General features: G+C 40.0%; 50 protein-coding genes and 2 pseudogenes (2 of these 52 cut by a window edge). 36 read left to right on the top strand and 16 right to left on the bottom strand.

What is annotated here, in order from left to right:
• On the top strand, positions 1 to 1570 hold the 3' portion of the coding sequence (locus tag NXV01_RS20925; protein ID WP_148364962.1) for a sensor histidine kinase. It extends 695 nt beyond the left edge of the window; 1570 of the gene's 2265 nt are visible here — the last part of the coding sequence; its start codon lies beyond the left edge, outside the window; the stop codon is at positions 1568 to 1570.
• 31 nt (positions 1571 to 1601) lie between these two features.
• Here the strand turns inward: NXV01_RS20925 and NXV01_RS20920 are convergent, their stop codons facing one another.
• Both NXV01_RS20920 and kbl read right to left on the bottom strand, forming a co-directional pair.
• A complete protein-coding gene (locus NXV01_RS20920; RefSeq protein ID WP_149939683.1) occupies positions 1602 to 2009 on the bottom strand; it encodes a DUF2721 domain-containing protein in 408 nt (135 codons plus the stop codon).
• Positions 2010 to 2179: 170 nt separating this feature from the next.
• Positions 2180 to 3373, bottom strand: a complete 1194-nt coding sequence (kbl, locus tag NXV01_RS20915) for a glycine C-acetyltransferase (protein ID WP_148364964.1) — start codon at positions 3371 to 3373, stop codon at positions 2180 to 2182.
• Positions 3374 to 3509: 136 nt separating this feature from the next.
• Between kbl and NXV01_RS20910 the strand changes: the two genes are divergently transcribed.
• The 5 genes from NXV01_RS20910 (at position 3510) to NXV01_RS20890 (ending at position 8933) form a co-directional block, all read left to right on the top strand.
• Positions 3510 to 4463, top strand: coding sequence for an NAD-dependent epimerase/dehydratase family protein (locus NXV01_RS20910; RefSeq protein ID WP_148364965.1), 954 nt, complete (start codon positions 3510 to 3512; stop codon positions 4461 to 4463).
• Positions 4463 to 5311: a DUF4348 domain-containing protein gene (locus NXV01_RS20905; protein WP_258981165.1), complete on the top strand. Its 849-nt coding sequence runs from the start codon at positions 4463 to 4465 to the stop codon at positions 5309 to 5311. The genes NXV01_RS20910 and NXV01_RS20905 overlap by 1 nt, the downstream gene beginning before the upstream one ends.
• 47 nt (positions 5312 to 5358) lie before the next feature.
• A complete protein-coding gene (gene murB, locus NXV01_RS20900) occupies positions 5359 to 6351 on the top strand; it encodes a UDP-N-acetylmuramate dehydrogenase (protein WP_195650142.1) in 993 nt (330 codons plus the stop codon).
• Positions 6352 to 6510: 159 nt separating this feature from the next.
• Positions 6511 to 7269, top strand: a complete 759-nt coding sequence (locus NXV01_RS20895) for an MBL fold metallo-hydrolase (RefSeq protein WP_148364968.1) — start codon at positions 6511 to 6513, stop codon at positions 7267 to 7269.
• 83 nt (positions 7270 to 7352) lie between these two features.
• On the top strand, positions 7353 to 8933 hold the full coding sequence (locus NXV01_RS20890) for a DUF3352 domain-containing protein (protein WP_259023161.1): 1581 nt from the start codon (positions 7353 to 7355) through the stop codon (positions 8931 to 8933).
• A gap of 150 nt (positions 8934 to 9083) precedes the next feature.
• Here the strand turns inward: NXV01_RS20890 and NXV01_RS20885 are convergent.
• Positions 9084 to 9457: pseudogene (locus tag NXV01_RS20885) on the bottom strand (DUF3127 domain-containing protein).
• Between the two features lie 153 nt (positions 9458 to 9610).
• Here NXV01_RS20885 and dnaN point away from each other — a divergent pair.
• From dnaN to NXV01_RS20760, 25 genes are all read left to right on the top strand, one after another.
• Positions 9611 to 10735, top strand: a complete 1125-nt coding sequence (gene dnaN, locus NXV01_RS20880; RefSeq protein WP_004297029.1) for a DNA polymerase III subunit beta — start codon at positions 9611 to 9613, stop codon at positions 10733 to 10735.
• 111 nt (positions 10736 to 10846) lie between these two features.
• Positions 10847 to 11626, top strand: coding sequence for a 3'-5' exonuclease (locus NXV01_RS20875; RefSeq protein ID WP_004297028.1), 780 nt, complete (start codon positions 10847 to 10849; stop codon positions 11624 to 11626).
• An 18-nt stretch (positions 11627 to 11644) separates the two neighbouring features.
• Positions 11645 to 12835, top strand: a complete 1191-nt coding sequence (gene coaBC, locus NXV01_RS20870; RefSeq protein WP_259023466.1) for a bifunctional phosphopantothenoylcysteine decarboxylase/phosphopantothenate--cysteine ligase CoaBC — start codon at positions 11645 to 11647, stop codon at positions 12833 to 12835.
• 32 nt (positions 12836 to 12867) lie between these two features.
• Entirely contained in the window at positions 12868 to 14529 is a 1662-nt protein-coding gene (recN, locus tag NXV01_RS20865) for a DNA repair protein RecN (protein ID WP_148364971.1), read from the top strand.
• A 41-nt stretch (positions 14530 to 14570) separates the two neighbouring features.
• A complete protein-coding gene (gene rlmB, locus NXV01_RS20860) occupies positions 14571 to 15314 on the top strand; it encodes a 23S rRNA (guanosine(2251)-2'-O)-methyltransferase RlmB (RefSeq protein WP_148364972.1) in 744 nt (247 codons plus the stop codon).
• A 1-nt stretch (position 15315) separates the two neighbouring features.
• Positions 15316 to 17022: a serine protease gene (locus NXV01_RS20855; protein WP_148364973.1), complete on the top strand. Its 1707-nt coding sequence runs from the start codon at positions 15316 to 15318 to the stop codon at positions 17020 to 17022.
• Positions 17023 to 17232: 210 nt separating this feature from the next.
• The gene (locus NXV01_RS20850) at positions 17233 to 17544 is read left to right on the top strand and encodes a nucleotidyltransferase domain-containing protein (protein WP_148364974.1); all 312 of its coding nucleotides are present in this window, start codon (positions 17233 to 17235) and stop codon (positions 17542 to 17544) included.
• Entirely contained in the window at positions 17541 to 17933 is a 393-nt protein-coding gene (locus NXV01_RS20845; RefSeq protein ID WP_148364975.1) for a HEPN domain-containing protein, read from the top strand. The genes NXV01_RS20850 and NXV01_RS20845 overlap by 4 nt, the downstream gene beginning before the upstream one ends.
• A gap of 399 nt (positions 17934 to 18332) precedes the next feature.
• Positions 18333 to 19277 (top strand): site-specific integrase, encoded by a 945-nt coding sequence (locus NXV01_RS20840; RefSeq protein WP_148364976.1) that lies wholly within the window; start codon positions 18333 to 18335, stop codon positions 19275 to 19277.
• A 357-nt stretch (positions 19278 to 19634) separates the two neighbouring features.
• Positions 19635 to 20231, top strand: coding sequence for a UpxY family transcription antiterminator (locus NXV01_RS20835; RefSeq protein WP_195650139.1), 597 nt, complete (start codon positions 19635 to 19637; stop codon positions 20229 to 20231).
• Positions 20209 to 22623 (top strand): SLBB domain-containing protein, encoded by a 2415-nt coding sequence (locus tag NXV01_RS20830; RefSeq protein WP_259023160.1) that lies wholly within the window; start codon positions 20209 to 20211, stop codon positions 22621 to 22623. Before NXV01_RS20835 ends, NXV01_RS20830 begins: the two co-directional genes overlap by 23 nt.
• 12 nt (positions 22624 to 22635) lie before the next feature.
• A complete protein-coding gene (locus NXV01_RS20825) occupies positions 22636 to 23763 on the top strand; it encodes a chain-length determining protein (protein WP_122138785.1) in 1128 nt (375 codons plus the stop codon).
• A 20-nt stretch (positions 23764 to 23783) separates the two neighbouring features.
• Entirely contained in the window at positions 23784 to 25193 is a 1410-nt protein-coding gene (locus tag NXV01_RS20820) for an undecaprenyl-phosphate glucose phosphotransferase (protein WP_008025439.1), read from the top strand.
• A gap of 104 nt (positions 25194 to 25297) precedes the next feature.
• Positions 25298 to 26023, top strand: coding sequence for a GNAT family N-acetyltransferase (locus tag NXV01_RS20815; RefSeq protein ID WP_122138786.1), 726 nt, complete (start codon positions 25298 to 25300; stop codon positions 26021 to 26023).
• 184 nt (positions 26024 to 26207) lie between these two features.
• Positions 26208 to 27326, top strand: a complete 1119-nt coding sequence (gene rffA / locus NXV01_RS20810) for a dTDP-4-amino-4,6-dideoxygalactose transaminase (RefSeq protein ID WP_008025434.1) — start codon at positions 26208 to 26210, stop codon at positions 27324 to 27326.
• 2 nt (positions 27327 to 27328) lie between these two features.
• A complete protein-coding gene (locus NXV01_RS20805; protein ID WP_008025432.1) occupies positions 27329 to 28564 on the top strand; it encodes a glycosyltransferase in 1236 nt (411 codons plus the stop codon).
• Positions 28565 to 28577: 13 nt separating this feature from the next.
• On the top strand, positions 28578 to 29927 hold the full coding sequence (locus tag NXV01_RS20800) for a lipopolysaccharide biosynthesis protein (RefSeq protein WP_008025427.1): 1350 nt from the start codon (positions 28578 to 28580) through the stop codon (positions 29925 to 29927).
• 273 nt (positions 29928 to 30200) lie between these two features.
• Entirely contained in the window at positions 30201 to 31055 is an 855-nt protein-coding gene (locus tag NXV01_RS20795) for a capsular polysaccharide synthesis protein (protein WP_259023159.1), read from the top strand.
• A 2-nt stretch (positions 31056 to 31057) separates the two neighbouring features.
• On the top strand, positions 31058 to 32020 hold the full coding sequence (locus NXV01_RS20790; RefSeq protein ID WP_122138789.1) for a glycosyltransferase family 2 protein: 963 nt from the start codon (positions 31058 to 31060) through the stop codon (positions 32018 to 32020).
• A complete protein-coding gene (locus NXV01_RS20785) occupies positions 31995 to 32474 on the top strand; it encodes a hypothetical protein (RefSeq protein WP_259023158.1) in 480 nt (159 codons plus the stop codon). The genes NXV01_RS20790 and NXV01_RS20785 overlap by 26 nt, the downstream gene beginning before the upstream one ends.
• Before the next feature lie 373 nt (positions 32475 to 32847).
• Positions 32848 to 34092, top strand: a complete 1245-nt coding sequence (locus NXV01_RS20780) for a hypothetical protein (RefSeq protein ID WP_122138791.1) — start codon at positions 32848 to 32850, stop codon at positions 34090 to 34092.
• Positions 34089 to 34829 carry a glycosyltransferase family 2 protein gene (locus tag NXV01_RS20775; protein WP_122138792.1) on the top strand — a complete coding sequence of 247 codons (741 nt, stop codon included), beginning with the start codon at positions 34089 to 34091 and terminating at the stop codon, positions 34827 to 34829. Before NXV01_RS20780 ends, NXV01_RS20775 begins: the two co-directional genes overlap by 4 nt.
• Entirely contained in the window at positions 34826 to 36031 is a 1206-nt protein-coding gene (locus NXV01_RS20770) for a glycosyltransferase family 4 protein (protein WP_122138793.1), read from the top strand. The genes NXV01_RS20775 and NXV01_RS20770 overlap by 4 nt, the downstream gene beginning before the upstream one ends.
• Positions 36032 to 36310: 279 nt before the next feature.
• The gene (locus NXV01_RS20765; protein ID WP_259023157.1) at positions 36311 to 37285 is read left to right on the top strand and encodes a glycosyltransferase; all 975 of its coding nucleotides are present in this window, start codon (positions 36311 to 36313) and stop codon (positions 37283 to 37285) included.
• A 565-nt stretch (positions 37286 to 37850) separates the two neighbouring features.
• Positions 37851 to 38084, top strand: coding sequence for a DUF4248 domain-containing protein (locus tag NXV01_RS20760; protein ID WP_004296628.1), 234 nt, complete (start codon positions 37851 to 37853; stop codon positions 38082 to 38084).
• Between the two features lie 169 nt (positions 38085 to 38253).
• Here the strand turns inward: NXV01_RS20760 and tnpC are convergent, their stop codons facing one another.
• From tnpC to NXV01_RS20725, 7 genes are all read right to left on the bottom strand, one after another.
• Positions 38254 to 39843 (bottom strand): IS66 family transposase, encoded by a 1590-nt coding sequence (gene tnpC / locus NXV01_RS20755; RefSeq protein ID WP_259022514.1) that lies wholly within the window; start codon positions 39841 to 39843, stop codon positions 38254 to 38256.
• 73 nt (positions 39844 to 39916) lie between these two features.
• Positions 39917 to 40285 carry an IS66 family insertion sequence element accessory protein TnpB gene (tnpB, locus tag NXV01_RS20750; RefSeq protein WP_195650752.1) on the bottom strand — a complete coding sequence of 123 codons (369 nt, stop codon included), beginning with the start codon at positions 40283 to 40285 and terminating at the stop codon, positions 39917 to 39919.
• Positions 40269 to 40601, bottom strand: a complete 333-nt coding sequence (tnpA, locus tag NXV01_RS20745; RefSeq protein ID WP_217723764.1) for an IS66 family insertion sequence element accessory protein TnpA — start codon at positions 40599 to 40601, stop codon at positions 40269 to 40271. Before tnpA ends, tnpB begins: the two co-directional genes overlap by 17 nt.
• A gap of 89 nt (positions 40602 to 40690) precedes the next feature.
• Positions 40691 to 41119: an N-acetylmuramoyl-L-alanine amidase gene (locus NXV01_RS20740; RefSeq protein WP_259023156.1), complete on the bottom strand. Its 429-nt coding sequence runs from the start codon at positions 41117 to 41119 to the stop codon at positions 40691 to 40693.
• Positions 41120 to 41135: 16 nt separating this feature from the next.
• Complete coding sequence (locus NXV01_RS20735; RefSeq protein WP_004303901.1) at positions 41136 to 41234, bottom strand: smalltalk protein; 99 nt, start codon at positions 41232 to 41234, stop codon at positions 41136 to 41138.
• A gap of 70 nt (positions 41235 to 41304) precedes the next feature.
• On the bottom strand, positions 41305 to 41793 hold the full coding sequence (locus NXV01_RS20730; RefSeq protein WP_148367888.1) for an HU family DNA-binding protein: 489 nt from the start codon (positions 41791 to 41793) through the stop codon (positions 41305 to 41307).
• Between the two features lie 248 nt (positions 41794 to 42041).
• Entirely contained in the window at positions 42042 to 44312 is a 2271-nt protein-coding gene (locus tag NXV01_RS20725; protein WP_259023155.1) for a DUF3987 domain-containing protein, read from the bottom strand.
• Positions 44313 to 44464: 152 nt separating this feature from the next.
• Here NXV01_RS20725 and NXV01_RS20720 point away from each other — a divergent pair, with 152 nt between their 5' ends.
• From NXV01_RS20720 to NXV01_RS20710, 3 genes are all read left to right on the top strand, one after another.
• Positions 44465 to 44824, top strand: a complete 360-nt coding sequence (locus NXV01_RS20720; RefSeq protein WP_259023154.1) for a hypothetical protein — start codon at positions 44465 to 44467, stop codon at positions 44822 to 44824.
• 95 nt (positions 44825 to 44919) lie between these two features.
• Entirely contained in the window at positions 44920 to 47178 is a 2259-nt protein-coding gene (locus tag NXV01_RS20715; RefSeq protein ID WP_309569309.1) for a hypothetical protein, read from the top strand.
• Between the two features lie 37 nt (positions 47179 to 47215).
• Positions 47216 to 47509 (top strand): RyR domain-containing protein, encoded by a 294-nt coding sequence (locus tag NXV01_RS20710; RefSeq protein WP_259023152.1) that lies wholly within the window; start codon positions 47216 to 47218, stop codon positions 47507 to 47509.
• On the opposite strand, the gene NXV01_RS20705 is transcribed toward NXV01_RS20710, so the two are convergent.
• The 3 genes from NXV01_RS20705 to NXV01_RS20695 are packed head-to-tail and all read right to left on the bottom strand — an operon-like array spanning position 47484 to position 53092.
• Positions 47484 to 50765: a CHAT domain-containing protein gene (locus NXV01_RS20705; RefSeq protein ID WP_259023151.1), complete on the bottom strand. Its 3282-nt coding sequence runs from the start codon at positions 50763 to 50765 to the stop codon at positions 47484 to 47486. The genes NXV01_RS20710 and NXV01_RS20705 overlap by 26 nt on opposite strands.
• Positions 50766 to 50785: 20 nt before the next feature.
• A complete protein-coding gene (locus tag NXV01_RS20700; protein ID WP_074558988.1) occupies positions 50786 to 51454 on the bottom strand; it encodes a hypothetical protein in 669 nt (222 codons plus the stop codon).
• Positions 51455 to 51475: 21 nt separating this feature from the next.
• Positions 51476 to 53092, bottom strand: a complete 1617-nt coding sequence (locus NXV01_RS20695) for a formylglycine-generating enzyme family protein (protein WP_259023150.1) — start codon at positions 53090 to 53092, stop codon at positions 51476 to 51478.
• A 95-nt stretch (positions 53093 to 53187) separates the two neighbouring features.
• Between NXV01_RS20695 and NXV01_RS20690 the strand changes: the two genes are divergently transcribed.
• Positions 53188 to 53562 carry a RidA family protein gene (locus NXV01_RS20690; RefSeq protein WP_148367895.1) on the top strand — a complete coding sequence of 125 codons (375 nt, stop codon included), beginning with the start codon at positions 53188 to 53190 and terminating at the stop codon, positions 53560 to 53562.
• 38 nt (positions 53563 to 53600) lie between these two features.
• Here the strand turns inward: NXV01_RS20690 and NXV01_RS20685 are convergent, their stop codons facing one another.
• On the bottom strand, positions 53601 to 55019 hold the full coding sequence (locus NXV01_RS20685) for a folylpolyglutamate synthase/dihydrofolate synthase family protein (RefSeq protein ID WP_309569308.1): 1419 nt from the start codon (positions 55017 to 55019) through the stop codon (positions 53601 to 53603).
• Positions 55020 to 55150: 131 nt separating this feature from the next.
• Between NXV01_RS20685 and NXV01_RS20680 the strand changes: the two genes are divergently transcribed.
• A complete protein-coding gene (locus NXV01_RS20680) occupies positions 55151 to 56476 on the top strand; it encodes a PhoH family protein (protein ID WP_148367896.1) in 1326 nt (441 codons plus the stop codon).
• A 113-nt stretch (positions 56477 to 56589) separates the two neighbouring features.
• Here NXV01_RS20680 and NXV01_RS20675 read toward each other — a convergent pair whose 3' ends face one another.
• Positions 56590 to 57567: a dihydroorotate dehydrogenase-like protein gene (locus NXV01_RS20675; protein WP_148367897.1), complete on the bottom strand. Its 978-nt coding sequence runs from the start codon at positions 57565 to 57567 to the stop codon at positions 56590 to 56592.
• Between the two features lie 26 nt (positions 57568 to 57593).
• Positions 57594 to 57671 (bottom strand): annotated as a pseudogene (locus NXV01_RS20670) (YggS family pyridoxal phosphate-dependent enzyme) (it continues 592 nt past the right edge of the window).

Here is a 57671-nt window from a genome sequence, read left to right as displayed (position 1 = left end):
TCATTCGGATGCCACTTTTATGTGGGTTTTAAACAGGAGCTACCGCGACCAATGTTATATTCAGTTGAAACGTGATTACACCACTATTAATATTGGAAGCATCTGCGGTAGTCCCAGTCTGACAGCCATTAATGAAGCCTTTGGGTTTGGTGAGAAGTTGTTGGGTGGATACATCACTTCGCTACCTATTCAGGTAGAAGAAGAAGTGAAAACTGCCGTTCGCATATTACATGGTACAAGCCCCTCGGATATACCCATTGTTGAAAGTCGGAAAGAGTATGTCGTAGACTGGAATACAATGAAACAAATTGGCTTGGGCAAGGAAAGTATTCCTGCAAAATATAGCATTATTAATATTCCGTTCAGAGACAAGTATCCATTTCTTTGGGGAACTTTAGTCGCTTCACTAATTCTTTTCCTGACATTTCTTTTTGCTTCGCTTTGGTGGTTATACCTTCGGGAACAGACGAGAAAAAAACAGGCGCTTATAGCATTGGCTGATGAAAAAGAAACATTGTCATTAGCTATTGAGGGTGGAATGACGTATGCTTGGAGATTGGATAACGGTTGTTTTGTTTTTGAAGATGCATTCTGGTCGTCGCAAGGGCTGAATCCTAGACAACTTTCGTTTAAGGAATTCATGAGCTTTATTCATCCCGATCATTGGGAAGGAGTGAAGTTCAACTGGCAAAATCTGAAAACAGCCCAAAAGAAAGTAGTACGGGAGCTTTGTAACTTCGACGGTAAAGGATATCAGTGGTGGGAGTTCCGTTATACTACTAAACAGCTACCGGGTGGCGAATATAAAACAGCAGGTTTGCTGCTCAACATACAAGATATAAAGGATCGTGAAGAGGAACTGGAAGCTGCGCGCTTGCTCGCTGAAAAGGCAGAATTGAAACAATCCTTCTTGGCAAATATGAGCCATGAGATACGTACTCCGCTTAATTCGATTGTTGGTTTTGCCAATATTCTGGCATTGGAAGATGGGTTGAGTTCCGTAGAACGCGAAGAATACATCGGTACCATTAACAAGAACAGCGAGTTGCTGCTCAAACTGATTAACGATATTCTGGAGCTTTCCCGTATCGAATCAGGCTATATGTCTTTCTCATTCAAGAAATGTAGGGTGAGAGAGCTGATTGATGACATTTATATGACTCACCAGGTATTGATTGCTCCACGTCTGGAATTCCTGAAAGAAGTGGATAATATACCTTTGGAGATTAATGTGGATAGAGAGCGTTTGATACAAGTTCTAACAAACTTCTTGAATAACGCCAGTAAGTTTACGGAAACCGGGTATATCAAATTAGGGTATATTTATCTGCCGGATGAAGGTAACGTGCGGATTTATGTAGAAGATACCGGAAAGGGTATTCCACGTGAAGAACAACGGATGATTTTTAGCCGTTTTTACAAACAGAACGAATTCTCACAGGGAGCAGGATTGGGACTTTCTATTTGTCAGGTGATTATAGAAAAGTTGGGTGGAAGGATTGAACTCAAATCCGAAGTAGGCAAGGGAAGTCGCTTTACGGTCATCCTTCCTTGCCGGGTAGTGTCTTGATAAAAACTAATGGAAGGGAATGCCAACCGTATTATTTCTTGTTTTTCCCTTTCTCCATTGTTCCCAGGTAAATCTCCAGTGAACGGGTGGAAATCTGTATTTCGCGGAAAGATACGCCTAGAGAAGCTATCAACAGAATCAGTGCCAGTCCGAATACGTAAGCGGAAAATAATTGCAGTCCGATATAAATAAGAAACATACTGACTACGCAGAGAAAAAGGCTTGCAATACCCAGTCCTTGCATTGTACGGGTCAGATTCAACCGTTTCCGTAAATTCTCGATTTGAGCTTCAGTGATATCCGAAGGGTTTTCCACGTAGCGGTCACGTAGTTGGCGCACAAGTTGGGCATACGATAAGAAACGGTTGGTATAAGCTAGTAAAATCAATGAAACTGCCGAGAAAAGCAGGGTAGGAGTAGTGAGGGTTAATTCTTCCATAATCTTTTTATAGTTAAGCAGCGGTTCAAAATTCATTTAATAAAAGAGATTTTTTAGGCACGGATTACACGGATTTCACGGTTTTTAGAAATATGCTTGCATAAAGCAACAGCGTAATCCGTGTAATCCGTGCCTAAAAATGGATTCTGCAAGGAAACCTTGCTTCGGAGTTATTCCGTTTTCAATACGTTAAGCTCTTTACCTACCTTGATAAAGGCAGCGATACACTTGTCAAGATGTGCTTTTTCGTGTCCTGCAGAAATCTGTACACGGATGCGGGCCTGATCTTTCGGCACTACCGGATAGTAGAAACCTGTTACATAGATCCCTTCTTCCTGCATGCGTGCAGCATAAATTTGAGACAGTTTCGCATCATACAGCATTACCGCACAAATAGCACTTTGTGTCGGTTTAATATCAAATCCGGCAGCCGTCATCTTATCACGGAAATAGTTTACATTTTCAACCAACTTGTCATGCAGTGCATTGCTCTCTTTCAGCATCTTGAAAACTTCAAGACTTGCACCGATGATACCCGGAGCCAATGAATTGGAGAACAAATACGGGCGGCTGCGTTGACGGAGTAAATCAATGATTTCTTTGCGTCCGGTGGTAAATCCTCCCAGTGCACCGCCGAAAGCCTTACCCAACGTTCCTGTGTAAATATCTACACGTCCGTGAGTCTTATACAACTCGCTTACGCCATGACCAGTGGCACCTACCACACCGGCAGAGTGAGATTCGTCCACCATTACCAACGCATCGTATTTCTCGGCAAGATCACAAATCTGATCCATCGGAGCTACATTGCCGTCCATTGAGAACACACCGTCCGTAACAATAATACGGAAGCGTTGTGCCTGCGCTTCTTGCAGACATCTTTCCAAGTCTTTCATGTCAGCATTGGCATAACGGTAACGTTTCGCTTTGCAAAGACGTACCCCGTCAATGATAGAAGCGTGGTTTAGCGAATCCGAGATAATGGCATCCTCTTCGGAGAAAAGCGGTTCGAATACACCGCCGTTAGCATCGAAGCAGGCAGCATACAGAATCGTGTCTTCAGTCTGGAAATAGTCCGAGATAGCAGCTTCCAGTTCTTTGTGTATATCTTGTGTTCCACAAATGAAACGGACAGACGACATTCCGTATCCACGGTTATTCATCATTTCCTGTGAAGCCTTGATTAATCGGGGATGATTGGACAATCCTAGATAGTTGTTTGCGCAGAAGTTTAATACTTCCTTACCTTTTACAGTGATGGCAGCTTGCTGCGCACTTTCAATCAGTCGTTCTTCTTTATAAAGTCCGGCTTCCTTGATTTCAGCCAATGTTTGGCGGAGATATTCTTGCATTTTACCGTACATAGTGTTTGGGTGATTAAGTTATATTGCAAAGGACACAATTTTTCTTGGAATAACAATGTCTTTTTGATTAAAATCTGAAAAAAAAGTGCTTACTTTGCGCACTATTTAAGCTTGATATTCTAAGTCAGAAGAAAAAATGGAACACATTTTGATTATTGGAGCTACCGGACAGATAGGGTCGGAGCTAACGATGGAGCTACGGAAACGTTACGGAAATGCAAATGTAGTAGCAGGTTATATTCCGGGTGCAGAACCTAAAGGGGAATTAAAGGAGTCGGGACCGTCGGCAATTGCTGATGTAACAGATGGCGATGCAATTGCATCTGTAGTAAAAGAGTATCACATTGATACGATTTATAATTTGGCTGCTCTGTTGTCCGTAGTTGCCGAGTCGAAACCCAAGTTGGCTTGGAAAATAGGCATCGACGGATTGTGGAATGTGCTGGAAGTGGCACGTGAACAAGGGTGCGCAGTGTTTACTCCGAGTTCTATCGGTTCGTTTGGAGCTAGTACGCCTCACACGAAAACACCGCAGGACACCATTCAGCGTCCGCGTACCATGTATGGAGTCACCAAAGTAACGACAGAGTTATTGAGTGATTACTATTTTAATAAATACGGTGTCGATACCCGTGCTGTCCGTTTCCCGGGCATTATTTCGAATGTGACCCCTCCGGGAGGAGGTACGACTGATTATGCTGTCGATATTTACTACTCGGCAGTGAAAGGAGAAAAGTTTGTGTGCCCCATTAAGCAAGGCACTTTAATGGATATGATGTACATGCCGGATGCGCTGAACGCAGCAATTACGCTGATGGAAGCCGATCCGGCAAGATTGATACACCGCAATGCTTTCAATATCGCTTCCATGAGTTTCGACCCGGAAACGATATATCAGGCTATCAAGAAGCATGTGCCGCAGTTTGAGATGATCTATGATATAGATCCTCTGAAACAGCGTATAGCCGATAGCTGGCCCGATAGCCTGGACGATACCTGCGCTCGTGAAGAGTGGGGATGGAAGCCGGCCTACAATTTGGAAAGCATGACGGTAGATATGCTTGAAAAGTTAAGAGAGAAACTGAAATAATGAAAAAACTAATTGCAGGGGTCATACTGCTCGGTATATTGAGCTCTTGTGGAAACAAGAAAACAAATATTGACCCTTTCGCATCTATTACTAAAGAGGTGGATTCAATCCGGCAGATAGCCGATTCTAGCCACCATGATAAATCGCCGGAAGATCCGCAGCCTATACAGGCAGATGAATCTTTCGATGATTTTATTTACAATTTTGCTTCCGATGAAGTGTTACAGCGTCAGCGTGTGAAATTTCCATTGCCCTACTACAATGGAGATAAGAAATCAAACATCGAGGAACGCAACTGGAAGCATGATGACTTGTTTACCAAGCAGCATTATTATACTCTGCTGTTTGATAGAGAAGAAGACATGGATTTAGTAGGAGATACCTCCCTCACTTCTGTGCAGGTAGAGTGGATGTTTGTGAAAACGCGAATGGTGAAAAGATACTATTTTGAACGTATCAAAGGTGCATGGGTGCTGGAGGCAATCAACCTGCGGCCCATTGAGCAAAGTGATAATGAGAACTTTGTTGAGTTTTTCGGACATTTTGCAACGGATAGTCTTTTTCAGAGTCAGCGTGTGAGGGAGCCGTTAGCTTTTGTAACCAGCGATCCGGACGATGATTTCTCCATTTTGGAGACAACCCTCGATCTTAATCAGTGGTTTGCCTTCAAACCGGTACTTCCTGTCGACCGCCTTTCTAATATTAATTACGGACAGCGGAATGGCGATGATTCGCCCACGAAAATTCTGGCGTTGAAAGGTATCGGCAATGGTTTTTCCAATATCCTTTATTTCCGCCGGAAAGCTGGAGAATGGGAATTGTATAAGTTTGAAGATACAAGTATCTGATACGGGTTACGACGCACTATAACAGTATAACTTATAACTAGAAATATATGTATTCTCTTTTGCCCTACAATACATTCGGCATCGATGTCAGTGCCGCTCGTTTTTTAGAATATTCTTCGGTTGAAGAATTGAAGAAGCTGATTGTGCAAGGTGCCGTTGTGACACCTTTTTTGCATATTGGTGGCGGCAGTAACCTGCTGTTTACCAAAGATTACGACGGATTGATACTCCATTCCCGCATTGAAGGAATCGAAGTGACGGAAGAAGATGAACACTCTGTATCGGTACGAGTGGGAGCGGGGGTAGTATGGGACGACTTCGTTGCATATTGCGTAGAACATGGATGGTATGGAACGGAGAATCTGTCGCTCATTCCCGGTGAAGTGGGAGCGAGTGCGGTACAAAACATTGGAGCTTATGGCGTTGAAGTGAAAGATCTGATAACAGCAGTGGAAACAGTGAACATTCAAGCTGAAGAACGCGTTTATTCGGTGGAAGAGTGTGGGTATACCTACCGTAACAGTATTTTTAAACGTCCGGAAAACAAGTCGGCTTTTGTCACCTATGTCCGTTTCCGGCTTAGTAAAAAAGAATATTATACGTTAGATTATGGAACCATTCGTCAGGAGCTTGAAAAATATCCGGCATTGACGCTTTCTGTTGTACGGAAAGTGATAATTGAGATTCGTGAGAGCAAGTTGCCCGACCCGAAAGTAATGGGTAATGCCGGCAGCTTCTTTATGAATCCCATTGTGCCGAAAGAAAAACTGGAAGCCTTGCAGCAGGAATATCCCCGGATACCATACTATGAGCTGTCAGACGGTCGGGTGAAAATCCCGGCAGGATGGATGATCGATCAATGCGGCTGGAAAGGTAAGGCTTTAGGTCCGGCTGCCGTGCATGATAAACAAGCACTGGTATTAGTGAATCTTGGTGGAGCAAAAGGTAGCGATATCCTTGCGCTTTCAGATGCAGTTCGAACCTCTGTTCGTGAGAAGTTCGGTATTGATATCCACCCGGAAGTTAACTTAATAAATTGAGAAGTAGAAATTGAGAATGAAGAATAGCTATATGAATAATGAAAAGTGTTCAGGTGTAGAAATACTCTATAACCTTTCTTTTTTTTCGTTCTCAATTCCAAATTTCTCATTCTCAACTATTATTTTTTAATTCTCAATTTTCAATTCTCAATTAAACAAGTGAAAGTAAGAATCATTGGAAGTGGAACATCGACGGGAGTACCCCAAATCGGCTGTACATGTCCGGTTTGTACTTCTGCCGATCCGAAAGATAACCGATTGCGTGCATCTGCTATTGTCGAGACAGATGATGCGCGGATTTTGATAGATTGCGGTCCGGATTTCCGGACACAGGTATTGCATCTTCCTTTTGAGAAGATAGATGGTGTGCTCATTACGCATGAACATTATGACCATGTGGGCGGGTTGGACGATTTACGTCCGTTTTGCCGGTTTGGTTCAGTGCCTATTTATGCGGAAAATTATGTGGCGCAAGGCTTGCGTTTGCGTATGCCCTATTGCTTTGTCGACCATCGTTATCCGGGCGTTCCCGACATTCCTTTGCAGGAAATTTCTGTGGGGCAGGCCTTTTCTGTTAACCACACGGAGGTGCTTCCTTTACGTGTGATGCATGGGCGATTGCCTATTTTGGGATATCGTATCGGGCAATTAGGTTATATCACTGATATGTTGACCATGCCCGAAGAATCTTATGAACAATTGGCGGGAATAGATGTTTTGGTAGTGAATGCACTTCGGATTGCCTCGCATCCTACCCATCAGAATCTGGAAGAAGCATTGGCAGTGGCGCGGCGCATTCAAGCAAAGAAGACGTACTTTATACACATGAGTCATGATATGGGCTTACATGCGGAGGTTGAAAAGAGCCTTCCGGAAAATATTCACCTGGCATTCGACGGATTGGATATCTATCTTTGATTATTGGTGAAATTTTTAGCAAAAGTTTTGTTTTCTTTGTAGAAATTATTATTTTTGCACTTAGCCGATAAACAGCGAATATTATGAAACTTCGTACGATAGTGAAAATAGCGATCACGTCTTCTGTTGTACTTTTGTGCTCAGGTTTCGCATTGTACTCTTTTTTTAGACTGTCGGCGGCCGAAGGGCAGAAGGATTTTAATCTTTATGAACTGGTTCCGTCCACCACTTCAGCCGTGTTTGTTACTGATGATGTGCTCGAATTTGTAGCGGAGGTCGATGATCTGACTTGTAGTAAAAATCAGCAATATCTTTATGTGTCCAAACTTTTTTCTTATCTGAAACAAAGCCTTTATGCCCTCTCGGAAGATACTCCTCATGGTTTGAGCCGGCAAATGAATCAGATGCTGATTAGTTTCCATGAACCGGATAACGAACGGAACCAGATACTTTATTGCAGATTGGGAAATGGGGATAAGGAGTTGGTAAACAAGTTTGTGCGTAAATATATATCTTCGCTTTATCCGCCGAAAACATTTGCTTACAAAGGAGAGGAAATAATCATTTACCCGATGGCGGATGGTGATTTTCTTGCCTGCTATCTGACGTCTGACTTTATGGCATTAAGTTTTCAAAAAAAACTGATTGAAAACGTTATTGATGCATATAAGAGTGGCAAATCGCTGGCGGATGATCCTACCTTTACAGGGGTGCGTGCTCCGAAAAAAAGTGCAGCGGCCGCCACAATCTATACCCGTATGAAAGGGATGATGGGATGGACGGAATTTGATATGAAGATGAAAGATGATTTTATCTATTTCTCCGGCATTACTCACGATGCGGATACTTGCTTTGCATTTATAAACCAGCTTCGCCAACAGCAATCAGTCAAAGGCTTCCCGGGTGAGGCACTGCCTTCTACTGCTTTCTATTTTAGCAGACAGGGGATTGCGGACTGGACATCTTTGCTTTCTTATGGAAATGCGCAGGAGCAGAATGAAACGGTTCGCACGAGCGAAGTGCAGAATAGAAATAAAGAATTTTCCCGCTATCTGATGGAAAATGCCGGACAGGACTTGGTTGCCTGTCTCTTTCTGCGTGAAGATACGTTACAGGATCAGGATGCGGCGGCAGTCTTGAGCCTGTCTGTGGCAGATGTGACGGAGGCTGAAAGAATGCTTCGTACCCTTGTCAATACTGCTCCGGCAGATGAAGGAAGAAAAACTCCCCGAATTACTTTTTGTTATACTGTAAATAAGGCATACTTGGTCTATCGGTTGCCTCAAACAACCTTGTTTAAACAATTGACCAGTTTCGTAGAGCCGACTTTGGATATGTATGCGGCATTTTATGGTGGACGCTTGTTGCTTGCTCCGGATGAGAACAGTCTGTCGCATTATATTCGTCAATTGGATAAAGGTGAAGTGCTCAATGGGGCAATAGCTTATCAGACGGGTATGGATCACTTGTCTGATTCGTACCATTTTATGTTGATGGCAGATTTCGACCACGTATTCCGGCAATCGGAAAATTATGTCCGTTTCATACCGGATTTCTTTCTGCATAATGCCGGCTTCTTCCGTAATTTTACACTCTTTGTCCAGTTTGCCTGTACGGACGGAGTAGTATATCCCAATATTATTTTGAAATATAAATCAGAATAAAAATTACGGTTTATATACAATTGTTTATCTCTATGGTTTTGGAGCGGATTATCTGTATGAATAAAAATATCTTCAATTATAAAAAAACTCCCGATAGGATTATCCCGTCGAGAGTTTTTATGCTTATGCGTCGGATGAATGACTTTCAGTTTAGAATGGCAGATCGTCTTTTGCATCACCCGGAGTAAATTCGGGCATAGCCGATGGAGCCGGGGGAGGAACGGGAGAACCAGAAGCCATTGGAGCACCTGCACTGACGCGCTCTACTTTCCATGCGCGGATACTGTTGAACCAACGGTCATTCCATTGGCGGGCGTCAACGTCGAATGATACGGTCAGTTCTTCACCCATTTGAATGTTGAATTGCTCGATTTTGTCTGCACCAAATACGTCGAAACACATTTTGCGCGGATATTGATCATGGTTTTCAATAACGTACTCTTGTGATTTCCACTCGTTGCCGCTAGTTTTTGAAACTCCGCCTCTCGGGGGAGGATAGCGATGATTTTTCCTGTAAATTCCATTGCGATAATTTTAAATTCTGCGGCGAAGTTACAATTTTTTAGTAATATCCCTCACACAATGCCTGTTTTTTTCTTTTGTTTTATTGGGCAGCCCAAATCTTTTTTCGTAACTTTGTGCGATAGAACATTTAAAACTTAAATACACGAAAATATATGAAATTTATCGTTTCAAGTACTGCTCTTTCCAGCCATTTACAGGCCATCAGCCGTGTGATTAATTCAAAAAATGCGCTGCCAATTCTCGATTGTTTCCTCTTCGAATTGGAAGACGGAACATTGTCTGTGACTGTATCCGACAGTGAAACAACGATGGTGACTACCGTAGAAGTGAATGAAAGCGATACGAACGGGCGTTTTGCCGTAGTAGCGAAAACATTGCTTGATGCACTGAAAGAAATCCCGGAACAACCACTCACATTCGAAATCAATCCGGATAATTATGAAATAACAGTGCAGTACCAGAACGGAAAATACAGCCTGATGGGGCAGAATGCGGATGAATTTCCGCAATCGGCTACATTGGGTGATAATGCAGTCCGTGTAGAGATGGAAGCAAGTGTACTTCTGGGAGGTATCAACCGTTCGGTGTTTGCTACTGCCGATGACGAACTTCGTCCGGTGATGAACGGTATTTATTTCGATATTACTACAGAAGATATTACAATGGTTGCTTCAGACGGTCATAAACTGGTGCGCTGCAAGACATTGGCAGCCAAAGGTAACGAGCGTGCAGCTTTCATCCTTCCGAAGAAACCGGCTACGTTGCTTAAAAATCTTTTGCCGAAAGAACAAGGCACAGTGACGATCGAATTCGATGAACGCAACGCTGTATTCATGCTCGAAAGCTACCGGATGGTTTGTCGTCTGATTGAAGGACGTTACCCGAACTACAACTCGGTAATTCCGCAGAACAATCCGCACAAAGTCACCGTAGACCGCCAGCAGTTGGTAGGAGCTTTGCGTCGTGTGTCTATCTTCTCGTCGCAGGCAAGTAGCTTGATAAAACTTCGTATGCAGGAAAACCAGATTGTGATTTCCGCACAAGATATTGACTTCTCTACTTCTGCTGAAGAAACACAAGTTTGCCAGTATGCAGGTGCAGCAATGAGCATCGGTTTCAAATCGACATTCCTCATTGACATCCTGAACAACATTTCAGCAGACGAAGTAGTCATCGAACTGGCGGATCCTTCACGTGCCGGAGTAATCATCCCGGTAGAGCAGGAAGAAAACGAAGACCTGCTGATGCTGCTGATGCCGATGATGCTAAATGATTAATGTTAATTCACCACAGAGGACGCAGAGGACACAGAGGATAAATTTGAATATTTGTTAAATAACCCTCTGTGTCCTCTGCGTCCTCTGTGGTGACCCAATAAAAAAATAGAAATGAAATTAAACCTGAAAAATCCCATTGTTTTTTTTGATTTAGAAACAACCGGAACCAATATCAACACAGACCGAATTGTTGAAATCTGCTATCTGAAAGTATATCCGAATGGAAATGAAGAAGCAAAAACATTACGTATCAACCCTGAAATGCATATCCCGGAAGCATCTTCTGCTATACATGGCATTTATGATGCCGACGTAGTCGATTGCCCAACTTTCAAAGAAGTGGCGAAAAACATAGCCAGGGACATTGAAGGTTGCGATTTGGCAGGATTTAATTCCAATCGTTTTGATATTCCTGTCCTTGCCGAAGAGTTCCTTCGCGCCGGAGTGGACATTGATATGACGAAACGCAAATTTGTAGACGTACAGGTGATCTTCCACAAAATGGAACAACGCACCCTGTCTGCTGCCTATAAATTCTATTGCGACAAGAATCTGGAAGATGCACACACTGCCGAAGCAGATACACGGGCCACTTACGAAGTGCTGAAAGCACAGCTCGACCGTTACTCCGATCTTCAGAATGATATTGCGTTCCTGGCAGATTATTCAAGTTTCAGCAAGAATGTAGACTTTGCCGGACGCATGGTGTACGATGATAATGGAGTGGAAGTATTCAACTTCGGAAAATATAAAGGAATGTCTGTAGCCGAGGTTTTGAAGAAAGATCCCGGATATTACAGTTGGATTTTGAATAGTGATTTCACGCTGAACACTAAGGCGGCATTGACAAAAATCCGTTTGCGTGAAATGAGTAATTTGATTACAAAATAATGCTAAAAGGAAAAAAAAATAATTCTTGGAATTACCGGCAGTATTGCCGCGTATAAGGCGTGCTATATCATTCGCGGACTGATAAAACAAGGAGCGGAAGTGCAAGTTGTCATTACTCCGGCGGGAAAAGAATTTATTACTCCCATCACTCTTTCGGCTTTGACCAGCAAACCGGTCATTAGTGAGTTTTTTGCTCAGCGTGACGGAACGTGGAATAGCCACGTCGATCTCGGACTGTGGGCGGATGCTGTACTGATTGCACCTGCCACCGCCTCTACTATCGGCAAAATGGCTAATGGAATAGCCGACAATATGCTCATAACAACTTATCTTTCGGCAAAAGCTCCCGTGTTTGTTGCTCCGGCAATGGACCTCGATATGTTTGCCCATCCCGCCACCCAGAAAAATCTGGATATATTGCGTTCCTACGGTAATCACATTATCGAGCCGGGAACAGGAGAGTTAGCTAGCCACTTGGTGGGAAAGGGACGTATGGAAGAGCCGGAAAACATTATCCGGGTATTGGATGAATTCTTCGCTTCGAGTGACGAACTATCCGGAAAGAAAGTGATGATTACAGCCGGACCGACTTACGAAAAGATTGACCCGGTGCGTTTCATAGGCAATTATTCTTCCGGAAAGATGGGATTCGCATTAGCAGAAGAATGTGCCCGTCGCGGGGCGCAGGTGACATTGATAACAGGTCCTGTGCAGCTCAAAACGCAACATTCCCGTATCCGGCGTGTAGATGTGGAATCAGCAGAAGAAATGTATGCGGCTTCACAGATCTATTTTCCAGATGCTGATGCAGGTATTCTTTGCGCGGCAGTAGCCGACTATCGTCCGGAAACAGTGGCCGACAAGAAGATTAAGCGGGAGAAAGAAGAGGAACTAACCCTCCATCTTCAGGCAACACAAGACATCGCTGCCAATTTAGGAGCACTAAAAAGGAAAAATCAGTTATTGGTTGGCTTTGCCCTCGAAACCAATAATGAGCAGCAGAATGCCGAAGGAAAGCTCGAACGCAAAAATTTCGACTTTATCGTGCTCAACTCGTTGAATGACGCTGGCGCCGGTTTCCGCCATGATACCAATAAAATAAGTATCATCGACAGGAAAGGTCGTACAGACTATCCCCTGAAACCGAAAATAGAAGTAGCCCAGGACATCATCGACCGTCTGGTAGCCACCCTATCTTCGAATTTTTAATTTTCAATTCTCAATTTTTAATTAAATATAAGGTGTTACGTTCACTATACATTCAGAATTATGCATTGATAGAAAAACTGGATATCAGTTTTGAAACAGGCTTTTCCGTTATAACAGGTGAAACGGGAGCCGGAAAATCAATTATTCTGGGAGCTATCGGACTCCTGTTAGGACAGCGTGCCGATGTGAAAGCGATTCGCCACGGAGCTTCCAAATGTATCATAGAGGCACGTTTCGATCTATCTGCCTATGGTATGCGCCCGTTTTTCGAAGAAAACGAGTTGGAATATGATGAAGAGTGCATTTTGCGTCGTGAGGTACAAGCTTCCGGTAAGAGCAGGGCATTCATCAACGATACTCCTGCTTCGCTGTCACAAGTGAAAGAGCTGGGCGAACAGTTGATAGATGTACATTCGCAACATCAGAATTTATTGCTCAATAAAGAAGGATTCCAGTTGAATGTGCTTGATATTCTGGCACATAATGATGCAGCATTGGAGAAATACCATCTGTATTATGATGAATGGAAACGGACAGACCGCGAACTGGCTGAATTAGTGTCGCTGGCAGAGAAAAGCCGCTCCGATGAAGATTATATCCGCTTCCAACTCGAACAGCTCGAAGAAGCCTGTTTGGTGGAAGGTGAGCAGGAAGAACTGGAGCAGGAAGCTGAAACATTAAGTCATGCAGAAGAGATAAAAGCCGGACTTTACCGGGTGGAACAGTCGTTTGCTTCGGATGAAGGCGGATTGCTTTCTTACCTGAAAGATAGCCTGAATACGCTGAATAATCTGCAAAGAGTATATCAGCCGGCCAAGGAACTTACCGAACGTATGGAGAGTGCTTATATCGAACTGAAAGATATTTCGCACGAAGTCTCTTTACAAAGTGACTCCGTTGAATTCAATCCGGTCCGTCTGGACGAAGTGAATGAACGGTTGAATCTGATTTATTCCTTACAGCAGAAACATCGGGCACAAACCCTTGGCGAATTGATAGCGTTAACGGATGAATACCGCAGCAAATTGTCGGACATCACTTCCTATGATGAGCGTATTGCCGAACTGACTGCTCGTAAAGAGGAACAATATAAACAAGTGAAACAACAGGCGGAAGTGTTGACCAAGGCCCGTGCGAAAGCTGCGCGTGAAGTAGAAAAACAACTGGCCGCCCGGTTGATTCCATTAGGAATGCCGAATGTTCGTTTCCTGATCGAAATGGGACTGAAAAAAGAGCCGGGATTGCAAGGAGAAGATACAGTCAACTTCCTGTTTTCCGCCAATAAGAACGGCACTTTGCAGAATATCTCTTCCGTAGCTTCAGGAGGTGAAATTGCCCGTGTCATGCTTTCCATCAAGGCAATGATTGCCGGAGCCGTCAAGCTGCCGACCATCGTATTTGATGAAATAGATACCGGAGTCTCCGGTGAAATAGCCGACCGTATGGCGGACATGATGCAGGAAATGGGCGACCGCAACCGTCAGGTAATCAGTATTACCCACCTGCCACAGATTGCTGCCCGTGGGCGTGCTCATTATAAGGTATACAAAAAAGACAGCGATACGGAAACCAACAGCCATATCCGCCGTCTCACTGACGAAGAACGGGTAGAGGAAATAGCTCACATGCTTAGCGGCGCCACTCTCACCGAAGCTGCCCTTAGCAATGCCAAATCCCTGCTTGCCCGCAACTGATAAATAGTGAATAGTAAATAGTAAAATAGTAAATCAACCAGATGTTAGATAAAAGTGAAATGATTTTCGGCGTTCGTGCCGTGATAGAAGCCATTCAGGCTGGAAAAGAGATAGATAAGATCCTCGTGAAGAAAGATATTCAAAGTGATCTTTCCAAGGAGCTTTTTGCAGCTTTGAAAGGTACGCTGATACCTGTTCAGCGTGTTCCGGTAGAACGTATCAACCGTATTACCCGTAAAAATCATCAGGGAGTGATCGCTTTCATTTCTTCTGTGACTTATCAGAAAGCGGAGGATCTTGTTCCTTTCTTGTTTGAGCAAGGAAAAAATCCGTTTTTTGTTATGCTCGACGGAGTGACCGATGTACGCAATTTCGGGGCAATTGCACGTACCTGCGAATGTGCAGCTGTCGATGCTGTGATTATTCCTGTTCGAGGCAGTGCGTCAGTCAATGCTGATGCCGTGAAAACGTCGGCAGGAGCGCTACATACTCTTCCTGTATGCCGTGAACAGAACCTCCGTTCGACTCTGCAATATCTGAAAGACAGTGGTTTCCGCATTGTGGCTGCTACCGAAAAAGGGGATTATGACTATACCAAAGCTGATTATACAGGTCCTCTCTGCATCATAATGGGAGCGGAAGATACAGGAGTTTCTTATGAAAACCTTGCCCTCTGTGATGAATGGGTGAAAATTCCGATGCTGGGCACCATCGAATCCCTGAATGTCTCTGTAGCTGCCGGTATCCTGATTTACGAAGCTGTGAAACAAAGAAACAATGACTGATATGAAGAAGATTTTAATTCTACCTTTGCTGCTTTTCTTCCTGGTACAAGGAAGCATGGCACAAACCCCAAAATGGGTAGAGAAGGCAAAACGTGCAGTCTTCTCAATAGTGACTTATGACAAGAATGATAAAATGCTGAATACGGGAAACGGATTCTTTGTGTCCGAAGACGGATTGGCTTTATCAGATTATACTCTTTTTAAAGGAGCCGAACGTGCGGTGGTGATTACTTCCGAAGGCAAACAGATGCCGGTCAGCCTGATACTTGGAGCGAATGACATGTATGATGTTATTAAGTTCCGTGTGGCTATCACCGAGAAGAAAGTGCCTGCGCTGATCATTGCCAAAACAGCCCCGGTGGCAGGAGCCGAAGCGTGGATGCTTCCTTATTCTACGCAGAAAAGCATTGCTTGTGTCAATGGTAAGGTGAAAGATGTTTCCAAAGTAGCCGGCGAATACCATTATTATACATTGAGTATGCAGATGAAAGATAAGATGGTGAGCTGCCCGGTGATGAATGCGGAAGGTCAGGTATTTGGTATTGCGCAGAAATCATCCGGTATCGATACGGTGACTACTTGCTATGCGGCGGGAGCTGCTTTTGCCATGTCGCAGAAAATCAGTGCCCTTTCTTTGGGAGACGCTGCCTTGAAAAGCATTGGTATTCGGAAAGGTTTACCCGAAACGGAAGATCAGGCATTAGTATATCTGTTTATGGCCTCTTCGAGCCTCTCGGGCGAGGACTATGAAAAGCTGTTGGACGATTTCATCCGCCAGTTCCCTGCCAATGCAGATGGTTATCTCCGTCGTGCCAATTATTATGCATCTAAAGGTAAAGACGACCAGACCTGGTATGATAAAGCCGTTGCCGACTTTAATCAGGCACTGAAAGTAGCCCAGAAGAAAGATGATGTATATTATAATATAGGTAAGCTGATGTATGCTTATCAATTATCGAAGCCGGAGAAAACTTACAAAGACTGGACGTATGACACCGCTTTGAAGAATGTCCGTCAGGCAATCGCTATTGATCCGCTGCCAATTTACACTCAAATGGAAGGCGATATACTGTTTGCCCAACAAGACTATGCCGGTGCTTTGGCTGCTTATGAAAAGGTAAATGCCAGCAATATTGCTTCTCCGGCCACTTTCTTTAGTGCTGCCAAAACGAAGGAACTGTTGAAAGGGGATCCGAAAGAAGTGGTAGCCTTAATGGATAGCTGTATTGCCCGTTGCCCGCAACCGATTACGGCCGACTTTGCTCCATACTTGTTGGAGCGTGCGCAGATGAATATGAATGCCGGTCAGGCGCGAAATGCAATGCTCGATTATGATGCTTACCATACGGCAGTCAAAGGAGAAGTGAACGACGTGTTCTATTATTATCGGGAACAGGCTGCTTTGAAAGCCCGTCAGTTTCAACGCGCTTTAGACGATATTGCCAAGGCAATCGAGATGAATCCGACAGACCTCACCTATCAGGCAGAGCATGCGGTTGTAAACCTCCGTGTAGGACGGTATGAAGAAGCCATTCAGATTTTGAATAATATATTGAAGACTGATCCCAAATATGGTGAGGCTTACCGTTTATTGGGACTTTGCCAGATACAGCTGAAGAAGACAGATGAAGCTTGCGGCAACTTTAAGAAAGCGAAAGAATTGGGTGATCCGAATGTCGATGAGCTGATTACAAAATACTGCAAGTAAATTATGAAATCCCCCATGCTACAACGATCTGTGGTATGGGGGATTTTTAACTCCTTATTCTTGCTTTGTTTTATCGGGCTATCGCATTGTAATGTGAATCAGAATGTTTATATTTGCATTTACTTGAAAGATTACGGTGGTAATCATTACGGTTGTAATCTTTTGAGTATTGATAGATTTTTTTTGTATATATAATGTAAGAGGGAAGGTATGAAACGTACGAAAATCATAAAAGCAATACAGAAAGCCTTGCAAGGTATGACACCAATTGTAGAGGTGAAACTTTATGGCTCGGAAGCAAGAGGAGACGCGCGGCCTGATTCGGATATTGATTTGTTGATATTGGTGGATAAGGAAGAACTTTCGACAGAAGATGAGTTGAATATTACTGATCCTCTTTATAAAATAGAGCTGGAAACTGGTATTTTAATCAATCCATTCATTTTGCCTAAAAAGATATGGGGGAAAGTAGTGACTCCTTTTTATGAAAATGTAATGAAGGAGGGAATCGCGTTGTTATGACAGATGAAGAAAGAAATGCTATTGTGCGATATCGGATGGAAAATGCAAGGCGTACTTTGAACGAAATAGCAGATCATTGTGAGAGAGGATATTGGAATACTGCGATTAATAGAATGTATTATGCTTGTTTTTATGCTGCAAGTGCATTGTTAGTGGCAAATAAGATTGTTGTCAAATCACATGAAGGAGTACGTCAAATGTTGGGAAAGCATTTTGTTCTTACTGGACAATTATCTGTTGGAATGGGTAAATTCTATACCTTAATTTTTAATAAACGTTCTTCTGGAGATTATGAGGATTTCATCAATCATAATCAGAAAACAGTGGACGAACTTTATCCTTATGCATTGACGTTTATAAATTCAATTGATGAGTTATTGAAAAAGTAAACTAAATTGTTGATCTTTTATGAATGAGCAATAAATGCAGTAACTTCAAAACCTTTGAATCGTAAAAATAAATCCCTGCCAACTCGAAAATTGGCAGGGATTCCTCGTTTTTGGGGACGTTGTATAAAAAACTCTCTCTCTTTTTTATTTTCCCCACTTCACTTGTTAAGCTCAGGTTGTAGGTTTTAATGATATTATGGTTTGATTTCTCTTTTTTCCTCTGTTATAAGTTAAATGCACGGTTATTGAAAATACTGCATGTCTTCACTTATTTTTTTTAGAAATAAATTGAAAATCCATCTAAAATAGTGAGTAAATTAAAAATTGTGGTTCATTTTATCTATAATCTTACTATATTCCGCACGTTTTTAATAACACGTATGAGATAAGTTATAATTTATGGAAAAAAATCGATTTACTATTTGTGCAAACAATTACATTGATTGTTTGCGACAAGAGGGTCGTTATTCTACGGCCCATGTGTATAAACACGCTATTCGTTCTTTTTCGCAGTTTTGTGGAACTCAATCCATCACGTTTAGTAAGATAAACCGTGAAACTCTAAAGAGGTATAGCAACTACCTGATGGCTTCCCGTTTGAAGCCCAATACGATTTCTACGTATATGCGTATGCTGCGTAGTATCTACAATCGTGGTGTCGATATGCATCAAGCTCCTTATGTGCATGGTTTGTTCCGGGATGTTTTTACCGGGGTAGACACACGTCAGAAGAAAGCCATCCCGATCGGCGAACTTCACATGCTATTAAACAAAGATCCTCAATCGGAAAAGCTTCGCCGGACGCAAGCCATTGCCAATCTGTTATTTCAGTTTTGTGGAATGCCTTTTTCTGATTTAGCCCATTTGGAAAAGTCCAATTTGGAGCGGGGACTTTTAAAGTACAATCGCATCAAGACCGGTACTCCTATGAGCATAGAAGTGTTAGAGTCAGCGCAGAATGCAATTGGGGGACTGTATAATAAATCAGATGCCCGGAGTTCCGATTATCCTGATTATCTTTTCCGGATATTAAGCGGAGCGTACAAGCGGAATGAAGAAGGAGCCTATCGTGAGTATCAGTCAGCTTTGAGACGTTTTAATAATGAGTTGAAAAGCCTGTCCAGAAAATTAAGGCTACATTCGCCCGTCACGTCGTATACGCTTCGTCATTCTTGGGCTACGACTGCCAAGTACAGAGGTGTACCTATCGAAATGATTAGCGAATCACTAGGACACAAATCTATTAAAACAACACAGATATATTTAAAGGGTTTCGAATTGGAAGAAAGAACAAAAGTGAATAAATTGAATTATTCTTACGTTTGTAATTTTAAAATGTTCTGATTAGTATTATTAATGCATTATGGATTAGGGACTTAATGCTAGTGTTACTTCTTAGGTAACGGACAACACACATTTAGAATACACATCGTTGTGAAAAAAGATAAAAAATCGATTATGAGGGAATATAAAAGCAGGTACCTAACATTCAATATAAAGCATTCTTGAATTTAGGTAATAAAAAGTCTTTGAGCATGAAGATGTTATCCTTCATGTTCAGATAGATTCATGTTGCATATTTTAGAGAAAAAGGAAAAAAAGAAGTTTTTTGTTTGTTTGCTATTAATATTTTTACCTATCTTTGTAGCGAATATATTTCCGTTACCTAAGAAGTAACGGAATAACATGGGGTAAAAAAATATGATTTTAACGAAACCGAAATCAGTAAATGCCGGGCCTAGTAGTGGGACAGGGGAAGGCGTAGCACACTCAAAACGTTGGTATGTAGCACTTGTTCGAATGCATCATGAGAAGAAAGTTGCCGAACGTTTATCTAAGATGGGAATTGATTCTTTTGTTCCCGTTCAGCAGCAAATTCATCAATGGAGCGACCGTCGTAAGATGGTTAATACAGTCTTACTCCCAATGATGGTTTTTGTACATGTCAATCCAAAAGAACGTATGGAAGTTCTTTCATTTTCTACGGTCAGCCGTTATATGGTGATGCGTGGAGAGAGTACTCCTGCCGTTATTCCTGACGAGCAGATGGCACGTTTCCGTTTTATGCTCGATTATTCCGAAGAAGCAGTCTGTATGAATGATACTCCACTGGCACGTGGTGAGAAAGTTCGTGTCATAAAAGGTCCTTTGAGCGGGCTTGTCGGCGAACTTGTGACTGTAGCCGGAAAGAGTAAGATTGCCGTTCGTTTAAATATGCTTGGCTGTGCTTGTGTCGATATGCCAATCGGTTATGTAGAACCTACAAAGATTACCAATGACGATACTAAAAAACTTTAACGTATTTCTATTCATTCTGCTGTTGGGAGTTTGTTCTCCCTTAATGGCTCAAAACATGAGCGACTCTCAAGTTCTTGAATATGTCAAGGACGGCATCCGCCAGGGTAAAGAACAAAAGCAACTAGCCTCCGAACTGGCACGCAAAGGCGTGACCAAAGAGCAGGCAACGCGTGTGAAGCAACTATATGAGCAGCAAAACAATGTCAATGCTTCCAATGCAACAGGTACCGATGTCAATGAATCACGCCTGCGTGAGGAAATGAAAGAAAATACTTCCGATATGCTGGAAGACCACCCAAGCACTCAAGACCTCGCACGTGGCAACCAGGTTTTCGGACGAAACATCTTCAACACCCGTAATCTGACTTTTGAACCCAGCGTCAACATCGCCACTCCCTTAAGCTATCGTCTGGGTCCCGGTGATGAAGTGATTATCGACATCTGGGGAGCCAGCCAGAACACTATCCGTCAGCATATTTCTCCTGACGGCACGATCAACATTCAGAAAATAGGTCCTGTCAACCTGAACGGACTAACCATTGCTGAAGCCAACGACTATCTCAAAAAGACATTAAACAAGATATATAATGGTCTTAATAATACGAATGATCCCACCTCTGACATCCGTCTGACTTTGGGTAGCATACGTACTATCCAGATCAATGTAATGGGTGAGGTTGTCCAACCAGGCACTTACTCCCTCTCTTCTTTTGCCACAGTTTTCCATGCACTTTACCGTGCGGGTGGAGTCAGTGACATAGGAAGCCTTCGCAATGTCCAGCTGGTACGTAACGGCAAAAATATCGCCACGATCGACGTCTACCAATTTATCATGAAAGGAAACATTCAGGATGACATCCGCCTTCAGGAAGGCGATGTAGTGATTGTCCCCGCCTATGACGTATTGGTTAAGATCGACGGAAAAGTGAAACGCCCAATGCGTTTCGAAATGAAAAGGGATGAGAGTCTATCCACTCTTATCAGCTATGCCGGTGGCTTTGAAGCCGATGCCTACACCCGTTCCTTGCGTGTCGTACGCCAGAACGGACAGGAATATGAAGTAAACACAGTCAAAGACCTTGACTATAGTGTCTATAAAATGCGAAACGGTGATGTTGTGACCGCCGAAGCTATCCTTAACCGCTTCATCAACAAACTTGAAATCCGTGGAGCCGTTTATCGTCCCGGCATCTACCAGTTGAATGGAAAACTGAATACTGTTCGTGAACTGGTAAACGAAGCCCAAGGCCTGACCGGTGATGCCTTCTTGAACCGTGCTGTTCTCTATCGTCAGCGTGAAGATCTGACTACCGAAGTTGTTCCAGTAGACATAAAAGCCATCATGGACGGTACTTCCCAAAACATCATCCTGATGAAAAACGATATCCTTTATATTCCGAGTATTCATGACCTGGAAGACAGAGGCAACGTCGTAATCCATGGTGAAGTAGCCAAACCGGATTCTTATCCTTATGCAGATAACATGACCCTTGAAGACTTGATCATTCAGGCAGGTGGCTTGCGTGAAGCCGCTTCTGTAGTTCGTGTAGATGTATCCCGTAGAATTAAGAATCCTCGTAGTACAGTAGATAACGATACTATCGGTCAGATATATACATTCTCCCTGAAAGAAGGTTTTATTGTAGATGGAACTCCCGGCTTTGTCCTTCAACCTTACGATGAAGTTTATGTACGTCGTAGTCCGGGTTATCAGGCCCAACAGAATGTGGTTGTTGAAGGTGAAATACTGTTCGGAGGCTCTTATGCAATGACCAGTCGTGAAGAACGTCTTTCGGACTTGATCAATAAAGCTGGAGGTGCAACGAATTATGCCTACTTACGTGGTGCCAAATTGACTCGTGTGGCCAATGCAAGTGAAAAGAAACGTATGGGTGATGTGATCCGCTTGATGAGTCGACAGTTGGGTGAGGCTATGATGGACTCTTTGGGTGTTCGTGTGGAAGATACCTTTAGTGTTGGTATTGACTTGGAAAAGGCATTGGCTAATCCTGGAAGTACAGCAGATATTGTCTTGCGTGAAGGTGATGTGATTTCTATTCCGAAAAATAATAATACAGTAACGATCAATGGTGCCGTAATGGTTCCGAATACAGTTTCATATATAGAGGGTGAGAATATAGATTATTATCTGAATCAAGCCGGTGGTTATTCTGAAAATGCAAAGAAGAGTAAGAAATTTATAGTTTATATGAACGGCCAGGTAACTAAAGTGAAAGGTAGTGGTAAGAAACAGATCGAGCCGGGATGTGAGATAATTGTGCCTAGTAAAGCTAAGAAAAAAACTAATATGGGTAATATTCTAGGTTACGCTACTACATTCAGCACTTTGGGAATGATGGTTGCTTCTATTGCTAATTTAATCAAGAAATAACGAATACTTCTTATGGCTATTCTGATAGAACAAACATCTGAAAAGGAAATGAAACAGGATATTTATTCGGATGAAGAGAACGAATTTGATCTGATGGATCTTCTTCGTAAGATAATAGGTATTCGTAAGAAGATCTATAAAGCAGCCGGCATTGGATTGGTGATTGGATTTATCATTGCGGTAAGTATTCCTAAAAAGTATACGGTTGAAGTCACTCTTTCTCCTGAAATGGGTAATAGTAAAGAAGGCGGTTTATCTGGTTTAGCTGCTTCTTTTTTAGGAAGTGGAGTTACTATGGCTGATGGCAGTGATGCATTGAATGCTTCTTTGTCACCGGATATTGTTTCTTCTACTCCTTTTTTATTGGAACTTTCTACAATGGAAATATTGGTATCGAAAAATGAAGTTATGACATTGGATACTTATCTGGATGAAGAAACATCTCCTTGGTGGAGTTATGTAATCGGGTTTCCTAATATGATAATAGGTGGAATAAAGTCACTGTTTGCTGAAGAAGATGAACCCGTATCTTCTGATAAAACAGGTCTGGGTACAATTGAACTTTCAAAGAAGGAATTAAAGAAAATTGAGACTTTGAAGAAAATGATAACTGCCTATGTAGACAAGAAAACTTCCATGACTTCCGTCACTGCAACTTTTCAGAATCCTAAAGTTGCTGCAGTTGTTGCCGATTCCGTAGTGAAAAAATTACAGGAATATATTATAGACTACCGTACTTTCAAGGCAAAAGAGGATTGTCTTTATTTAGAAAAGCTTTTTAAAGAACGGCGGCAGGAATATTATGCCACCCAGCAGAAATATGCCGATTATCTGGATTCCCATGATAATATCATTTTGCAGAGTGTTCGTGCCGAACAGGAGCGTTTGCAGAATGATGTGAGCCTTGCTTACCAAGTCTATAGCCAGGTTGCCAGTCAGCTTCAAATTGCTAGGGCCAAAGTTCAGGAAGAGAAGCCTATATTCGCCATAGTAGAGCCCGCAGTTGTACCATTAGAGCCTTCGGGAACCAGTAGAAAAATATATGTTTTGGCATTTGTCTTTCTTTCTGTTTGTATTGTTATATTTTGGAATTTATTCGGAAAAGACTTTCTGAATAAGTTTGAAGAAATTCGTGCTTAATATATCCATAAGTGAAGTCTATGGCGTCAACTAATCAGATAAATAAAGTTGTAGAGTCTATTGCAGTATTGGGAGATCTGATCATTCTGAATTTGTGTTTGTTTATACTTCTTTTTTTCTGGAAGAAGGTGTTTATATATTTACCTTTTTCCTGTACTGTCTCTTTTATGATGACCTCGTTAAGCCTCTGTTATCTGGCTTGTTCTAGATCTCGCGGAAGGGTTTGGGATAGTCGGGGAATCCGACCTGATCAGCTTGTATTGCGTGTGTTGAAGAATATTATAGCTTTTTCTATCTTTTGGGCATGTATCATGACTTTTAGTGGAATCTCTATATCTTCTCCTCTTTTTTTTGTTGCTTATTTTTCTTTTCTCTTTGTCATTTTAAGTATTTATCGTATTACTATCCGTCATTTCCTGATAATCTATTGTGCAAAGGGTAAGCATAGACGCTATGCTATTTTTATAGGTGGAAGTAATAATATGCAGATGCTGTATGAGGAGATGGAGAGTTCTTTAGCATCTTCCATTTATGAGGTTGTAGGTTATTTTGATATAAAACCGAATGATGCCCTTTCCTCTCAATGTTCTTATCTGGGTAATCCTGACAGTTTCTCAAATTTTATGTCCACACACCCAGGAATTAAGCATGTTTTTTGTTCTTTGTCAATGGAGGAGGGGCGTTATAATTTTTCTATCATGAATTATTGTGAGAATCACCTTCTTTATTTTCATGGTGTTCCTAATGTTTGCAAAGGTTTTCCTCGTCGTATCTGGCACAGTATGGTTGGCAATATGCCTATTTTGAATTTACGTTATGAACCTTTGGGTAAGATGGAGAACCGTATATTAAAACGGATATTTGATATTGTTTTCTCTAGTATTTTTCTAGTTACAATTTTTCCTATTGTTTATCTGATAGTAGGAAGTATCATAAAGTTAACTTCTCCCGGTCCTATACTTTTTAAACAAATGCGTACAGGTTTGAATGGTGTGGATTTTATATGTTACAAATTCCGTTCTATGAAAGTGAACGATGAGGCTGATAGAAAACAGGCTACGGCTGATGATCCCCGTAAAACCCGTTTTGGAGATTTTCTTCGTCGTTCTAATATAGATGAACTTCCTCAGTTTATCAATGTTTTTAAGGGTGAGATGTCAATAGTAGGTCCCCGTCCTCACATGCTGGCTCATACGGAGACTTATGCCCGTTTGATTGATAAATATATGGTACGGCACTTTATAAAACCTGGGGTGACAGGTTGGGCTCAAATACATGGTTTTCGTGGTGAAACGAAAGAACTCTCACAGATGGAGGAGCGTGTGAAGGCTGATATTTGGTATATGGAGCATTGGACAATATTGCTTGATATATATATCATTTATAAAACTATAGCAAATGCAGTTATGGGAGAAAAGAATGCGTATTAGGTATTTTATATGAGAGCTTTAAATTAGAAATAGATTAAATGTGACGTATTAGTTATATTGTGTTAGTCTTGAATATAGAATCGAAGATAGTTAGCTACTTAAATATGAATAATGAATTTAAAATATTGAATTGGGATTCTGAATTTTTTCACAAAAAAATAGCTTCTGTTATTTTAAGAAAAAGTGATGACAATTTTTTGAAACGGACTCTATTTGAATGTGAGGAGATAGGAGTTGAGCTTATCTATCTGTTTATTGAGGAAGGGGTGTCCATATCCTTCAGTTTGTTGAATGGTTATAATCATATTCTTGTTGATAATAAAGTCATTTATAAAACAAAATCTATAACTGATAATGATTTAGATTATCATATATCAGAATATAATGGACCTTCTGAATTATTATATAATTTAGCTATGCAAGCAGGAGCAAAATCTCGTTATCGTATAGATAAAAATTTTACTAAGGGAGATTTTGAGCGTTTATATAGAACTTGGATTAATAATTCTGTGAACCATACTATTGCTGATAAGGTATTAGTTTATAGGAAGCAAAATAAAATAATAGGATTTATTACACTGAAGATTGATAAAGAGGAGTCTAAGATAGGACTTATAGCTTCTGATCCTGAATATCGTAAGAAAGGGATTGGAACAGCATTGGTAAGAGCATGCAAATATTATGCGTATAATGCAAAGTCACAAAGTTTGTCTGTTGCTACTCAAAAAGAAAATGACAGAGCATGTTCTTTTTATATGAAAAATCAATTTGAAAAATTTATGGAAACGACAGTTATCCATGTATGGATAAATCCTGATAATTGTAAATAGGATTTCATAGTTAAAAGTTCTGTAACTTTTAACTATGAAATATATAGATTATTTTATAGCAACAAGATATATAAATAAGTTTTACTTACGTAGATAGTATTGTTTTATATTAGTAAAGCTTGCTTTTGTGTGATATTATAGAGATGATAAGAATAACTATTGTATTATTAAAGTAATAAGTATTATGATTCCATTTAACAAACCATTTCTTACTGGCAAAGAAGCTCATTATATATATAAGGCAGTTTATGCAGGCAAACTTTCAGGTAATGGTTTCTTTACAAAAAAATGTCAATCTTATTTTGAATTAAGATATGGATTTAAGAAATGTTTATTGACTACTTCTTGCACAGATGCGCTTGAAATGTGTGCAATTTTGTGTGGTGTTGAACCTGGGGATGAAGTTATAGTTCCCTCCTATACATTTGTATCATCAGCTTTGGCTTTTGTAAGGCAAGGAGCAAAAATTGTTTTTGCCGATAGTTATTCTGATAATCCCAATATTGATCCAGAACAACTAGAGTCATTAATAACTGATAAGACAAAAGTTATTGTACCAGTACATTACGCTGGGATTGCTTGTGATATGGATAAAATAATGAAGATTGCTAATTCTCATAATATTATTGTTGTTGAGGATGCTGCACAGGCTATTGACTCATATTATAAAGAACGTCCACTTGGAAGTATTGGACATATGGCAGCGTTTTCTTTTCATGAAACAAAAAATATTATTTCTGGTGAAGGAGGATTGTTAGCTATTAATGATGAGAATTTCATCCATAGGGCTGAAATTATATGGGAGAAGGGAACAAATCGAGCTGAATTTTTTCGAGGTGAAGTTAATAAATATGGTTGGGTAGATACTGGTAGTTCTTTTTTACCTTCTGAAATAATAGCAGCTTTTCTGTGGGCACAAATTGAACATCTCGACATGATTCAAAATAAGAGAAAAGAACTATGGAATGAATACTATAAATTGTTACAACCTTTAGCGGAACAAGGTTGTTTCTCATTGCCAAATATTCCAGACTTTGCAACTAATAATGCTCATATGTTTTATTTGGTTTGCCAGAATCTTAACGAAAGGGGAAAATTGATTAATAAGTTAAAAGAACATGATATTTTATCAGTTTTTCATTATTTGAGTTTACATAAAAGTCATTATTATATAGACAAACATGATGGCCGTGAATTAGTTAATAGTGATAAATTCTCTGATTGCTTAGTTCGTCTTCCTATGTTTTATGAGTTGACAAAAGAGGATATTGAAAGTATAGTTAACATAATTGCTAGTATTTAAATATGCCTCAAAATGTATTGGTTTTAAATTATGACGATTCAAGAGGAGGAGGAGTTGTATGGACTTCTGCAAAAGAACTTCAGGATATAGGATTTAATATATTTGAATTATCATTAATAAGAACTAGAATATCTACAAAAAACTTTTTTGTTGATGTAATACGTAAAAATACAATAAGTTATATACTATTCAAGTTAAAAGTTTATTTTTTTAATAGGTTGTTCTTGTTTATAAATAAAAAAAAGAACTATTGTTTTATGAGCAAGGGAAAGGCTTATGTGTCAGCTGATGATATTCTTCAAAAATGTCCATTTATTCCTGATTATATTTTAATAGGTTGGTATGATTATTTCCTATCTCCAAAAACGATTTTTGATTTATATTGTAAAACTGGCACTTCCATTATAATATCAATGATTGATGAGTTTGTAATTGCTGGAGGTTGTCATTATCCTTTCGAGTGTACTAATTATATGATCGGATGTATGGACTGCCCCTCGTTATCTTTGAATAAAAAGATTGCAGTGAGGACCTATAAAAACAAAATGCGATATTGGAGTAATATGCCTATGCATATTGTTGCTACTTCTTATGATTTAAATCGTGCAAAGTTAGTTCCTTATCTTAAGAATAAATCAATGCATAGATTGGTGGGGACGCCAACAATACCTTTTGTTTTGGAAAAAGAGAGTGCACGAAAAACTTTTAATATTAATATAACTGATTTTGTTATAATGGCTGCTGTGACAAATATTAGTGATAAAAGAAAGGGAGTGCTTGAATTAGTTGGGGCATTAAATTTGTTAGCTTGTAAAATAGATGAAAATAAAAGAATAACCCTTCTATTATTAGGGAATGGCAGTGATCTACCTTTTATTGATGACAGGATTAATGTTATTTTAACTGGGTATTTAGATAAGAAGGGATTATATTCTGCTTATTATGCTTGTGATATTTTTGCATCTCCTTCTCTTGATGATTCAGGTCCTTATACTGTTAATTATTCAATTGCGTGTGGAAGACCCGTCGTTTCTTTTCCAATCGGTGTAGCACTAGATCTAGTCATTCCTCAAAAAACGGGGTACTTGGCAAAATATAAAAATATTCAAGATATGGCTGATGGATTTTATGAATTCTATCGAATGGATAAAAAACAACTGTTGTTATATCAGGACAATTGTTTGAGTCTTATTGATAAATTTAGAGGCGAACATTGGTATAGTTTTATGCTTAAATAGATAAGAAACTCTAATGAGGATAAATTTAAAAGATATTTTGAATAAGGGATCTGAAAGGTCTATAGTAGTTAAAAGGAATATAGCTGGTTCAGTCGTTATAAAAGGAGTAAATATTTTGATATCTTTATTGTTGATACCATTAACGATAGGTTATATAAATAATGAAATTTATGGAATATGGTTAACTCTTGCAACAATAATCAATTGGATTAGTTTTTTTGATATTGGATTAGGAAATGGATTGAGAAATAAAGTGACGGAATGTTTGGCACATGCCAATAGAAATAAAGCTAGACAATATGTCAGTACAACCTATCTGTATATGTTGGTGATTTTTTTCTTATTATCTTTGATATTATATTATGTTATTCCATTTGTACCTTGGGATTCTTTATTGAATATTAGTGGTGATATGAAATCTGAAATTGTCACAACTATGAGGATTGTTAGTATCGGTTTTTGTTTGACGATGGTATTAAAGGTTCAATCTAATGTATTGTTAGCACTCCAATTTAACGCAATTTCTTCATTAATAGATACATTGGGACAACTATTGGTATTGATATTAACTTTCTTTCTTACTATCACTACAGCTCCTTCATTAATAAATCTAGCGATTGTTGTGAGTTGTTCTCCAATAGTTATATATATACTTGCATATCTTTGGGTTTTTTATTTGAAATTTCCATATTTAAAACCGAGTTTTAAATGTTTTAGCAATAAATGTATAAAAGATATTCTTGGATTAGGATTAAAATTTTTTATTATACAGATTAATGCAATTATATATTATCAAACTATTAATATTATTATTTCTAATGTTTCAAGTCCGTCGTATGTGACAGAATATAATGTAATATATAAATATTTTAGTTGTGCATTAATGCTTTCTGGAATAGTGTTAGCTCCATTGTGGTCTGCTTATACTGATGCTTACTCAAGAAAAGACTTTTTGTGGATGAAGAATGTGTATGATAAACTGAAACTTATGTTTTATATATCTACATTATTAATAATTATTATGGTATTAGTGCATCCGATTATTTTTAGTTTTTGGTTAGGTGATAAAGTTGCAATACATTTATCAATGATTATTGTTATAGCAATTTATGTAGTAATAGGGTTATGGGGAAGTATCCATACTACTATTCAAAATGGAACAGGTAAAGTATATTTGCAATTGATTTTTTCTTCCGTTGGTGCTATTGTATATATTCCACTTGCTTTATTCTTTGGACGAAATTTTGGTGCAGAAGGAGTAATTATATATTTAACATTACCTTCTTTGCTATGGGCAATGGTACAATATATACAAGTAAATAAAATAATTAAAAATACTGCTTTGGGTGTATGGGATAAGTAGTACTGAAGGATTTACGTGTTTTCAATTTGAAGACTATTGTTATTGGGGAGACTATGTGATTTTATGTGATTTTTATTGATCGCTAATTAGGGATAATTTTTTTTATGCTACTGTTGAAATATTTATAGTTGAGTGTGCGTACTACTATTTATAGATGGTTTATAGGAAAATAATATGGGATATTATGAAATTAGACTCTATTGTTGTATATTATAAGAGTATTTGGTATTTGATGAAATACTTTAACTTCTCTACTGTTATAAGACTTCGAATTTGCCCTTTACTGAAAACTCTTTTTCGGAGGGGGGGTATACCAATTTATCACATGAGGCTGTTGTTCTGTATGTTAGAAAAATAATAGCTTCTGTTGTTGAAGAATATAGAACTAAGCCAAACAATTTAGATGTAATAAAGGCGAGTGATAACATTTGGGTTTGTTGGTGGCAAGGTAAGGATGATATGCCTCCTTTAGTGAGTCAATGTTATAAATTATTGTTGTCTAAAACAAATGGGCATCCTTTGATTTTGATTACAAAGTATAATTATAACGAGTTTGTTTCTTTACCAGATTTTATTATAGATTTAGTGAATGGTGGTAAAATGTCTATAACACATTTAAGTGATATATTAAGGATCGCTCTTTTAAAAACACATGGAGGGTTATGGCTTGATGCCACATATTGGGTTACTCAACCTATTAACATAAATGATCTTGTTTTTTATTCTCCTAAAAATATGATTTCTAACGAGGCTTATATTAGTAATAATAGGTGGGCGGTGAATTGTTTAGGAGGAGCTAAGAGTAATAAATTATTTTGTTTTGTTTATGATGCTTTTATGTGTTATTGGAAAGAAAATAATGCTTTGATAGATTATTTTTTAATTGATTATTTATTTTTTATTGCATATGAAAATTTTACTGATGTAAGGGAAATGATTGATGCAACTCCTTATACATGCCCGGATCTAATATCATTGGATTTGAATGCTGTGTATAATCCCCAAAAATTGTGTGATATCTTGGAAAGGAATCTGTTTTTAAAGTTAAATTGGAAACAAATATTTAGAGAGTATAATTCTTTAAATGAGCTAACAAATTATGGTTTCTTTATGAGCCAAAAGGGATAAGCATGGATAAATCAGGTTTGATCAGTGTAATAATTCCTGTTTATAATGCTGAAGGGTATCTGTATGATTGCATAGATTCGGTACTTAGGCAGACTTATAAAAATATTGAAATTATTTTGGTAGATGATGGTTCTACAGATAAAAGTCCAGTAATAGCTAAGCGGTTTGTGGAGATTGATAAACGAGTTCACTATGTGTATAAGGAGAATGGAGGGGTATCTTCATCTAGAAATTTTGGAATTTCTATTGCAAGAGGAGCTTATTTAGCTTTTGTTGATGCTGATGATACAATAAAGCCAGTGATGTTAGAACGTATGTATTCACTTTTGGTGAAGTATGATTGTGATATGTGTATTTGCAGTCGTCAAGTGGTTAGCGATTGGTATGAAGATAAGTGGATTGATAAGGCTATTTCTATTTTTGAAAATGGAATAATTGACTTTTCAAAACTATCAAATTTGTATGATGTTAATGTATCGTGGAATAAATTATATAAAAGGAATTTGTTTGATGATATTAAATTTCCGGAAGCTATTTGCTTTGGTGAAGATTTGTATATAATGCCGAGTTTATTTGACAGATGTAGTAAAATTGTTTACACATCAGAGAGGCTTTATAATTATAGCTTAAGAAATAATAATTCATCATTTAGATTAAATATAGATGATAATTACATTGTTGGGGATTTGGAAGCTCATCTTCATTTATATCAATATTGTATAGAAAAAAAAATTGATATATCCTTATTAATACCTGCTTTGTTAAATGTGTTTTTACAATGTTATTGTTATGGCTCAAAAAATGTGAAAAATAAATATTTGTTAGTTTTCAAGAGTATTTATAAAAAAGATTATCGTGTTTATAGAGATAAAAAATGTAAGTTTTTCTATATATCTCCGATGCTGTATAGGTTTGTGTCTATAATAAAAAACAGAATTTATGATATATGTAGTAAATTTTGCTAATGAAAAGTATAGGAAAGCGCAGTATTTGAATACGTGGTCCGCTTATAAATTTGGAAAAGTAGATAAGGTTCTTGAATATTCTCCGAGTGATATAGATTATACTTTTTATACAGATCATAAGAGAATTCTTTCTTTTGATCGTGGATGCGGTTTATGGTTATGGAAACCTTATTTTATATTGAAAGCATTGAAACAAATAGATGAAGGAGATTATTTGTTTTATTGTGATTCAGCTTCTATATTTATACGGGATATACGAAATATCCTTACTGTAATGAAAGGTGATATTTGGGTATCAGAAATTCCTTTATTAGAAAAACAGTTTACAAAGGAATCTACTTTTGTTGCTATGCAATGTGAAAATGATATATATAGGAATTCATATCAAATTCAAGCAACTTTTTTTGTGTACGTAAAAGTAGGAGATCAATGGAATTTGTTTCAAAATGGTTAGAGTATGCTTGTGATTTTGAATTAATATCTCCTAGCAATTGTAATGAAACTAAAAATTGTAGAGAATTTATTTCTCATAGAGAAGATCAGTCAATATTAAGTTTGCTTTCAAAGAAGGAGGGGATTCTTCCTCATTTGGATCCGTCTCAATTTGGAAGAGTGCCAGAGTTGTATTTTAGTGACAAAAGTTTTATTAAACCTATGGGCTTTAAGAATGTAACGGAGTATAAGGTTTGTTTTATTTTGCATAGACAATATGTATTTAGGATCAAGTCAATACTACTTTATACTATTCAAACTTTTTTCTCTAGATCTTTTATTATTGCTCTTTTTCGAATGTTTAGGAAAATAGTGTGAATGAATAAACTAATTGTATGAGAATGAAACGGAATTTTATTTTGTCTGCTATTATAGGATTGCTTACGATTGAGGCTTTTCCGGTGGATGATGTTAATACGCTTTCTTCTGTTCCTCTTTATATGTTTCTTTCTTTTATAACATTAGTTACTTTATTCTATTATTATAAATGTAAATATAGAAAAAATGTTAAGCATATATTTGGGAATGATTATATTTTAAAATTATATTTTTTTTGGGTAGCCATTTGTTGTATTAGGGGACTATGTATTGCGGATAATTATTGGGAATATAAAGCTCTTTTTATGTATTCAATGTCTTTGTTAATACCAACTTTTATGTTGGTATTCTATAATCCGCAAATAAATAGAGATATTTTAAATTTCTGGTTTAAGGTTATTTTTATTTGCTTTATTGTATACACGTTATTTATATATAACAATAATGTCTATAGCTTTATATTAGGTCCTGTTTTTTTTATTGGGTGTTTCCTTCCTTTGATTCCGACTAAGTGGAGATTGATAATATTAGTGTTGTTGGTGTTGATGGTTTTTATTGATTTTACTGCAAGAAGTCAGACTATAAAAGCTGTTGTTACACTATTATTTTGTACAGGGTGCTTCTTCAAGAAAATTTTGTCTAATAGAGTTTTATTGTTGCTGCATCATATGATGTATATTATTCCTTTTATTTTATTATTGTTAGGGATGTCGGGTGTTTTTAATGTTTTTCGGGTTGATGAATATTTGAATGATAAGGGGACTGTAGATGGAGAGTATATTAAGGATACAAGAACATTTTTATATATTGAGATAATAGATTCTGCATTAAAAAATGATTATGTTCTTTGGGGGAGAACTCCAGCTCGTGGAAATGACTCGAATTTTTTTGATTTTGAGATGGCTAGTAAACAGAAGAGAGAACGGTTTCAGAATGAATTTGTTCATCCTAATATTTTTACTTGGACTGGATTAATTGGTGTTTTTTTATATAGTTTGCTTTATTTCAGAGCGTCATATAGAGGTGTGACTAATTCAAATAATTGGTATGTAAGATTATTAGCTTTATATGTTTCCTTTAGATGGATGTTTGGGTGGATTGAGGATATTAATAACGTAGACATAAATAATGCATCATTATGGATGACGATTGCTATATGCTATTCTCCGTTTTTTCGAAGTATGACAGATAATGAATTTGAAATATGGATTAGGAGCATTTTTGTTAAAGAGAAAAAGCTCAAAACTATGAATTCAATATGAAATATAAAATATCAATAATAATTGCTACATATAATGCAGACAAATATATTCAAAGAGCAATTACAAGTGTTTTAAATCAATGTTTAGAGAATTATGAATGTATAGTTGTTGATGGTATGTCAACTGATAAAACATTAAGCATAATAGAATCATATATCCAGGAAAATAGTCATATAAGATTGATTTCAGAGAAAGATAATGGGATTTTTGACGCATATAATAAAGGATGGAAAGCGGCAAAGGGAGAATGGATTTATTATTTAGGTGCTGATGATGTTCTATTGAGTAATGGTTTGAATGAACTGTTGGAGGAAGCTAATGGTTATGACATTATATATGGTAATCATATAGATCAACTAGAAAAAAAACAGTACCATCCGAAATCAAAATCTTATAGAATAGTTAAGCATTTAATGTTTTGTTGTCACCAAGCTCTTATTATAAAGCGAGATGTTATTAAATCTTTAGGTGGTTTTAATATTAATTACTTATTATGTGCAGATTTTGATTTGATCCAAAGAGCGTATTTGTCAGGCTATAAGTTCAAACAAATATCTTGTGATGTTTGTGTGTTTTCATTAGCTGGTGTTAGTAATAAAAGTTTGTATGGGACAGATAAAGAAGTACGAAGAATATCAATAAATAATGGGTGTTATAAATATATTTCGTTGGTTCAGATGTATTATCTTATCCGAAAAACAGTGAAATATTTATTGTTGAAATTTCATATAATATGACTAAAACTGTTGTTATAGTTTGTGATGGTGCCAATATAAATGGTGGAGCCAATAGAGTTGCAATTGAAACTGCAATTGGTTTAAAGAAAGCTGATTGGAATGTGGTTTTGTTTGCAGGTTCTGGTCCAATTGAAAGAGAATTGATAAATATAGGAGTAAAAATAGTCTGTTTAGACCAGATAGATATATTGTCGGATAAATGTAGAACTAGAGCCATAATACAAGGACTTTGGAATTATAAAGCATATATTTCCCTTTATGAATTATTGATTGGATTAAGATCAGATGAGGTTTTTGTTCATATTCATACTTGGTGTAAAGTATTATCCCCTTCTATTTTCGCTGCAATTCGTAGATATAAAAGATGTAAACTATTTGTTACATTACATGACTATTTTATTATTTGTCCTAATGGTGGATTATTCAATTATAGGACTAGCAAACAGTGTGGATTGTTTCCAATGTCTTGTCAGTGTTTAACTTGTAATTGTGATTCTCGGAATTATTTTCATAAAATTTGGAGGTTTACAAGAAGTATTATTCAAAAAAAAATTATATCGGGGATAGAAGATATAGCATTTATTACTATCTCAAGCTACAGTAATAAGTTGTTGAATCCATATTTAAAAAAAAGAAATTTTTTTTTGCTGAAAAATCCGGTAAATCAGTTGAATAATGTAATCGCTAATATATCCAATAATGATTGTTACATATATATAGGAAGGCTTGATAAGGATAAGGGGGTGGAATTGTTTTGTGAAGCGATTTCTCTACTAGGTTTGAAAGGTATAGTTATAGGCGATGGAAGCATGATGGATGAGCTGAAAGAAAAATTTCCTTTAATTAAATTTACTGGATGGTTAGTTGGAAAAGAAAAAGAAGAATATATTCTTAGAGCTAAATGTTTGATTGTTACATCTCTTTGGCATGAGACTTTTGGACTTGTTGTTGCTGAAATGAAAATGTATGGAATTCCTTCTATAGTTCCTATACAACATGCAGCATCAGAACAAATTGCTAATAATAAAGATGGTTTGGTATATGAATCTGGAAATTTGAATGCACTTAAAGATACAATTTTATTATTTGAAAGCTTGGATTTAAATGAGATACAGAAATATATACTAACTCATTTTGACCCAATGAGTTATTCTTTATCATTGTACTGTGCCAAACTAATAGATATTTATATGAGATTATAGGGAATATCATCTTATATGTTTTAAGTCCATGTGAATGAATATCAGTTAGATAAGTGCTTAAATCCCAGCGAACTTTCTACTAAGGGGGAGAGGGTTTAAGTATCTCAAGGAGATGGCTATTATTCTGCTTTATGATAAAAAAGATGATAAAATGAGATAGTGATTTTTGATTGAGAGTTAGGTTTGGGAATATATTTATAAATAATATGAAAAAAAATAATGCATATAGGGCAATTAGTAGGTGGGTTGGACATATATATACGGAATTCGCTAACATATATGCCTCAAGGCTCCTTGAAGTTTATTATTGTACATGGAAAATGTGATAATAATGAACCGATAAGGAGAGGAGATGAATTGCTGAAGGAATATTCTGTTAATCTTTATCGTCCATTAAGTTTATGGAATGATTTAATATGTTTAATCAAGATCATTAAGATTATTCGTAATGACAAACCTGATGTAATTCATTGTCATAGTGCTAAAGGAGGTTTTATAGGTCGGTTAGCGGGATTTGTTACTAGAACTAAAACTGTATATACCCCTCATGCATTTTCTTTTTTATGCTCACCCTCACCTTTAAAAAAACAGTTTTATTTGATACTTGAACGGCTTTCTCGATTTAACTCATATTTATTGGCTTGTTCGGAAAGTGAACGCAAAATGGGTATAGAAATAGTCCATTACAAAGAAAGTAAAGCTTTGGTTTGGAGAAATGCGGTACCTGATGCTTCTAACTGGCATAGTGATGTGAAAATAAAAGACGAGCGTTTTATTTGTTATATAGGTCGTCCTTGTTATCAAAAGAATCCCTTTTTTTTATTAGATGTGATAAGAGAAGTGATAATGAGTGATGCTGACTTAAAATTTTATTGGCTTGGAGTAGGATACCACTCTCCAGATCTTGCAGAATTAAAACGGAAAATAGAAGAATGGAATTTAGATAAAAATATTGTATTGTTACCTTGGTTATCTCATAAGATGTGTTTGGAGTATGTTAGAAAATCTTTGTTTTATCTTTCTGTTTCATTATATGAGGGACTTCCGCTTTCTATTATTGAAGCGATGTCATTGGGAAAGGCTGTGATTGCATCAGATGTTGTAGGTAATAGGGATTGCGTTTGTCATAATGTTAATGGTTTTTTATTACCATTTGATAAAAATATTTTTGCAGAAAAGATAAAAGAATTGATCGTGAATGAAGAGCGTAGGAGTCTTTTTTGGGGAAAAATCAAGAGATTTGTATTTGTCTAAATTTCAAATAAAGAATCAAGTGTTGGAATTGCAAAAGATATATGAAGCAGATTAGATTTATGGGATAAATAGGATAGATAAGCTTTTGTTATTTGGGAGGTATTAGGGAAACTTTATATGAAATCTAAAATCTACGCATTGTTTAAAAGGTTTTGTTTTGTGGTTGGAAAAGATAGTGAAGACTATTATAGTGATTGATCATTTATATAATCTTCGATAATTATGTTGTGAATATTATAAGAAATGGTATAAAATAAAATGTTGAGATGTAATAAACACGTGAGTGTTTCGTATGTGAGATGAAAAAAATGTAGGTCCCTAGCTTCATGCTGTAAAGGCATGATTCTCCTACATTGTGGATTGGAAATCGTACGACGGTACATTTCTGATCTACGCCCTGACATCGGAGGTTAAAGCCGATGTGAATTTCCCACTATATCAACTGTCTGTGAAGATCGTTGATATTTTTTTACTCTCATTATACTGGATAATAATATCAGTTTTCTTTGTTTATATGTTGAAATTTTTGTAACTTTATAGCATATAAAACAGTAATAAAGAAACAATGGAACATTCAGACTTTGTAGTGAAATGTTATAATAAACAAGAGTTGGCCCAGATGTATTTTCCTGATTTGACGATTCGTGCTTCAGTCAATAAGCTCCGGAGGTGGATGCGGAGATGCAAGCCGCTGATGAATGAGATACTATCTACTGACTTTCATCCGAAGACAAAGGCATTTTCTGTGAGAGAAGTGCGGCTTATTACCTATTACTTGGGAAAGCCGGGGGAACTGTAAATGATATAAACATAAAAAGAATTACGGGAGACTGCACTTTCGCCAGCTCCCGTAGTTCTTTTTATATATCCATATACTCCTTTTGACTGTAAGCATCCGATAAAGTACACTATAAAAAAATGGCTGTATCTCCTTTCCTGGTAAGCAGCCATCTATCGTTGTATCTCCATCATTCTTTATTCTTTTCCTTCCATTTGTGTGGCAACATTTGTAACAGTTCCTCATAATTTGCCTTCTGCATATATGGTATTCTTGCTATAACGTCATTCAGATAAGTGCGCGGATTTACTTTATGCGCTTTGCACGTAGCCAGTAACGAACAGACGACACTCATGCTGACGGCCGCCTGATGGTCTCCACAGAACAAGTAGTTCTTTCTACCCAATGTGATTGGTCGGATGGCATTTTCCGCCAGATTGTTATCAATATGGATACGTCCATCCTGCAGATACCTCATCATATTCTCCCAGCGGGTATAGGCATAGGTTATCGCCTTTCCGGTCAGGCTGTTTGGGCTGTATTTTATCCCTTCTGTTTCCATCCATAGCTTCAAGGCATCCATAATAGGTCCGGCAAGTTCCTGACGTTTTCCCATTCGTTCATTTTCTGTAAGCTGCTTCTGGTCACAGTCATGTTCTATGCGATATAGAAGCTGTATTTCTTTTAAGGCATGTTCCGCCATCTGCCTGTTTTCAGCAAGTGCCTGCTCAAAATACCTGCGTATATGAGCCATGCAGTTAACAAGGCGCACATTCGGGTTGACCTTGAAAGCCGATTCGTAACCCTCAAAGCCGTCACATTGGAAATAACCCTTGAAGTCTTTAGCCAGTTGCCCTATCACCGTACCTGACCGTGATCCTTTGTCATAATGGAAAAGCACCAGTCGTTCGACTACCGCCCTGACCATCCACAAGTATTCCTTGTTGGTCTGATGTCCTGCCTTGTCCAGTACAGGTACGGTCGTTTCATCCCCCTGTATGTAGTCGGATTTCATGATTTCCTGCCTGAGTACCTCGTAAAGTGGCTTGAGAAGTTCAACCGCAGGCTTGAACCATCCGTCTATGGTACTTTCACTAGCTTTGAAGCCCAGGTGATGCAACTGTTTCACCTGGCGGTAGAAGGGAAGATGATACTCATATTTCTGCAGGAGTATCTCCGCCAAAAGTGTAGGTCCCGCTATTCCTTTGTATATAGGCAACAGCGGCATGGCGGCTATCTCCACTCCTTTTCTGCCGACCGGTGGAAGTGAAGTGTTGTCTTTAAGGGCATATTTGGGCCGTACAATCTCCTTTATATAAAGTTGTCCGGGCTTATGTTCCACCACACGGGTCACTTCCTCACCAATCTTCCTGTACAGTTCCAGGTCAATGTCTTCCGGCTCGATGATTACCCTTTCAAGTACGGGAAGACCTTCCATTATCCTGCGGTTATTCCGTTCCCGTTTCTTGCTCTCCACCGTTTCTTTTGTGATTGTCTGCACCGCTACTTCACGCGCTTTTTCCAGTTCAGCCGCGTTATCAGGAAGAAAGTCACCGAACAGGTCAGGCTGGTTGGAATCAAGAGACGGGAGTTTCTCTGACTTGTGACCGAAAAGCTGGCGGTTCAGCCATGCGACTTGAGCCGTCAGCTCATTGAGACGGTTCTGTAAGGATTCATTCTGCCGGGTAAGCCTGATAATGGTCTCAGCCTGGGATGCGTTCACCTGCTGCAGGGACTGCAGCATTGAGTTCATCTGTGAAAGCATCTCTTCCTGAGTCATAATCCGTTTCTTTTAATTACACTATAAATGTACAAAATATATCCCGGACAGACAAGGAATACGACATCTATTTTTATACAGTATATACATTTCGTTCCGCCCTCAGACGTCTCAAACGCTGCCCGGGAGATTCACGGATTCCTTCCACCATAATGACAAGATCGCGCCATTCCATCGGATAGCTGCACGATTTCTCGTCATATTCGGGAATCTTGAAATGACCGGCTTCAAGGCGCTTGACATACATCACCAGACCGCCATCCTCGGCATGGAGAAGCTTCATCAATTTACGGCTGCTGCCAATGAAGATGAATACATCACCGTTCCTGACACTGCAGCCCATACGCTCGTGTACCACACCGCAGAGAGAACTGATACCCTTGCGCATATCAGTCCTGCCGGGGCAGAGAAAATACCGCATCGTATCATTCAGGCAGAACATGGCAACAGGCGTATTGGTTAATCAAACGGGAAGCGGCCTCTTCCATACCGGCACCCAAATGGGCACGGACGCCATTAGGAAACAACAGGGTCATTCCGGAAACAGAAGAGGAGGAAGCAATACAGGGGGACGTCAGGCTGATGGGGGCTAAGACTGATTGGGGAGCAGATGTCTCGTGATCAGGAACACTGGAAGATTTACGTTTCCAATAATTGTACGTGGAGTAACTGACATGTTCACGTTGCAGAAATTTCAGAAGACTCAGACCGCTTAAACGATGCAGTTCCTGTAAAGAGGTAAATTGTTCTTTTGTCATAATGAAAATATGTTAGAAGTTCATGCAATATTGCACAGGCAAAGGTGCTATGAAAATATGACAGAGAAAACGGGTACTTTATCGGATGCTTACTTTTGACTGTCAAAACAAGGACAAGCCTTATGAATCGAAGCACTAAGCTGATAATGTCCCAGGATTTGCGCATCCGGATACTGATGTTTGAGAATCGTCAACAAGTCAAGTAGCGCGAAGCGCTGCGCCTGTGTTCTCGTATCCGCCGGACGACCTTCTTCATCCAAACCACCTTCATAGCAAATTCCAATACTATGCCGGTTGAAACCTCGCACATGCGCACCGGGCTCCGATACCGGGCGACAATGATGAAGTTCCCCGTTACGGGTGATGTAAAAATGATACCCTATATCTTTGAAACCTCGTTGCAGGTGACATTGTCGAAGCTGTTCTACGGTGAAGGAAACATTGCAGCGCGTTGCGCTGCAATGAATCACCAACAACTTAATCTCACGTGGGAGATAGCTTTCTTCTGAATATTCCATATCGGTCAGCAGGAGATTAATGCCCCACGCAGGACGTTACACCGATAGCTGAAATGATTGAAGTCGCGATAGTCACGATAAACTGGAGAATGTTTTTCCAAAGTTGCTTTTTCATATAAATTTGAATTAAAGAATAAATACTACTGATACATCATAAACTCAATAACCAACCCGTAACTGACGGATTAAGCTGCCGGATCCGGAGCTTCCCCGCTGCCGGAACCTCCCTGATTATCATCACCGCCATCATCAGGAAGCGGATCTTTATCCGAATCAGTGGAAGAATCACTCTTATATAATGTATAATCCAACGTCTTACACAACTTGCGGAGATCACTACCCGGATAGAAAAGCACTTTGCCCTTATTGATGCACGATGCCTTGAATTCCTTTGCCGTATCGGTAGGAGTACCGGTCTTGATACTCATACGGAAATTACCCAAATCCCCCATCTGGACGATATTTCCTTCCTCCAGTACATTGACGATTTCGAGCAAAAACTCACCGATACAACCTTCCAGTTCACCTTTGGAATAAGAAGAACGTTCAGTGATACGTTTACAAACTTCTTTGACCGTCACTTTACGACCGCTACGCGCCACTGCATAGTACTTCGGAGTTTCATTAGGTTTCAACAGGTTCTTACGAGCCATGAGAGTGTAATTCTGTGCCATAACTTTTAATTTTAAATCATTAATTTTTAATTGCCTTGTAATCGATTACATGACAAAAGTACTACATCGGGAAAGCGGCATGACGCATAGTGACGCACACAGGCGCACAGATAAAAAGAAAAAACACCGGGAGATTTGTATCGAAACTTCCCAATGTTTGATTTCAATCATTGCGATGTTTTTTTCAAATCTCCCGATGTTTTTCCGGACTCTTCAAAAAGACAAAAGGACAAAAAGGACAGATGTGACTATTGCTCATTCATCTTGGTGTAAGAACCATGGGATATCTTATTGATCTTTACTCCATTAAGCGATTTTAGCAGACGTGTTACCTTGCGATGGTTGAAATCATATTTTGCGCCAATCTGAATCGCTTCATCTGTCGTGAAACTGTCGGGCAACTCTTGAACGAAATTGCGAATAGTGTCCGGATTCTTCAGTGGACGGACCGAAGGAGACGGCATGGATGAGTGCAACAACCGGCTATGCTCGTAACAACATAGAACGATTTGAAGAGAACGCTCAAAATCAGCATCCGTGCAATAAATCTCGGAAGAAAGATCGGATGCCTCAAATTGCCGGATACGGGTCTGGATCATGCTGATGCGCATCACCAGAAAAGCATAGCGTTTCACTACGGCTTGGAGGTCATCGTTGCCTTCCAATGCCACCTCGGACAGCATACGTGAGAAAATCTCATTCAGACGGTTCCATTGCAGGCGGTTGAAATGAAAAAGAACCGGATGAGCCAGACAGAAGTTATATAATTCAGAAACACGATGCGCGATCGGTTTGAAAGAATCTTCCAGCGAGATGCAGTCATCGCCCATCTCTTTCCAGTGTGGAGCCTCTCGGAAAGTGTAAATCAGGGTGCGGCTGGGCAATCCGTTTTCGTAGCTGCTCAATAGGCCGTCTATTTGTCCGGGAGTACCCGTCAGCAGCAAAGCCAATTTGGGATGGCGTATATAGATCGGAATGAGGCCGTTGGCTTTGTAGGAAGACTCTATATTTTCGTGCTCAAAAGCCTTGCGGAGCATATCGTCGAAATTGCCACAATCCAGATGATTGGCTGTGGATAGCGTTTGTGCTTCCGTGTCGAAAATGATGCTTCCCTGTGGACCGTTGTCCTGCATCTGCATTTGCATGCGGGTATAACTGGTGGTGGCAGGAATGAATAACATCTTGAAAGGAGGTCTTTGCGGTTCTTCGGAGCATGCATCTCCTTTCTTTTTCTGTTTTTGACATTCTGATTGCCAGTTATTATGTACAGTCTGGTAGTTTTTCATCATGGATTCACTGGTGGCAAGAATTTCTGAATGTATTTCTTCCAACAGGTATCGACCGGTTTGGGCGATGCTTTTACCACTGGCGGCAGGCGAAAGTATGACACTGAATATATGCGTGGAGTATTTCTTATGATTATAAATTCCGAAAGTCTGCGGAAGTGCTGCGCTCAAGGCTGTGAGATCGGAAAGGAGAGCGACATCTTGTTCGCGTTCGCTTCCGTCTTCAATGATACAGTCATTCAGTAAATCGGGAAGATTATTGTACAAACTTCGGGGAAATAAAGGAGTTCCTTTCCGGAATTCCTCTCCCAACCAATAGGCTTCGTCGTCGGCATCGGAATTTTCTGTAGTACCATAAGGTCTTTTTGTCCTTATGTCCTTTTGAAAGGAAGGCCCGTTGGCTGGGGTGGAAGTGGGTGTATGTTCATTAACTTGTTTGTATCCAGACAATAAAACACTCGTTAGCTCTTCGGGACGAAAATCCGTGTGTTCGAAAAATGCGGTAAGTTCGCGTAATATGCTTTCTTGGGGATAGTGCCGGCGGCAGGCTTCACAGGCAAGTTTGAAGACGTTGGAATGGCGTTGACCGGCTGTTAGCGGATGAAAGAAAATATAGGACGAAATAAATTGGGAGATTTCTTCTTCAGATACATTTTCCGGTTCTTCTTTCACAGGCGGTTCCAGAACAAATGCCTGATAAAGACTGGCAATATAACCGTTGGGGGAATAGCTGAAATAACAGAGGCGGCTTTCATCTTTACACGCCGGATCGCTTTCCAATCCGAGCAACTGGTTGTAATAACGGCTCACCAGTTGTTGCCCCTCACGATGGCGGCCTTCGATACCTTCCACATAGGCGAAGACTTTCACACCGTCGGTCGGACTTTCTATTGCTGCCACCGTATGAGGATCTGCCGCGCATCGTTGAATAACTTCCAGACGATTGGCTACATGGTCGTAATCAAGCCCGACAATATGGCTGGGGAGCAGAAAATGTTTGATGGCATGCGCTCCGTCAAATGTGCCCGCCGGAGTGAAGCAGGGGAGTTGACTCTTCAATTTCTGTGCGGCGGCATGGTCTCCTTCCGCATGATATCGGCGGATAGAGTTGATGATCGTTGCATAAACAGGATGAATACACATGATGATGACCTCAAGGAAAGACATGACTTGGGGCTTTTTTGAATACACGTTTTTGTAAACTGAGACTTTGATTTCTTCTAAGACTTTCATATAAAATTGTTTTTGTAGGATTGCGCTACCTGATTATCAGATAACGGGAACAAAGGTCGGGATATTAAAAATAGGGTTGCTTCCCTATGTGGATAGTACTTGATAAAGCAAATAAAAAATGAAATATTATAATTTATTAATCATCGAGTGACATGGCAAAAGAAAAACAGGAACCTTATGAGTTCTTAAGCAATTTGGTATTGGCTTTAATGGATACGGATCGTATTTTTAGTAACAATTTTTTCATAAGCGAATTAGCTATCTCTCCTAAAACATTAGGGGAGATAAGGCGGGGAGAGGATATGTGCATTTATCAGTATGTACGGGTAATCGGGTGTATGACGAAATATCTTCATTTAATCATTCAAATGGATATGTTGCTGAAGGAGTTAAGAATCGTATTGTCTTCCCATTGTGACTTGGTGGTCGCTACGGTTCCGCACCGTTCTTGCGGAACTTGTCAGCCGACAGAGTGGGTGGTAGTGATGCATTGGGATGGAGTGAAATTGTGATGTGGAAGTTGACAAGCCGGAGTTTTTTGTCACTAACCTATTTGTTATTCAATATTTTGTATAAATTTGTAGAATAAATAATCAATCTATCGAATATGTATATGTTAAGCACAATAATCTCTCAAACTGGTGAATGCAATGCACAGCACGCGACAGACCCTTGTTTTTTAAATCAATGGGGGTATTCTACCCTTTTGTTAATCATTATCGGGATAGGTTTAGTATACCTGCTTTTTAAGAAACGGAAATTCTTGGTAGATAACCTGAAATGGATTGCAGGTACAGTATTTATTGCAGGTTTCCTGATATATTGGTACGCTTTCAATGAGGGAGGGAGTGACAGTAATTCGATAGCATTGGCATTTAGGTCTGCTCTGTCTTCTATGGAAATGTTCGCTTCGCATTCCGATCTTTTGGAGGTTCCTAAAGAACTGCATCATGATCCTTTCTACATGACGATATTTTCTGTGATACATTTCCTGGCCGTTATAGTGAGTGCGGTTTTTATCATCAAACTGTTAGGATTCAGATTCATCTCATGGGTGCGGTTATGTGTGGCGAATCTTCCAAGTAAGAAGAAATGCCGGCTGTTTATTTTCTGGGGTGTCAATGATAATGCGATATTGCTGGCTGACAGTATAAGAAAAAAAGCGGCAGAGCCAAAGGGGAAGAATGAAGAAGGATGGGAGAATTGCAAGTTCATTTTTGTGAGGTTGCTTTCTGCTAATGAAAGCAGTTCTCATGGCCGGTTCACATTCAGTCATTTCTTTAATTCGTCTCATGACGGAACTGAAAAATTCATAGAAAAGATAGAAGAGCTTGACGGCATACTGGTTAACTCTAAATTTGGAATTACAGGCCGGGTTATAGATAAAGTCAAATCGGAATTTGATTTATACAAATATCTCGGATTGAGGAGATTGGGAAACCTAATCAAAAAGTACCCGCAGGCAACTTTCTATTTTTTATCTCCCAATGAAGAGCTGAATCTGGAGGCGGTGTCTGTTTTTAAGGAAATAGCGAAATGTAAAGAAGACAGAGTCCATAATCAGGTTCAGATTTATTGCCATGCGCGTAAGAACAACCAGAACCAGAAGTTGGAAATATGTGATGGGTTGAAACATCAGATTCATATCATCGACTCGTCTAATCTTGCTGTATTGCAATTAAAAAAGAATGTAAGGAATCATCCCGTGAATTTTGCAGATGTCGATACTTCGAAGGCTTGTGTAAAGAAACCTTTTACGTCGATGATTATTGGTTTTGGAGAAACCGGGCGTGACGCATTTCGTTTTCTATATGAGTTTGGGGCATTGATCGATGCAAATGGCAATAGGAATCCTCGAAAAATATATGTGGTTGATGAACATATGGATGAATTGAAAGGTGATTTTTTAATGAAAGCACCTGCCTTGAAGGAGAGGAAAAATGAGTTGGAATGGTGTGAAGAAATGTCTATCCATTCCGAACGTTTCTGGGAAAAACTCTCTGAAATCATTCATGATCTAAACTATGTTGTAATTGCTATAGGAAATGATAATGAAGGGATGGCATTGGCGATTGATCTCTACGAATATGCCTATCGATATAGGAAGGATTGTTTCAATGACTTTAGGATTTATCTGCGCGTCAATGGAAGTTGCAACACCATTCAGCTGAAGCAAATAAAAGAGTATTTTAATATTTATGGCAATACCCGGGATGTAATCATAACTTTTGGAGCGCAGGAAGAAATATTCTCATACGATGTGGTATCGACAGATGTGCTTGAAGTATTGGCAAAGGAATTTTATTATGCATATCAGAAAATTATGATTGACGCAATGCTTGGAACGAATGAGAAGGAAATTGAAGAGAAGAAGAAAGCGAAGGAAAGCCTGAAGCAAACAGCGGAAGAAGAATGGAATGCGCGTAGAGAGGCATTGCGGGACAAGCATAGCTTGGATGCACAAATTAAATTGGCTTATCAGGAAGAGCAGGATAGGGCTAACGTATGGCATATCGATACCAAAAAGTTTTTAGCCGGGGCCATGGGAGAGGATGGCAAAGATAATAAGGAAAGGTTGAAAGAAATGGTTGAACTGACGCAGCGTGAAGCCCATACATTGAACTATTCTAAGGTTTGTGATGTTGTTTCCAGTACATTATTTGATAATTTGAGTAAGTGCGAACATTTGCGTTGGAATGCATGTATGGAACTGCAAGGATTTGTAACGTGTGACGGAGATAAAGATTTTCAGCAGAAGATGCATAAATGCATCGTCGATAATGATGTTTTAAGAAGTAAATATCCGGAAACCATCCCTTATGATCAGTGTGTGGTTGAGTTAAGTTTTAGATTGAAAAAGAACTGAAAATTGTTCTGCTAATATATAAATAATGAATCATAAAATGAAAGAGTATATTCCCAATCCGGTGGATACAGGACATATCCAACTCCCGAAGGAGTTGGAATACCTGGTAGAAAAGATGGCTAAGAATGTTCATGAAGTCTGGTCGAAAACCAGAATAGAACAAGGTTGGACGTATGGAAAAAAGCGGGATGATGTGTTGAAGCAGCATCCGTGCCTGGTTCCGTATGAAGAATTACCTGAAGAAGAAAAGGTGTACGACAGAAATTCTTCGGTGGAAACCTTGAAACTGATTATGAAACTAGGGTTCAAGATCTCGAAGGATGAGGAATAGGCGCTCTGCCTGCATCCAACAAGATAAATGGTGCCCAATATTTACTGTCTGCATATCCGTTCTCACGAAGGTACTGTTGTGCTTTGATAAGAGCCTGTCGTTCGGATAACCCTGAAATGATGTTCTCATAGAATTTAGTCATGAGAAGCATGGAGGCCTGGTCGTCAACAGCTGAAAGTGTCATGAGGATGGTTTGTACTCCTGCATTCTTGAAGCCTCGTTGAAGACCGAAAAGACCATCCGCACCAAGAGTACCTTGACCGGTGTTGCAGGCAGAAAGAACAACCATACGACAACCGCGGAGGTTTAGTGCACTGATTTCATCTGCACGGAGCAGTCCGTCGTTATTCTCTTCCGTGGCATTGGCGCCGGACATAATCAGGAAGCAATGCTTCATCGCATCATCGGCTTCACGTCGCTTCAATTCTTTATAGTCTCCGTGAGTAGCTATGTGAATTAACGAAACAGCTTTGCCGTCGAGTGCCCGGAACTGCTTTTCCGTTCCGTTTTCACCTACGAATAGATTGGTTTTAATCTTCTTTTTTTTCAACAGGGAATTTACGTTATTTACTTCATTGAGCGTATATGGTAACTCATGATACCCATTCTGTCCGTTACGGAATTTCCCGGAGTTATGATCTGTAGAAACAATATTGCGGACTTTGGTTGAAGCCATTTCGTAGTCCAATCCTCCGAAAAGTGTGGCTGATGAGTAGTTTAGCGAAGCTCTGTCGAGTGCGATTTCTTTTGTTGACGATAAACGATAGACGGCTTTCCGGAATGCTAACGGCAGGTTACCCGCTCCATACGGAAGATATTCTACAGGCAACTGGTGAAGTATCCCGTCAGGTGAAAAATAAATGGTATCCGCTTTGCTGATATATTCATCCAGCGCTTTCCAGAAATGTGCCCCGTTTTCGGTTGCGGTGAAAGCCGTAGGCGATTGCATCTCTTTCAATAGCAATTTCTGACTCATTAACTTGATTGCGGTGGGAGACGCGTCGCCCGGACGAAGTACGAAAGCGACCAGATGTTTGTCCGGAGCTAGTAATTCATCGTCTATGAGAGCAAATTCTATGGCGATGGAGTTTCCATGCAGATGCTTTTGTACGTCTTGCCATTTGACGGAAAGATAACGGGTATAGTCGCCGAAATCAGTAGACTTTCGCATCAGGTTCAGTTGCAACTGTTCATACTCCTCTTTCTGGCGGATGATATTTTTCTGTGCTTCCGTCTGATTGGTTGCATTCGGGAGTTCACTTTGCATGGATAAAATTTGTTCCGCCATAAGGGCAGCCTTGTTGTATTGGTCGAGCAGAGACTTATCTCCCGAAGCGCGGATCAGAGACTCCAGTTCAATAGACGAATTAAGCATAATACCTTTCGAAAACAATAATGCATCGTAACCTAACCGGGCAAAACGTTGTTTTTGTTCAGGCGTACCTGTTGCGGCGATATTGGCTGCACGGAGGGGAATACTGTCCAGTGAGGAACGGATATCCTTCCAGAATGCCAGGCGTTCATCGGCTTTCGAGAGACGGAAAAGATTACGCAGTGCGGTTGTTTCGCCGGAGAGGAAAGGTTCCATATAGGCTAATGCCTTGTCGGTCTGTCCTTGGGTATAATAGATATCGGCGATAGTCCCTAATGCGGAGACATACATCAACCCGTCTTCTCCCCATTGCAGGCGATAAGCATCCAGTTGTTCAAGACTCTCTTTTAATAGCCTGTTTAAAACCGCCATTCGCTGACGTTCCGCATCCTGTTCTGTCTGTCTGGCGGCTGTCTCATTGCCCATCATGGTGTGGCAACGATTCAGACTGCTAAGTGCATCCTGATATTTTACATCACTACCGGGAAGAACTTTGTAAATGTCTGCAGCCTGTTGGTAGTTTGCTGCCGATTCTGCATATTGTTTCTGTCGGTATAAGATACTTCCTCTGGAACGGAGAATTTCCCCCATCTTGTCTGACTTATCACCCGTCGGAAGCTGTTTTTCGGCTTTTGCAAGTATTTCGAGGGCTTTTCCATACTCCTTGGTAAATCCATAATTACGGCATAATGCAATGGAGGTGTCTACATATTTGTCCAGTCTGTCCGGCAACATCTGTGCATAAACCGACAGTGCCTGGTTGAGCATACGATTGGAGGCCTCATACTTGGCAGCAATGCTATAATTGAGTCCGCCCAGATAAGATTCCAATGCAAATTTAGCCTGTTCGGCAGGATTGTTGCGAAGGATGTCTGCTGCCAGTTCGTAGTATTCGCCGGCGGATGCGTGATCTTGTATTCCGGAGAGAAATTGCGCATAGTAGTGGCGTACCTTAAAAACGATCTCCTTATGGGTATTCACATCGCATTTCTTTAAAGCATCCAGAAAATGTGCCCTTGCCTTGTCGTTGTCACCTATACTGGCAAAATACTGGGCGCGCTCGGTCAGGCAACCGGGCTCGTCGCAAGGCTTTTCCAGTTCTTTTTTATTGTGAGCTTCTGCCAATTTCATATATTCCAATACTTTCGGCTGATTGTTCAATTCCAGATAGATGGACGATATCCAATTGAGAAGTTGCTCGTATTCTTTTGAATCGTCAGGAAAGATGTTGAAGGCCTGTTCATAATAAGTTACCCCTACGTCTTTACGTTCCGACAGGTAGTACAACGAACCTATCTGCTGGAGTTGACGGGCTACTGAAAGGGACTTTTCGCCATACCTCTTTTTACTGATGGCTATTTCTTCTTCTACGATGGCACTTGCTTTATCCATTTCTCCTAAAGCTATGTAGCAGCGGGCGAGATTGAGATGAAACATGGATGCCTGTTCGGGACGAGGCTGAATGCGACTGCACAGTTTCCATGTCTTGCTGTGAATTTCTGTTGCTTTATGATAGTCTTTTGCAACAGTCAGGTAGTAGAGTCCTGTGTTGTTCAGGGAGGAAATATATTTGATATCTGTTTCACCCAGTATGGTCTTGCGCATATCTGCTGCCATTTGTGTATAGGTTAGTCCTTCGGGACGCTCCAGATTCAGATAACAGCGGCCTAAAATGTGCAGGCAGGTAGCACGTTCCGCACTCTGTGTCTTTCCCGTTTTGACATATAATTCGTCCGCTTGTTTCAGTTGGGTAATGGCGGTTGTGTAATCTTGTTTACTTTCTAGTTTTTGAGCTTCTTCAACCAGTAGGTCGGCTTGGCTTGCAGTCTGTGAATAGGCTGTCAGACACAGACAGGCTAATAGAGATAGAATGAATTGTCGCATATAATAGAGATTTTAGTAGATTAAAATAAGATCAAGGCAAAGCTCCCGTCTCTCTTGCTTCTATTGGTGATCGAGACGATGATTTTATACCGCTCGTCCGAGCTAACCTTTTCTTTTCGGAAAGGAAGCCCTTTCCGGACGCTGTCATTACATTTGTATTCCCGTTCACTTTTCGATTGATAACCGATTGTCTTTATTTTCCAACTGAAAGAACGGTTCACCTCTGCCACACAGCCTATCTGCGAGGTTCCCGAACAGCTCGGAATCTCGAAAGTACAGGTCTGGCCGGCAGCCACCATTTTGGTATCTAATCTTACTTTGTTGGCGGAATCCTTATCACCTCTCATCCTCGCTTCTGCTGCATACTTGTCCGCGATTTCATAGATTGTTTCATTATCAACGCAGGCTTGAATAAATTCGTAATCAAAGACCAGATGTCCTTTCAGGCTCAAGACATCGCCCTGAGTTTGTTTGACGGTTAATGGGATAGGGGCTGCATCACGCAGCGTTTTGCTTACTGCCAGCAGTTGCTCACCACTGGCAAAGCCGCCGTCCAATGCTTCACATGCTTTCTTACAGGCGTCGAACACCATTTCAAAGGGTGTCGTTGTCTGTGCATTGACACTTATTTGCCCTCCGATGGAAAAAAACAGGAGGATGAATACTCTGAAAATAGTTTTCATGCTCATTTTTATTCTGCATTCATTGTGTTATTGAATAGGATTAAGTACCACACGAAATCCGATATGTGGTTCTGATGTATCGTAAGTCTGTACGCTGCGATGGCGAATGTCCATATCACGTTCGTTGGCCAGGTAGCTGCCTCCTCTCACAATCTTTTTATGGTGTCCGGGATTTTCTGCCGGACCTTGGGGATCTGTGACCCGTGTATTTTCGTACCGGTTCATCCAGTTCGTACACCATTCGGCGGCGTTGCCTGACATGTCGTATAAGTCGAACCCGTTTTCGTGTTTCTCACCAACGGGATGCAAGCGTTCATTGGCATTGGAGGCGTAGTAAGCTACATCACGAATGTTGTCTGAACCGGCATAAGGATAACTTTCGCCTCCGGTGGCTGCATATTCCCATTGCGCCTCCGTAGGGAGGGAAAAAGGTAAACCGGTGAGCTTGTTCAGCTCCTTGGTGAAGGCTTCGGCATCATTCCACGTTATATGTGTCATAGGCAGCATGCCTTTTTCCGTAACAATGGAGTCATTCATAACGGCATACCACAGCGAGCGTGTTACTTCGTATTTACACATATAATAATCGGAACTCAATACAACGGTGTGCTGTGGTGAGTCATACCCTTTTCCTGTAGCTTTTCCCATGATGAATTCTTTTTTTTTGGCCGGAATCAGCAGCATATTGTTCATCATGTCCACCAGGGAGCGGAGCTGGGGCAGTGTGATCGTAGGATTCCATTTTACGTCTACCCATTCTTTCTCTCTGTCTTTTATATCCCTGTTTCCGGTGTTGTTCACGGAGGTGCGTCCGTCATTCCGGAGCGCGTTGAATTCATGCAGGATAGAGTCGCACGTCGATTTCAAAGAACTGTCCGGGTGTTTCTTTATGAAACTACTGTAATCGTCATAAGTGCGACACTCCTTGAATTCCAGTTTTTGTTCTGCCGTTCTTTGGATGGAAGTATAAGTTTTGCTTCCTGCTACTATTAATAATAGGGCAATGAAAGTCATCATAAGCCATTTGGCAGATACATAAGAAGGCTTTGACAACATTTGCTTCAGGAGGTCACCTTTTATATCTTTGAATCGGGCTACCCGTGAGTTGCTGTAAAATACAGCTTGAAAGTCTTTCAATCCACTAATGTCCGGGGGGAGTTGCAGGGTAGCGAAATCATAGCTTTCACTTTCCTGCGGAGCAATCGGAATGATATTTATCTGTTTGGGGGTTCTACTTTGGCGACGTAACGCACGGCCTAATTCTATCCGGACAAAATCGATCTCTCCGGTACGGCTGATCTGTTTAATTTCTGTTTCAAACTCTTCATTGGTCAAGGACGCCATCCGTTCGTAGAAAGCCACTTCTTCCATGTCCCATGTTGCTTTTTCGCCTGCCTCAACCGCTTCTTCATTGAGCGGGCGGATCGTTGTAAACGTCTCCGGCACCATGAACATAATGAAGTCTTTACACTCATCAATGCGGCGAATCAACTCAACATCAAACCGACCGTTTAAATTGTCTTTGTCAAAGCTCACCCTTTTGCGGAATCCGGATTCTTCCAGCATCAGTTGTAGCATTTCAGGCTTGTCGCCCGAACATTTCTTACGGTAACTAATGAATATGTCGTAATTATGCTTGCTCATCAGCTGCTAAGATAATAAAAAGAAACAGATTTGTCAATCTTAATCGAAATTTATTTTTATCTTTGAAGTTCAGTAAACAGAAAAAAGAAATATATATGAAAAAAGTAATTTGCAGTGAGAAAGCTCCGGGGGCTATCGGCCCTTATAGTCAGGCGATAGAAGCCAATGGTATGGTATTTGTGTCCGGTCAGTTGCCTATCGATGCCGCTACGGGACAGATGGCGGAAGGCATAGAAGGACAAGCGCGCCAGTCGTTGGAGAATGTCAAACACATTCTTGAAGAAGCAGGATTGACAATGGGAAACATTGTCAAAACTACTGTATTTCTTCAGGATATGTCCCTGTTTGCAGGGATGAACGGTGTGTATGCCACGTATTTTGACGGAGCTTTTCCGGCACGTTCGGCGGTTGCCGTAAAAGCTCTGCCAAAGGATGCGTTAGTAGAGATTGAGTGTATCGCGGTTCGCTAACAAATCTGCGACAATGAAACTGCTGCCTCCTACAAAGATCAGATCTTTGGGGGGGCAGTTCTTTTTGCCGCCTGTACAGCTTCTACAACAGTGGGGTAGGTGGTACCTTTCAATCCGGCTTCTTCTGCCAATGCCAGTAGTTCATTTTCCGGAAGTGCGCGTTTGACGCTTGCTTTGGTAAAATAATAGGTGGCATATTTCGGCAATGCTCGCAGAACCCCCCGGATGTCTTTGTCATTGACCATGCCGAATACAAAATGGATCTCCTGATCGAAGGTTTTGTGAATGACATTGAGCTGTACATGGATATATTCGATTCCATCCACATTATGTCCCGTGTCACAGATAATATCCGGATAGCTGTGCACTTTCTGCCAACGCCCCATCAGACCGGTGAGCTGACATACGTTTGCAAGACCTTCGCGATAGTCCTGGGATCTGATGTTGTAGTTCAGACGGTTCAGTGTCGCAAGGGCTTTTAGGATGGTGAACATATTTTCGAATTGGTAAGCTCCGCTCAACTCGGTGAAAAGTCCTAAAGGAAACATCTCATTGTGGATTTTGATAGCATCTTTTCTTTTGTCGAGTATCTGGTCTAGCGCACGTAGACTGTCTGGCAGGTCTAACATGAGTAATGCTTGCCGCATCTGATTTGCCTCTTCTTCTGACTGTTCGTCCATTGCTTCGATCATTTCGCGCATGCTCTGAATTGCGTTGTCCATCACCGGTCTTATTTCTTGCAACTTCGAATAAGGAACTATTTCCATGTCCCAGTACCGGGTATTTTCACGGGCATATTCGATGGGCGCATTCTTTTCTTTGGCTTTCATGGTAAATACACGTTTCACCGCCCCTTGGGCTCTGCCGATAATGACCGGAACTCCTTCTTTGATAATTCCGGCTTTCTCTTTGGCAATCTTCGTCAGCGTGTCACCTAGATATTGGGTGTGGTCGAGGCCTATGTTGGTGATAACGCACAAATCCGGATGGATGATATTCGTACAGTCCAATCTTCCGCCCATGCCTACTTCGATAACTGCTACATCTACTTTCTGGTCAGCAAAATAACGGAATGCCATAGCGGTGGTCAGTTCGAAGAATGAAGGGTGCAGCGGCTCGAAGAAGGAGCGATGCTCTTCTACGAAATTGACTACATACTCTTCCGGTATCATCTCACCGTTGATACGGATACGTTCGCGGAAGTCGATTAAATGGGGGGAGGTGAATAGCCCTACCCGGTAACCGGCGCATTGTAATACGGCTGCGATAGTATGCGAGCAGGAACCTTTTCCATTGGTTCCGGCGATATGTATCGTTTTGAATTGTTGATGAGGATGCCCGAAATGTTCGTCCAATTGATGTGTGGTCTCTAAACCCGGCTTATATGCTTTGCTTCCTATTTGTTGAAACATTGGCGCACTCTCATATAAGTACTTTAAAGTGTTCTGATAGTCCATGTTTTATAATATTTAACGTCGGGCAATCTTTATTGCCCGCTAATTTGTTTATCTTTAGAACCGTCAATCTGACTATAAATGGGGGATTGGCGAATGAGATTGCAAATATCAACATTTAAATCTAAGAAATCATGGGAACTAAGAAAAATTTTGTGCTAGACACGAATGTTATTCTTCACGACTACAATTGCTTGAAGAATTTTCAGGAAAATGATATTTACCTCCCTCTTGTTGTACTCGAAGAACTGGATAAGTTCAAAAAAGGAAACGAGCAGATAAATTTCAATGCTCGTGAGTTCGTGCGCGAATTGGATGTGCTGACAAGCGACGAGCTTTTCTCCGACGGAGTGAAGCTTGGCGAAGGATTGGGACGTCTGTTTGTGGTGACGAGCAATGTACCGGCTACCAAAGTGTGGGAATCGTTTCCTATAAAGAAACCCGACCATTTGATTTTGGCGGCAACCGAATACCTGACCGAAGAGGATCCGGAAATGATGACTATTTTGGTGACCAAAGATGTGAATCTGCGTATGAAAGCTCGTTCCATCGGTTTGCTTTGCGAGGATTATATTACGGATAAGGTGTATAACGTAGATGTGTTCGAGAAGTCCAATGAGATCTTTGAAAATGTAGATCCGGCATTGATCGACCGTATTTATTCTTCAAAGGAGGGCATTGACTTGAGTGAATTCGACTTTAAGGATTTGATTCACCCCAATGAATGTTTTATATTGAAGAGTGACCGGAATAGTGTGCTTGCACGCTACAATCCTTTTACCCATTCTATTATCCGTGTGATGAAAGGCAAAAATTATGGAATCGAACCACGGAATGCGGAACAGAGTTTTGCTTTTGAGATTCTGAATGACCCGGAAATCAAACTGGTGGCTCTGACTGGAAAAGCAGGAACGGGGAAGACATTGCTGGCTTTGGCTGCTGCTTTGGGCAAACTGACGGATTACAAACAGATTTTGCTGGCACGTCCTGTTGTGGCGCTTTCCAATAAGGATATCGGTTTCCTTCCGGGAGACGCGCAGGAGAAAGTGGCTCCTTATATGCAGCCGTTATTTGATAACCTGAACGTGATAAAACGTCAGTTTGCTGCAAACTCTACCGAAGTGAAGCGCATAGAAGATATGCAGAAAAGCGAGCAGCTGGTGATTGAAGCTCTGGCATTTATCCGTGGTCGTAGTTTGAGCGAAATGTATTGCATCATCGACGAAGCGCAGAATCTGACTCCGAATGAAATAAAGACAATCATCACCCGTGCAGGTGAAGGTACGAAGATGGTATTTACGGGAGATATCCAACAGATTGACCAACCTTATCTGGATAGTCAGTCCAATGGTCTGGTATACATGATTGATCGTATGAAAGACCAGAATATCTTTGCACACGTCAATTTGCTGAAAGGTGAACGAAGTGAATTGAGTGAGTTGGCAAGTAACTTGCTGTAATGATGAAAAAATAAATTTGGCACGGATTACACGGATTTCACGGTTTCTCCAATTATCTTAAACCGCGTAATCCGTGTAATCCGTGCCTGATTTTTACTTCTTGCTTTTCTTTATTATTCTTTCTTTCCGAAATATTTCAGGAACTGTGTACGTTCGAATGTATTAACACCCTGAACATCCTTAATATTCAGTTTGCCTTTGAATTGAGCTATATTTTTGAATCCTTTGCGTTCCATCCATGCAGAGAGGAAGCGGTTGGCTTCTCCGATGAATGCATTTGTATTCAGATAGACTGCACTGCAAACTTCTACGGCTGAAGCACCGGCAAGGATAGCTTTCACTACTGATTCTGCGTTGGCAACACCACCGGAAGCTGCATAGTCGATTTTGTCTACTACTGCAGACGCAATTCCGATCCAACGGAGCGGAGTGGCAAGGTCGGAAGCATTGCTGAATACTTCTCCTGAAATATGCTCCATCTTTTCGATGTTGATGTCCGGTTGATAGAAACGGTTGAAGAGAACAACTGCTGCTGCACCGTTGGCATACAACTGATCGATTAATGCCACAGGATTCGTCAGGTTATCACCCAGTTTCATGATTACAGGTATCTTGACTGTTTGTTTGATGTGGCGGAGAATATCAATGTGGCGTTGTTCGAATGAACCGTATGTATATTGCACTTCCGATTGCAGGGCAAGGATATTGATTTCCAATGCATCGGCACCGGCCTCTTCAATCATCTTTGCAAAGTCAATCCATTCGGAATCAGTGTAGCAGTTGATGCTGGCAATGATAGGAATGGGGCATACCTTCTTGCTTTCTTTTATTAAAGTCAGGTATTCGGATAGCTTGTGTTCACGGATGTATTCTTCCAGATAGTCACTGGCTTCCGGATAGAAAGCCGGATCTTTCAGTTGGTCTGCTTCCAGCATGATTTGTTCCTCAAACAGTGATTTCAGAACAATTGCACCGGCACCATCTTCTGCCAATTTTTTGTTTTTGCCGGCACTGTTGGTCAGCCCCGAGCTACTAATGATGATAGGGTTTCTAAGGGAAAGCCCTGCGAAAGTAGTTTTTAAATCGGTCATAGCAATATGTTTTTTTTAACACTTAATCAGTAAATTCGTTCTCCGAAAATCTTGCTTCCTACTCGTACCAGCGTACTTCCTGCGGCAATGGCTTCGTGGTAGTC

It is taken from the genome of Bacteroides sp. BFG-606 (assembly GCF_024788145.1).
In the GTDB taxonomy this organism is placed as follows: Bacteria; Bacteroidota; Bacteroidia; order Bacteroidales; family Bacteroidaceae; genus Bacteroides; species Bacteroides vicugnae.
The sequence above is the reverse complement of the archived record's forward strand: the minus strand, read 5'-3'. Positions and strand labels throughout refer to the sequence as shown.

Excerpts from the sequence above, each read along its gene's own strand:
- NXV01_RS20920 (WP_149939683.1), bottom strand. The coding sequence starts at position 2,009 with ATGGAAGAATTAACCCTCACTACTCCTACCCTGCTTTTCTCGGCAGTT.
- kbl (WP_148364964.1), bottom strand. The coding sequence starts at position 3,373 with ATGTACGGTAAAATGCAAGAATATCTCCGCCAAACATTGGCTGAAATC.
- NXV01_RS20910 (WP_148364965.1), top strand. The coding sequence starts at position 3,510 with ATGGAACACATTTTGATTATTGGAGCTACCGGACAGATAGGGTCGGAG.
- NXV01_RS20905 (WP_258981165.1), top strand. The coding sequence starts at position 4,463 with ATGAAAAAACTAATTGCAGGGGTCATACTGCTCGGTATATTGAGCTCT.
- murB (WP_195650142.1), top strand. The coding sequence starts at position 5,359 with ATGTATTCTCTTTTGCCCTACAATACATTCGGCATCGATGTCAGTGCC.
- NXV01_RS20890 (WP_259023161.1), top strand. The coding sequence starts at position 7,353 with ATGAAACTTCGTACGATAGTGAAAATAGCGATCACGTCTTCTGTTGTA.
- dnaN (WP_004297029.1), top strand. The coding sequence starts at position 9,611 with ATGAAATTTATCGTTTCAAGTACTGCTCTTTCCAGCCATTTACAGGCC.
- NXV01_RS20875 (WP_004297028.1), top strand. The coding sequence starts at position 10,847 with ATGAAATTAAACCTGAAAAATCCCATTGTTTTTTTTGATTTAGAAACA.
- rlmB (WP_148364972.1), top strand. The coding sequence starts at position 14,571 with ATGTTAGATAAAAGTGAAATGATTTTCGGCGTTCGTGCCGTGATAGAA.
- NXV01_RS20855 (WP_148364973.1), top strand. The coding sequence starts at position 15,316 with ATGAAGAAGATTTTAATTCTACCTTTGCTGCTTTTCTTCCTGGTACAA.
- NXV01_RS20850 (WP_148364974.1), top strand. The coding sequence starts at position 17,233 with ATGAAACGTACGAAAATCATAAAAGCAATACAGAAAGCCTTGCAAGGT.
- NXV01_RS20845 (WP_148364975.1), top strand. The coding sequence starts at position 17,541 with ATGACAGATGAAGAAAGAAATGCTATTGTGCGATATCGGATGGAAAAT.
- NXV01_RS20840 (WP_148364976.1), top strand. The coding sequence starts at position 18,333 with ATGGAAAAAAATCGATTTACTATTTGTGCAAACAATTACATTGATTGT.
- NXV01_RS20835 (WP_195650139.1), top strand. The coding sequence starts at position 19,635 with ATGATTTTAACGAAACCGAAATCAGTAAATGCCGGGCCTAGTAGTGGG.
- NXV01_RS20830 (WP_259023160.1), top strand. The coding sequence starts at position 20,209 with ATGACGATACTAAAAAACTTTAACGTATTTCTATTCATTCTGCTGTTG.
- NXV01_RS20825 (WP_122138785.1), top strand. The coding sequence starts at position 22,636 with ATGGCTATTCTGATAGAACAAACATCTGAAAAGGAAATGAAACAGGAT.
- NXV01_RS20820 (WP_008025439.1), top strand. The coding sequence starts at position 23,784 with ATGGCGTCAACTAATCAGATAAATAAAGTTGTAGAGTCTATTGCAGTA.
- NXV01_RS20815 (WP_122138786.1), top strand. The coding sequence starts at position 25,298 with ATGAATAATGAATTTAAAATATTGAATTGGGATTCTGAATTTTTTCAC.
- rffA (WP_008025434.1), top strand. The coding sequence starts at position 26,208 with ATGATTCCATTTAACAAACCATTTCTTACTGGCAAAGAAGCTCATTAT.
- NXV01_RS20805 (WP_008025432.1), top strand. The coding sequence starts at position 27,329 with ATGCCTCAAAATGTATTGGTTTTAAATTATGACGATTCAAGAGGAGGA.
- NXV01_RS20800 (WP_008025427.1), top strand. The coding sequence starts at position 28,578 with ATGAGGATAAATTTAAAAGATATTTTGAATAAGGGATCTGAAAGGTCT.
- NXV01_RS20790 (WP_122138789.1), top strand. The coding sequence starts at position 31,058 with ATGGATAAATCAGGTTTGATCAGTGTAATAATTCCTGTTTATAATGCT.
- NXV01_RS20785 (WP_259023158.1), top strand. The coding sequence starts at position 31,995 with ATGATATATGTAGTAAATTTTGCTAATGAAAAGTATAGGAAAGCGCAG.
- NXV01_RS20780 (WP_122138791.1), top strand. The coding sequence starts at position 32,848 with ATGAGAATGAAACGGAATTTTATTTTGTCTGCTATTATAGGATTGCTT.
- NXV01_RS20775 (WP_122138792.1), top strand. The coding sequence starts at position 34,089 with ATGAAATATAAAATATCAATAATAATTGCTACATATAATGCAGACAAA.
- NXV01_RS20770 (WP_122138793.1), top strand. The coding sequence starts at position 34,826 with ATGACTAAAACTGTTGTTATAGTTTGTGATGGTGCCAATATAAATGGT.
- NXV01_RS20765 (WP_259023157.1), top strand. The coding sequence starts at position 36,311 with ATGCCTCAAGGCTCCTTGAAGTTTATTATTGTACATGGAAAATGTGAT.
- NXV01_RS20760 (WP_004296628.1), top strand. The coding sequence starts at position 37,851 with ATGGAACATTCAGACTTTGTAGTGAAATGTTATAATAAACAAGAGTTG.
- tnpC (WP_259022514.1), bottom strand. The coding sequence starts at position 39,843 with ATGACTCAGGAAGAGATGCTTTCACAGATGAACTCAATGCTGCAGTCC.
- tnpB (WP_195650752.1), bottom strand. The coding sequence starts at position 40,285 with ATGTTCTGCCTGAATGATACGATGCGGTATTTTCTCTGCCCCGGCAGG.
- tnpA (WP_217723764.1), bottom strand. The coding sequence starts at position 40,601 with ATGACAAAAGAACAATTTACCTCTTTACAGGAACTGCATCGTTTAAGC.
- NXV01_RS20740 (WP_259023156.1), bottom strand. The coding sequence starts at position 41,119 with ATGGAATATTCAGAAGAAAGCTATCTCCCACGTGAGATTAAGTTGTTG.
- NXV01_RS20735 (WP_004303901.1), bottom strand. The coding sequence starts at position 41,234 with ATGAAAAAGCAACTTTGGAAAAACATTCTCCAGTTTATCGTGACTATC.
- NXV01_RS20730 (WP_148367888.1), bottom strand. The coding sequence starts at position 41,793 with ATGGCACAGAATTACACTCTCATGGCTCGTAAGAACCTGTTGAAACCT.
- NXV01_RS20725 (WP_259023155.1), bottom strand. The coding sequence starts at position 44,312 with ATGAAAGTCTTAGAAGAAATCAAAGTCTCAGTTTACAAAAACGTGTAT.
- NXV01_RS20720 (WP_259023154.1), top strand. The coding sequence starts at position 44,465 with ATGGCAAAAGAAAAACAGGAACCTTATGAGTTCTTAAGCAATTTGGTA.
- NXV01_RS20715 (WP_309569309.1), top strand. The coding sequence starts at position 44,920 with ATGTATATGTTAAGCACAATAATCTCTCAAACTGGTGAATGCAATGCA.
- NXV01_RS20710 (WP_259023152.1), top strand. The coding sequence starts at position 47,216 with ATGAAAGAGTATATTCCCAATCCGGTGGATACAGGACATATCCAACTC.
- NXV01_RS20705 (WP_259023151.1), bottom strand. The coding sequence starts at position 50,765 with ATGCGACAATTCATTCTATCTCTATTAGCCTGTCTGTGTCTGACAGCC.
- NXV01_RS20700 (WP_074558988.1), bottom strand. The coding sequence starts at position 51,454 with ATGAGCATGAAAACTATTTTCAGAGTATTCATCCTCCTGTTTTTTTCC.
- NXV01_RS20695 (WP_259023150.1), bottom strand. The coding sequence starts at position 53,092 with ATGAGCAAGCATAATTACGACATATTCATTAGTTACCGTAAGAAATGT.
- NXV01_RS20690 (WP_148367895.1), top strand. The coding sequence starts at position 53,188 with ATGAAAAAAGTAATTTGCAGTGAGAAAGCTCCGGGGGCTATCGGCCCT.
- NXV01_RS20685 (WP_309569308.1), bottom strand. The coding sequence starts at position 55,019 with ATGGACTATCAGAACACTTTAAAGTACTTATATGAGAGTGCGCCAATG.
- NXV01_RS20680 (WP_148367896.1), top strand. The coding sequence starts at position 55,151 with ATGGGAACTAAGAAAAATTTTGTGCTAGACACGAATGTTATTCTTCAC.
- NXV01_RS20675 (WP_148367897.1), bottom strand. The coding sequence starts at position 57,567 with ATGACCGATTTAAAAACTACTTTCGCAGGGCTTTCCCTTAGAAACCCT.